At 71.5% G+C, this 55,461-nt stretch carries 54 protein-coding genes, 1 tRNA gene and 4 pseudogenes (1 of these 59 running past the window's edge); 36 read left to right on the top strand and 23 right to left on the bottom strand.

All coding sequences use genetic code 11. The annotated features are described in order from the left end of the window. The first annotated feature begins 150 nt into the window (after positions 1-150). The 3 genes from ACIBK0_RS26205 to ACIBK0_RS26215 all read left to right on the top strand — a co-directional run bounded on the left by ACIBK0_RS26205 (position 151) and on the right by ACIBK0_RS26215 (position 2,630). Positions 151-834: a DUF6230 family protein gene (locus ACIBK0_RS26205; protein WP_399084696.1), complete on the top strand. Its 684-nt coding sequence runs from the start codon at positions 151-153 to the stop codon at positions 832-834. After that, the gene (locus ACIBK0_RS26210) at positions 834-1,256 is read left to right on the top strand and encodes a DUF6114 domain-containing protein (protein WP_399084699.1); all 423 of its coding nucleotides are present in this window, start codon (positions 834-836) and stop codon (positions 1,254-1,256) included. The genes ACIBK0_RS26205 and ACIBK0_RS26210 overlap by 1 nt, the downstream gene beginning before the upstream one ends. 129 nt (positions 1,257-1,385) lie before the next feature. Then, complete coding sequence (locus tag ACIBK0_RS26215) at positions 1,386-2,630, top strand: cytochrome P450 (RefSeq protein WP_399084702.1); 1,245 nt, start codon at positions 1,386-1,388, stop codon at positions 2,628-2,630. Positions 2,631-2,637: 7 nt separating this feature from the next. Here ACIBK0_RS26215 and ACIBK0_RS26220 read toward each other — a convergent pair whose 3' ends face one another. The 5 genes from ACIBK0_RS26220 to ACIBK0_RS26240 are packed head-to-tail and all read right to left on the bottom strand — an operon-like array spanning position 2,638 to position 6,658. Further along, entirely contained in the window at positions 2,638-3,978 is a 1,341-nt protein-coding gene (locus tag ACIBK0_RS26220; protein WP_399084705.1) for a cytochrome P450, read from the bottom strand. Beyond that, the gene (locus ACIBK0_RS26225) at positions 3,975-4,592 is read right to left on the bottom strand and encodes a GTP-binding protein (RefSeq protein WP_399084708.1); all 618 of its coding nucleotides are present in this window, start codon (positions 4,590-4,592) and stop codon (positions 3,975-3,977) included. Before ACIBK0_RS26225 ends, ACIBK0_RS26220 begins: the two co-directional genes overlap by 4 nt. Beyond that, positions 4,570-4,929 carry a DUF742 domain-containing protein gene (locus ACIBK0_RS26230; RefSeq protein ID WP_399084711.1) on the bottom strand — a complete coding sequence of 120 codons (360 nt, stop codon included), beginning with the start codon at positions 4,927-4,929 and terminating at the stop codon, positions 4,570-4,572. Before ACIBK0_RS26230 ends, ACIBK0_RS26225 begins: the two co-directional genes overlap by 23 nt. Further along, entirely contained in the window at positions 4,926-5,339 is a 414-nt protein-coding gene (locus ACIBK0_RS26235; protein ID WP_399084714.1) for a roadblock/LC7 domain-containing protein, read from the bottom strand. The genes ACIBK0_RS26230 and ACIBK0_RS26235 overlap by 4 nt, the downstream gene beginning before the upstream one ends. Beyond that, a complete protein-coding gene (locus ACIBK0_RS26240) occupies positions 5,336-6,658 on the bottom strand; it encodes an ATP-binding protein (RefSeq protein WP_399084717.1) in 1,323 nt (440 codons plus the stop codon). Before ACIBK0_RS26240 ends, ACIBK0_RS26235 begins: the two co-directional genes overlap by 4 nt. 240 nt (positions 6,659-6,898) lie before the next feature. Between ACIBK0_RS26240 and ACIBK0_RS26245 the strand changes: the two genes are divergently transcribed. Beyond that, positions 6,899-7,840, top strand: coding sequence for an AraC family transcriptional regulator (locus ACIBK0_RS26245; RefSeq protein ID WP_399084720.1), 942 nt, complete (start codon positions 6,899-6,901; stop codon positions 7,838-7,840). Between the two features lie 72 nt (positions 7,841-7,912). Here ACIBK0_RS26245 and ACIBK0_RS26250 read toward each other — a convergent pair whose 3' ends face one another. Further along, positions 7,913-8,992: a helix-turn-helix domain-containing protein gene (locus tag ACIBK0_RS26250; RefSeq protein ID WP_399084723.1), complete on the bottom strand. Its 1,080-nt coding sequence runs from the start codon at positions 8,990-8,992 to the stop codon at positions 7,913-7,915. A 236-nt stretch (positions 8,993-9,228) separates the two neighbouring features. Continuing rightward, positions 9,229-10,242, bottom strand: a complete 1,014-nt coding sequence (locus ACIBK0_RS26255; protein ID WP_399084726.1) for an alpha/beta hydrolase — start codon at positions 10,240-10,242, stop codon at positions 9,229-9,231. 189 nt (positions 10,243-10,431) lie between these two features. On the opposite strand from ACIBK0_RS26255, the pseudogene ACIBK0_RS26260 reads away from it, so the two are divergent. Next, positions 10,432-10,548: pseudogene (locus ACIBK0_RS26260) on the top strand (SAM-dependent methyltransferase); the annotation flags it as partial. A gap of 115 nt (positions 10,549-10,663) precedes the next feature. On the opposite strand, the pseudogene ACIBK0_RS26265 reads toward ACIBK0_RS26260, so the two are convergent. Further along, positions 10,664-11,008: pseudogene (locus ACIBK0_RS26265) on the bottom strand (ABC transporter); the annotation flags it as partial. Between the two features lie 275 nt (positions 11,009-11,283). On the opposite strand from ACIBK0_RS26265, the pseudogene ACIBK0_RS26270 reads away from it, so the two are divergent. The 6 genes and pseudogenes from ACIBK0_RS26270 to ligA all read left to right on the top strand — a co-directional run. Continuing rightward, positions 11,284-11,382 (top strand): annotated as a pseudogene (locus ACIBK0_RS26270) (LuxR C-terminal-related transcriptional regulator); the annotation flags it as partial. 105 nt (positions 11,383-11,487) lie between these two features. Then, positions 11,488-13,875 (top strand): SpoIIE family protein phosphatase, encoded by a 2,388-nt coding sequence (locus ACIBK0_RS26275; RefSeq protein WP_399084729.1) that lies wholly within the window; start codon positions 11,488-11,490, stop codon positions 13,873-13,875. Between the two features lie 9 nt (positions 13,876-13,884). Further along, positions 13,885-14,013: a hypothetical protein gene (locus tag ACIBK0_RS26280; protein WP_399084732.1), complete on the top strand. Its 129-nt coding sequence runs from the start codon at positions 13,885-13,887 to the stop codon at positions 14,011-14,013. A 556-nt stretch (positions 14,014-14,569) separates the two neighbouring features. Next, positions 14,570-15,571, top strand: a complete 1,002-nt coding sequence (locus tag ACIBK0_RS26285) for a YbhN family protein (RefSeq protein WP_399084735.1) — start codon at positions 14,570-14,572, stop codon at positions 15,569-15,571. 362 nt (positions 15,572-15,933) lie between these two features. Further along, positions 15,934-16,007, top strand: a tRNA-Met gene (locus ACIBK0_RS26290). 188 nt (positions 16,008-16,195) lie between these two features. Further along, on the top strand, positions 16,196-18,283 hold the full coding sequence (gene ligA / locus ACIBK0_RS26295) for an NAD-dependent DNA ligase LigA (RefSeq protein WP_399084738.1): 2,088 nt from the start codon (positions 16,196-16,198) through the stop codon (positions 18,281-18,283). A gap of 239 nt (positions 18,284-18,522) precedes the next feature. Here the strand turns inward: ligA and ACIBK0_RS26300 are convergent, their stop codons facing one another. The 3 genes from ACIBK0_RS26300 to ACIBK0_RS26310 form a co-directional block, all read right to left on the bottom strand. After that, complete coding sequence (locus ACIBK0_RS26300; RefSeq protein WP_399084741.1) at positions 18,523-18,711, bottom strand: YbdD/YjiX family protein; 189 nt, start codon at positions 18,709-18,711, stop codon at positions 18,523-18,525. After that, the gene (locus tag ACIBK0_RS26305) at positions 18,708-20,876 is read right to left on the bottom strand and encodes a carbon starvation CstA family protein (RefSeq protein ID WP_399084744.1); all 2,169 of its coding nucleotides are present in this window, start codon (positions 20,874-20,876) and stop codon (positions 18,708-18,710) included. The genes ACIBK0_RS26300 and ACIBK0_RS26305 overlap by 4 nt, the downstream gene beginning before the upstream one ends. Before the next feature lie 61 nt (positions 20,877-20,937). Then, positions 20,938-21,159, bottom strand: a complete 222-nt coding sequence (locus ACIBK0_RS26310; RefSeq protein WP_399084747.1) for a DUF3311 domain-containing protein — start codon at positions 21,157-21,159, stop codon at positions 20,938-20,940. A gap of 167 nt (positions 21,160-21,326) precedes the next feature. On the opposite strand from ACIBK0_RS26310, the gene ACIBK0_RS26315 reads away from it, so the two are divergent. From ACIBK0_RS26315 to ACIBK0_RS26325, 3 genes are read left to right on the top strand one after another with little or no spacing between them, the layout of a single operon-like run. Next, entirely contained in the window at positions 21,327-22,889 is a 1,563-nt protein-coding gene (locus tag ACIBK0_RS26315; protein WP_399084750.1) for a sodium:solute symporter, read from the top strand. Beyond that, positions 22,886-23,500: a SigE family RNA polymerase sigma factor gene (locus tag ACIBK0_RS26320; RefSeq protein WP_399084753.1), complete on the top strand. Its 615-nt coding sequence runs from the start codon at positions 22,886-22,888 to the stop codon at positions 23,498-23,500. Before ACIBK0_RS26315 ends, ACIBK0_RS26320 begins: the two co-directional genes overlap by 4 nt. Beyond that, positions 23,497-23,844 (top strand): hypothetical protein, encoded by a 348-nt coding sequence (locus tag ACIBK0_RS26325; protein WP_399084756.1) that lies wholly within the window; start codon positions 23,497-23,499, stop codon positions 23,842-23,844. Before ACIBK0_RS26320 ends, ACIBK0_RS26325 begins: the two co-directional genes overlap by 4 nt. An 80-nt stretch (positions 23,845-23,924) precedes the next feature. Here the strand turns inward: ACIBK0_RS26325 and msrB are convergent, their stop codons facing one another. The 4 genes from msrB to ACIBK0_RS26345 form a co-directional block, all read right to left on the bottom strand. Further along, positions 23,925-24,332, bottom strand: a complete 408-nt coding sequence (gene msrB / locus ACIBK0_RS26330; protein ID WP_399084759.1) for a peptide-methionine (R)-S-oxide reductase MsrB — start codon at positions 24,330-24,332, stop codon at positions 23,925-23,927. A gap of 35 nt (positions 24,333-24,367) precedes the next feature. After that, the gene (gene murC / locus ACIBK0_RS26335) at positions 24,368-25,759 is read right to left on the bottom strand and encodes a UDP-N-acetylmuramate--L-alanine ligase (protein ID WP_399084762.1); all 1,392 of its coding nucleotides are present in this window, start codon (positions 25,757-25,759) and stop codon (positions 24,368-24,370) included. Between the two features lie 241 nt (positions 25,760-26,000). Continuing rightward, positions 26,001-26,474, bottom strand: coding sequence for an indole-3-glycerol phosphate synthase (locus ACIBK0_RS26340; protein ID WP_399084765.1), 474 nt, complete (start codon positions 26,472-26,474; stop codon positions 26,001-26,003). A 133-nt stretch (positions 26,475-26,607) separates the two neighbouring features. Beyond that, the gene (locus tag ACIBK0_RS26345) at positions 26,608-27,402 is read right to left on the bottom strand and encodes a pyrimidine reductase family protein (RefSeq protein WP_399084768.1); all 795 of its coding nucleotides are present in this window, start codon (positions 27,400-27,402) and stop codon (positions 26,608-26,610) included. Between the two features lie 37 nt (positions 27,403-27,439). Here ACIBK0_RS26345 and zapE point away from each other — a divergent pair, with 37 nt between their 5' ends. From zapE to ACIBK0_RS26375, 6 genes are all read left to right on the top strand, one after another. After that, a complete protein-coding gene (zapE, locus tag ACIBK0_RS26350) occupies positions 27,440-28,537 on the top strand; it encodes a cell division protein ZapE (protein WP_399084771.1) in 1,098 nt (365 codons plus the stop codon). 123 nt (positions 28,538-28,660) lie between these two features. Beyond that, entirely contained in the window at positions 28,661-28,999 is a 339-nt protein-coding gene (locus ACIBK0_RS26355; RefSeq protein WP_399084774.1) for a hypothetical protein, read from the top strand. Between the two features lie 70 nt (positions 29,000-29,069). Next, positions 29,070-29,648, top strand: coding sequence for a carbonic anhydrase (locus ACIBK0_RS26360; RefSeq protein WP_399084777.1), 579 nt, complete (start codon positions 29,070-29,072; stop codon positions 29,646-29,648). 8 nt (positions 29,649-29,656) lie between these two features. After that, positions 29,657-31,132 (top strand): SulP family inorganic anion transporter, encoded by a 1,476-nt coding sequence (locus tag ACIBK0_RS26365; RefSeq protein ID WP_399084780.1) that lies wholly within the window; start codon positions 29,657-29,659, stop codon positions 31,130-31,132. Positions 31,133-31,223: 91 nt separating this feature from the next. Next, complete coding sequence (locus tag ACIBK0_RS26370; RefSeq protein WP_399084783.1) at positions 31,224-32,231, top strand: slipin family protein; 1,008 nt, start codon at positions 31,224-31,226, stop codon at positions 32,229-32,231. A gap of 86 nt (positions 32,232-32,317) precedes the next feature. Continuing rightward, entirely contained in the window at positions 32,318-33,733 is a 1,416-nt protein-coding gene (locus ACIBK0_RS26375) for an alkaline phosphatase PhoX (RefSeq protein WP_399084786.1), read from the top strand. A 218-nt stretch (positions 33,734-33,951) separates the two neighbouring features. Here ACIBK0_RS26375 and ACIBK0_RS26380 read toward each other — a convergent pair whose 3' ends face one another. Beyond that, on the bottom strand, positions 33,952-34,395 hold the full coding sequence (locus ACIBK0_RS26380; RefSeq protein WP_399084789.1) for a spore germination protein GerW family protein: 444 nt from the start codon (positions 34,393-34,395) through the stop codon (positions 33,952-33,954). A 233-nt stretch (positions 34,396-34,628) separates the two neighbouring features. On the opposite strand from ACIBK0_RS26380, the pseudogene thrS reads away from it, so the two are divergent. Beyond that, positions 34,629-35,848 (top strand): annotated as a pseudogene (gene thrS / locus ACIBK0_RS26385) (threonine--tRNA ligase). Between the two features lie 187 nt (positions 35,849-36,035). Beyond that, positions 36,036-36,869 (top strand): PPK2 family polyphosphate kinase, encoded by an 834-nt coding sequence (locus ACIBK0_RS26390; RefSeq protein WP_399085092.1) that lies wholly within the window; start codon positions 36,036-36,038, stop codon positions 36,867-36,869. 53 nt (positions 36,870-36,922) lie between these two features. Here the strand turns inward: ACIBK0_RS26390 and ACIBK0_RS26395 are convergent, their stop codons facing one another. Next, on the bottom strand, positions 36,923-37,354 hold the full coding sequence (locus ACIBK0_RS26395) for an SRPBCC family protein (RefSeq protein ID WP_399084792.1): 432 nt from the start codon (positions 37,352-37,354) through the stop codon (positions 36,923-36,925). A 269-nt stretch (positions 37,355-37,623) separates the two neighbouring features. Between ACIBK0_RS26395 and ACIBK0_RS26400 the strand changes: the two genes are divergently transcribed. After that, positions 37,624-39,753, top strand: a complete 2,130-nt coding sequence (locus ACIBK0_RS26400; RefSeq protein ID WP_399084795.1) for a SpoIIE family protein phosphatase — start codon at positions 37,624-37,626, stop codon at positions 39,751-39,753. Between the two features lie 15 nt (positions 39,754-39,768). Here the strand turns inward: ACIBK0_RS26400 and ACIBK0_RS26405 are convergent, their stop codons facing one another. Continuing rightward, positions 39,769-40,170: a hypothetical protein gene (locus ACIBK0_RS26405; protein ID WP_399084798.1), complete on the bottom strand. Its 402-nt coding sequence runs from the start codon at positions 40,168-40,170 to the stop codon at positions 39,769-39,771. A gap of 44 nt (positions 40,171-40,214) precedes the next feature. On the opposite strand from ACIBK0_RS26405, the gene ACIBK0_RS26410 reads away from it, so the two are divergent. The 3 genes from ACIBK0_RS26410 (at position 40,215) to ACIBK0_RS26420 (ending at position 41,989) form a co-directional block, all read left to right on the top strand. Further along, positions 40,215-40,805: a TetR/AcrR family transcriptional regulator gene (locus ACIBK0_RS26410; RefSeq protein WP_399084800.1), complete on the top strand. Its 591-nt coding sequence runs from the start codon at positions 40,215-40,217 to the stop codon at positions 40,803-40,805. Positions 40,806-40,929: 124 nt separating this feature from the next. Beyond that, complete coding sequence (locus ACIBK0_RS26415) at positions 40,930-41,778, top strand: polysaccharide deacetylase family protein (protein ID WP_399084804.1); 849 nt, start codon at positions 40,930-40,932, stop codon at positions 41,776-41,778. A gap of 31 nt (positions 41,779-41,809) precedes the next feature. Next, on the top strand, positions 41,810-41,989 hold the full coding sequence (locus ACIBK0_RS26420) for a hypothetical protein (protein ID WP_399084807.1): 180 nt from the start codon (positions 41,810-41,812) through the stop codon (positions 41,987-41,989). Positions 41,990-42,049: 60 nt separating this feature from the next. Here ACIBK0_RS26420 and ACIBK0_RS26425 read toward each other — a convergent pair whose 3' ends face one another. After that, a complete protein-coding gene (locus tag ACIBK0_RS26425; protein WP_399084810.1) occupies positions 42,050-42,721 on the bottom strand; it encodes an ABC transporter in 672 nt (223 codons plus the stop codon). After that, the gene (locus tag ACIBK0_RS26430) at positions 42,718-43,620 is read right to left on the bottom strand and encodes an ATP-binding cassette domain-containing protein (protein WP_399084813.1); all 903 of its coding nucleotides are present in this window, start codon (positions 43,618-43,620) and stop codon (positions 42,718-42,720) included. The genes ACIBK0_RS26425 and ACIBK0_RS26430 overlap by 4 nt, the downstream gene beginning before the upstream one ends. A 72-nt stretch (positions 43,621-43,692) precedes the next feature. On the opposite strand from ACIBK0_RS26430, the gene ACIBK0_RS26435 reads away from it, so the two are divergent. Next, a complete protein-coding gene (locus tag ACIBK0_RS26435; RefSeq protein ID WP_399084816.1) occupies positions 43,693-44,412 on the top strand; it encodes an aminoacyl-tRNA hydrolase in 720 nt (239 codons plus the stop codon). A gap of 24 nt (positions 44,413-44,436) precedes the next feature. On the opposite strand, the gene ACIBK0_RS26440 is transcribed toward ACIBK0_RS26435, so the two are convergent. Continuing rightward, entirely contained in the window at positions 44,437-45,015 is a 579-nt protein-coding gene (locus ACIBK0_RS26440; RefSeq protein WP_399084819.1) for a TetR/AcrR family transcriptional regulator, read from the bottom strand. Positions 45,016-45,052: 37 nt separating this feature from the next. On the opposite strand from ACIBK0_RS26440, the gene ACIBK0_RS26445 reads away from it, so the two are divergent. The 9 genes from ACIBK0_RS26445 (at position 45,053) to ACIBK0_RS26485 (ending at position 53,774) form a co-directional block, all read left to right on the top strand. Then, on the top strand, positions 45,053-45,472 hold the full coding sequence (locus ACIBK0_RS26445; RefSeq protein WP_399084822.1) for a DUF4267 domain-containing protein: 420 nt from the start codon (positions 45,053-45,055) through the stop codon (positions 45,470-45,472). A 42-nt stretch (positions 45,473-45,514) separates the two neighbouring features. Continuing rightward, positions 45,515-46,006: a cupin domain-containing protein gene (locus tag ACIBK0_RS26450; RefSeq protein ID WP_399084825.1), complete on the top strand. Its 492-nt coding sequence runs from the start codon at positions 45,515-45,517 to the stop codon at positions 46,004-46,006. A 106-nt stretch (positions 46,007-46,112) separates the two neighbouring features. Next, positions 46,113-46,757: a TetR/AcrR family transcriptional regulator gene (locus ACIBK0_RS26455; RefSeq protein ID WP_399084828.1), complete on the top strand. Its 645-nt coding sequence runs from the start codon at positions 46,113-46,115 to the stop codon at positions 46,755-46,757. Between the two features lie 95 nt (positions 46,758-46,852). Beyond that, entirely contained in the window at positions 46,853-47,461 is a 609-nt protein-coding gene (locus ACIBK0_RS26460) for a TIGR03086 family metal-binding protein (protein WP_399084831.1), read from the top strand. 176 nt (positions 47,462-47,637) lie between these two features. Then, positions 47,638-48,432: a DUF4142 domain-containing protein gene (locus tag ACIBK0_RS26465; protein WP_399084834.1), complete on the top strand. Its 795-nt coding sequence runs from the start codon at positions 47,638-47,640 to the stop codon at positions 48,430-48,432. Between the two features lie 152 nt (positions 48,433-48,584). Beyond that, the gene (locus ACIBK0_RS26470; RefSeq protein WP_399084837.1) at positions 48,585-49,997 is read left to right on the top strand and encodes a DUF692 domain-containing protein; all 1,413 of its coding nucleotides are present in this window, start codon (positions 48,585-48,587) and stop codon (positions 49,995-49,997) included. A 250-nt stretch (positions 49,998-50,247) separates the two neighbouring features. Next, positions 50,248-51,015 (top strand): DUF4142 domain-containing protein, encoded by a 768-nt coding sequence (locus ACIBK0_RS26475; protein ID WP_399084840.1) that lies wholly within the window; start codon positions 50,248-50,250, stop codon positions 51,013-51,015. Positions 51,016-51,123: 108 nt separating this feature from the next. Further along, a complete protein-coding gene (locus ACIBK0_RS26480) occupies positions 51,124-51,909 on the top strand; it encodes a TIGR04222 domain-containing membrane protein (protein WP_399084843.1) in 786 nt (261 codons plus the stop codon). A gap of 152 nt (positions 51,910-52,061) precedes the next feature. Continuing rightward, entirely contained in the window at positions 52,062-53,774 is a 1,713-nt protein-coding gene (locus ACIBK0_RS26485) for an alpha/beta hydrolase (RefSeq protein ID WP_399084846.1), read from the top strand. Between the two features lie 27 nt (positions 53,775-53,801). Here the strand turns inward: ACIBK0_RS26485 and hemQ are convergent, their stop codons facing one another. Further along, entirely contained in the window at positions 53,802-54,521 is a 720-nt protein-coding gene (gene hemQ / locus ACIBK0_RS26490; protein WP_399084849.1) for a hydrogen peroxide-dependent heme synthase, read from the bottom strand. A gap of 4 nt (positions 54,522-54,525) precedes the next feature. Beyond that, positions 54,526-55,461, bottom strand: partial view of a protoporphyrinogen oxidase gene (gene hemG / locus ACIBK0_RS26495; RefSeq protein WP_399084852.1) — the 3' portion only. Its footprint extends 621 nt past the window's final position; 936 of the gene's 1,557 nt are visible here — the last part of the coding sequence; the start codon falls outside the window, past its right edge — the gene reads right to left on this strand; the stop codon is at positions 54,526-54,528.

A 55,461-nucleotide genomic window follows, 5' to 3' on the forward strand; every position in this document is an offset into this window, starting at 1 on the left:
GGTAACTTCCTCGGCGGCTACTGTCGCGTAACGAGAAAGCCCTTGCGTCCTCCGGGAGAGGCGAGGAGGCGTGCGCCGCAGCCGCTGTCCGCGCCAGGACAACGTGCCACTGGACCCCCTACCCGCATCGACCATGCCCAGGGAGCAGACATGGCCTCGTCCTCGGACGCCACGGCGTCCAACGGTTCCACCCCCGAGACCCCCGAGAGCGCGGAAAGCGGTTCCGCCACCGACGCGTCGGACAGACGCGGGCGGGTCCGGCTGCGCCGCGCCGCCGTGATGGCGGTGCCTGCCACCGCGATCGCCGCGGGGCTGATGATCCTCACCGCCCAGGGCGCCCTGGGTGTCCAGTTCGCCATCTCCGGCATGCCGTTCACGGTCACGGCGACGGAGCTCAACGGCACTGGCTTCGAGCAGTTCGGCGGCCTCGACAACATGGCGGAGGGCAGCCCGAACGCCGGCGACACCGGCGGCCAGGTCCTGGTCGTCACCTCCGCGATCAAGAACGCGACGCTCACCAAGCTGTGCCAGAGCGTCGACCTGGGCGGCACGAACCTGCTCATCACCGCGGGCAGCGGCTCGGACAAGGTGCAGGCAAGCCATCTGACCACCGACTCGACCGAGCTGTCGGGTGACGCCTCGTTCGACAACATCGAGATCGGCAACGACGCCAGCACGCTCGACAAGGCCGGAGTCCAGGGCCCCAAGGGCGTGTTCAGCCAGCAGGCCGACACCGTGCGCATCGCGAATCTGCGTCAGACCAACTACGCGACCACCGCAGCGGTGTTCAAGCTCCCCGGTCTCAAACTCCGCTTCAGCGACACGGGTTGCTGATGTCCTCCGCCCGGAACCTGAGGTCCGGTTTCCGGCAGTGGCGCGCGCACCGCCCCTTCTGGGGCGGTCTGCTGCTCACCCTGGCCGGGGCGGAGATCCTCCTCACCGAGAAGGCGTCCCTGAAGGTCGTCATGCACATCGGCATGCAGGGCCTGGCCGGCTACCTTCTCCCCACCCTGATGCTGCTCTGCGGCCTGCTGATCCTCTTCAACCCCACCCAGCGCCTCTTCTACTCCCTGCTCGGCATCCTCCTCTCCCTCGGCACCTGGCTCACCTCCAACCTGGGTGGCTTCCTCATCGGCCTGCTCCTCGGAGCCACCGGCAGCTGCCTCGCCTTCGGCTGGCTCCCGGACCAGCAGCCACGCAGGCGACTGCTGCGAAGCCGCCGTGAACAGCAGCGGGCGGCGACCGAGGCTGCCTAGAACCACTTGCGTGTATGCGCAGGGAAGTTGCCCGCGTACGAACTTGGCGTCAGGCGGTCTCGCTGGGGAACCGTACTCCCGCGTAGCGTGACGTGCCATGTTGACGTTCGAGTGCCAGGGAGGCTCCCGATGGGAAACCCAAGCCCCTTAGTGATAGACGCGACAGGCCGCGACATTCACGCAGAAGCCGCCCGCATCCGCGCCAGGGGGCCGGCGACCCTCGTGGCGCTCCCCGGTGGCGTGGAGGCCTGGGCGGTCAGCAGTCCTGAGCTGCTCAAACGGCTGCTGACCGATCCCCGGGTGTCCAAGGACGCCCGGCAGCACTGGCCCCGGCTCGCGAACGGGGAGATCACACCGGACTGGCCGCTGTTCACCTGGGTCGCCGTGCAGAACATGTTCACCGCGTACGGCGGCGACCACAAACGCCTGCGCATCCTGGTCTCCAAGGCGTTCACCGCACGCCGGACGGCCGCGCTCCAGCCCCGTATCGAGGAGATCACCGAGCGGCTCCTCGACCGGATCGCGGAGGCCGGGCGCGAGTCCCGGGTCGTCGATCTGCGCGAGGAACTCTGCTACCCGCTGCCGATCCAGGTGATCAGTGAGCTGTTCGGCCTGCCCGAGGAGCGGGGGCCCGAGCTGCGGCGGCTGGTGGACCGCATCTTCGACACCTCCGCCGACCCGGGCGAGATGACCGCCGCCTACGAGCGGTTGTACGTCGTGTTGGCCGAACTCGTCGCCGCCAAGCGGGAGTCACCCGGCGACGACCTGACCACCGGGCTGATCGCGGCCCGCGACGAGGAGGGCAGCACACAGCTCAGCGAGCAGGAGCTCCTCGACACCCTGGTGCTGATGATCAGCGCCGGGCACGAGACCACGGTCAATCTCATCGACAACGCCGTGCACGCCCTGCTCACCCGGCCGGAGCAGCTGGCCCACGTCCGCGCGGGCCGCGCCACCTGGGACGACGTGATCGAGGAGACCCTGCGGGTGGACGCGCCGGTCGCAAGCCTGCCCCTGCGGTACGCCGTGGAGGACCTGCCGCTCGCCGAACTCGGCAGCCCGGACGACATCGTGATCGGCAAGGGCGAGGCGATCCTCGCCGCGTACGCCGCCGCCGGTCGCGACACCGAGCGGCACGGCAAGGACGCCGACCGCTTCGATGTCACCCGCGCCGACAAGGAGCACCTCGCCTTCGGCTACGGCGTGCACCACTGCCTGGGTGCCCCGCTGGGCCGCCTGGAGGCCCGCGTCGCGCTCCCCGCGCTCTTCGACCGGTTCCCCGATCTCCGACTCGCCGTGCTCTCCGAGGAGTTGCGGCCGGTGGACTCCTTCATCTCCAACGGCCATCGCTCCCTGCCCGCCAGGATCGGGTAGACGCAGGTCACTCCCCGCGCCACCACGCCAGCAGCCGGGCCCAGCCGCTCCTCGGCCGGTCGGGCCCTTCGGTGGGCGGCTCCGTGGCGGGTGCCGGAACGGCACTCGCGTGCGGCTGCCGCTCACCGTCGGGCCGCACGACCGTCGCGGTGGGCGGGAAGCGTACGGGCAGCGCGGCGAGCGCACGGTGGAACGGGCCCGGCCGCCAGACCAACTCCCCCAAGGGAACGGACAGTTCGACATCGGGGAGGCGGTCCAGGAGTTTCTCCACCGCGACCGCCGCGATCAGCCGGGCCGGGCTCTGCGCCGGGCAGTTGTGCGGGCCCGCGCTCCACGCCAAGTGGGCACGGTTGCCAGCCCGCTGATCGCTCGTCAGGGACGGATCGGTGTTCGCGGCGGCGAGACTCACCACCAGCGGACGGCCCTCGCGCAGCGTCATGCCCTCGTAGACGACGTCGTGCATCGGATAGTGCACGGCGTAGTTGGCCATCGGCGGGTCGGTCCACAGCACCTCGTCCAGGGCGTCCTCCACCGGCAGGCTGCCGCCGGACAGGTCGCCCCCGAAGCGGTCGTCGGACAGCAGCAGCCGCAGACTGTTCGCGATCAGGTTCTGCTGGGGCTCGGTGCCGGCGCCCATCAGCACGACGAGGGTGTGGATCATCTCCTCGTCGGTGAGCCAGGCGGGGTGCGCCATCAGCCACGACGTCATGTCGTGCCCGGGTTCGGCCCGCTTCAGCGTGACCAGGTCGAGCAGGGTGGTGGAGAGCAGCTCGTTCGCCTTCTCGGCGTCCACCCCGTCGAAGATCCCGGACATGCCCTCGACCAGCCGCACACCATAGTCGGCGGGGCAGCCGAAGAGGTGGTTGAAGACGAGCAGCGGCAGGACCTGGGCGTACTCGCCGAGCAGATCCGCCGTGCCGAGCGGCGCGAACCGGTCGATGAGCGTGTCGGCGCTGCGCTCCACATAACCGCGCAGGGTGTTCGGCTCCACCCGGGCCAGACTGTCGGTGATCGCGCCGCGCAGCCGGCGGTGCTCCTCTCCATCCGTGAACAGCGCGTTGGGCCGGTACATCATCATCGGCACGACCGGGCTGTCCATCGGGACCATGCCGTCGGCCAGGTCTCTCCAGCGACGGGGGTCCTTGGAGAAGGTCTCCGGGCTGCGCAGGACGTGCAGGGCGGCCTCGTACGAGGTGACGAGCGTCGCCTGGACTCCGGGTGCCAGTTCCACGGGGGCGGTGGGTCCGAGCCTGCGCAGCCGTTGGTAGACGGCGGCCGGGTCGGCCGCGAACTCCGGGCCGTGCAGCGGCTCGTGAAAGGGGCAGCCCGGTGGTGGTACGGCGGTCACGCGTGCTCCAGTTCGCCTGGGCGGCTTTCGCCGGTGCGGGTCAGCAGGTATTCGACGAGGGCGATCAGCGCCTCGGTGGAGGAAACCCGGTCGCGGGCGTCGCAGCGTACGAGCGGGGTCGAGGGCAGCAGGTCGAGGGCCTCGCGCACCTCCTCCAGATCGTGAGCGGGTGCGTCGTCGAAGTCGTTGAGGGCGACGGCATAGGGCAGCCCCAACTCCTCCAGTACACCCATGACTTCGAAGGAATGGTCGAGGCGCCGGGTGTCGGCGAGGACGAGCGCGCCGAACGCTCCCCGGGTCATGTCCTGCCACAGCTCGGTGAAGCGCTGCTGTCCCGGGGTGCCGAAGAGGTAGAGGACCAAGGCGTCGTTGAGGGTGAGGCGGCCGAAGTCGAGCGCGACCGTGGTGGTCGTCTTGTCCCTGGTACCGGCCAAGTCGTCGACGAGGGCGCCGGCCTGGGTCATGACCTCTTCGGTACGCAGCGGCCGTATCTCGGACAGCGCGCCGACGAAGGTGGTCTTGCCGACCGCGAAGTGGCCCACGATCAGCAGCTTGACCGCGGTCTGCACACTGGGGCGCAGATAGACGTCGTCAGAGGCGGGCGCGGAGCCCATCGAGCACCTCCTGGAGGATGCGGGTGTCGGAAGGGCGGGCGGAAGGGATGGGCGCGCGGGTGACGATGTGACCGCTGTCCATCAGGTCGGCGACGAGCACCTTGGTGACGCTGACCGGCAGCTCCAGATGCCCGGCCACCTCGGCGACCGACAGCGCTCCGGGCCTGCACAGCTCCATCAGCCGGCGCTTCTCCGGGCTCAGGCCGGTGAGCGGCAGATCGTCGGCGGCGATCAGCAGCGTGACCAGGTCGAGGGTGTTGCGGGACGGGTGGGCGCGGCCGTCCGTGACGACGTACGACCGCACCAGCCGCTCTCCGGGACGGCGCCGGGGCGTCATGCCGGGCTGCCGGCGTCCTGCCGGGCCGGGCTGGTCAGCTCCTTGCCGAGCCGGTCGACCAGCTTGTGCATCCGGTAGGTGACCGCCTCCATGTCGACGTTCTCCGTCGTCGACACCGCGAGATACGCGCCCTCGCCGGCCGCGATGAGGAAGACGTACCCGTGCGCGAACTCGATCAGGGTCTGCCGCCACGGCGTGTTCGGGCTGCCACAGAACTCGGCCGTGCTGCGGCTGATCGACTGCACCCCGGACAGGCCCGCGGCCAGCCGCTCTGCGTCGTCCCGGTCGATGTCGGCGGAGTGGGCCCGGAGCATGCCGTCGGCGGACAGCAGGATCGCGTGCCGCGCCTCCGGCACCTTCAGGACCTCGTCGAGCATCCACCCCAGCTCGTTGGTCATGGGCGCGATCATCCCTGTGTGTTCCCTTCGTTCTCGTGGGGGGCTTCGTCGGCGGCGGAGGCGTCCTGGGCAGCCCGGCCGAAGCGGGTGCCGCGCGCGAACGCGCCCATGCGCCGGGCGTTCTCCTCGGCCGACCGGCCGCCGATCTCCTCGGTCGGCACGGCGGTTCGCTCTCCGGCGGTCGCCGACGCCTGCGGCGCACGACGCCGCCGTTTGGGCAGTCCTCCGGCCGTGATGGCCTCCGCGGGCTCGGTCGTACGAGGGGACGTACGAGTCGTCGTACGCGCGGGCTTCGGTGTCGGCTCGGCCGGCGGCGGCGCTTGCTGGACCGTGTCCGCGTGGGTGAGCAGGGCCGCCGGTACGAACACCACCGCGCGCACGCCGCCGTACGGGGAGCGCGTGTCCACCGAGACGCTGAATCCGTACCGCGCGGCGAGCACTCCGATGACGGCGAAGCCGAACTGGGGCGGGTCGTCGAGGCGGGTGACGTCCACCGCGTCCCGGCCGGCGAGCAGCGCTGCGGCGTGCTCCGTCGCCTGCCCGTCCATCCCGACGCCGGCGTCGTCGATGATCACGCAGGCACCGTTGTGCACCGACTGCACGTTGACCTCGACGGTCGTGTTCGGCTGCGAGTGGCGGGCCGCGTTGTCCAACAGTTCGGCGACCGCGAGGACCACGGGCTCCACCGCGCGGCTCTCGACGGCGATGTCGACCTGTCCGTTGATCCGGATGCGTCGGTAGTCGCGGACCCGGGAGGTCGCGCCTCGTACGACCTCGATCAGCGCGGAGGTGGCGCGCTGCCGCCCCGGCCAGGAGCCGCACAGGACGGCGATGGCCTGGGCCCGACGCCCGAACTGGGCGTTGGTGTGGTCGATTTCGAGCAGGTCGCGCAGCACGTCGGGGTGGTCGTGCCGGTCCTGCATCTCCGAGATGGACACCTGCTGCTCGTTGGCGAGGGCCTGGATGGAGCGAATCGACGCCTTCAGGGCGGCCTTCGCGGACTGGTCGGCGCGGGACTGCGCGTGCTCCACGGCTCCGGAGAACCGGTCGAGAACGCTGTCGAGGCACTTCGCGAAGTCCGTGTCGGCGAGCCGGGCGTCGAGCAGACCCACGGCGGGGTGGGGCTGGTGCGGGTCGTCCTCAAGGGCCGGGATGCGGACCGCGACCAGATGGCGCAGCTCCTCGTCCCGGGCCCGCAGCCCTTGTGCCAGCTCGGTGTTGCGGCTGCGCTGCCTCCCGGTGATCCCGCGCTGGCGCAGCAGGAGCACGGTGACGGCGAGCAGGCCGACGGCCACACACCAGAACGCTGCCTCCGGTATCCGTTCGGTCATGAGTCTTCAAGTCCTCAAATACGTACGTGAGTTGAAGGGAAGGACAGTGGGAAGAGTGGGGGGTGGGTCGCGAGTGGACGCGCCGCACGACGGTAGCCACGCGTCGGCGCCCGCGCTTGCCCCGGCGCGCAAGGAAGTTGCTGTCATACGCACCGGCTGTGGGCACTAGGCTGACGGCGCGTAACTACCGCCAGCCGCACACAGGAGTTGAGGGTGTCGTTGACTGCGGGAAGCTACCTCGTGGAATCACAGTCGACCGGTGAGGTGAATCCGGGCGAGCGGGCCGATTTCTGGAGCGAGCACATCGGCTCCTACCAGTCCCGGATGGGGTACCGGTACGCGCACACCGACAACTTCCGCGGCGAGACGGTCCGCCAGCGCACCGAGGCCTATCAGCTCGTCAGATTCCGGTCGGACGAGATCGAGTACAGCAGAACCGCGAGGCAGGTCCGGACGGACCCCGACGAGGACTACCGCCTGCTGCTCCCGCTCAGCGGAGAGCTCGTTCTGCGGCAGGACGGCCAGGAGGCACGGCTGACGCCGGGGACCGGCACGCTGGTCTCCTTCGGGTCCCCCTTCGAGTGCCTCCAGGACGCGTCCACCCAGGCGTTCATCTTCACCATCCCGGCCCGTGAGGTGAACGGCCCGCTGAACCGCAAGTCGCCGCTGGCCACCGGCCTCGACCTGAGCAGAGGCCTCGGCCGCGTGGTCGGCGACATGCTGAACAACCTGCACACCGAACGCCTCCACCTCACCGATCCGCAGTTCAACGCCGTCTCCGACCGCATCGTCGAGCTCTTGTGCATGCTCGTCACCGGGGACGACCGCCCCGACGGGTCGAGGCACCTGACCGACGTGGAGACCACGGTCCGCCGCTACGTCCGCGAGCACGCATCCGACCCCGCCCTCACCGGTACGTCCATGGCCCGCGCCCTCGGCTGGTCCCTGCGCCAGATCCAACTGGCCCTGCAACGGGCGGGCACCACACCGCGCGACCTGATACGCGAGGAACGCCTCCGGCTCGTCCGCGAGCGCCTCCAATGCGGCGACTGCGAACATCTGACCATCACCGACCTCGCGTACGCCTCCGGCTTCTCCTCGGCGAGCGCGCTGAGCACGGCGTTCCGGCAGCGGTTCGGGGTGAGCCCTCGGGAGATGCGGTACGGAGGGCGGCGGCCGTAGCGCGAGCCGTCGCGGCCCGCCGCCGGGCGCTCGCGGCGATGCGCGTCTCGAAGCGCGACGGGGCGACCACCGTCACCCCGAGGGCACCGCCCGCCCCGTCCCGGTGTCCGCCGCTGTTCGCTGCAGCTTCCTTATGGCCAGGGCAAGTTGAAGACGCATGCGCCCTTGGGGGGAGTTCACGTCCCAGCCCAGGATGCGCTCGGCCTGCGCGAGGCGTTCCTGAAGGGTCGAGTGATGCACCGTCAGTTCGGCGGCCGCAGCGCGAAGACTGGGGGCGGAGGCCACGGCATGGAGGGTCGCGGCCGCCCAAGTGGCCTCGGCGACAGCGCGCTCCACGGCGAGCACGTCGGGGATCGGCGGGGTGTCCGGGCCCACGGCGGCGGCGAGCAGGGCCAGCCCGCCGAGTTCCTCGGCGTACACCGTGCGCGCCCCGGGATCCCGGGCCGTGCCCTCCGCGGTCAGCCGGAGCGCGGTCCGGGCGGCGGCCCACGACTGCGGCAGTTCGGCCGGCTCGACGGCGGGTCCCACACCGGCCCGCCGCGACCCGGCTGTGCGCCGACCGGCGGGCACGAGTTCCGCGCCGCCCTCGTGAAGCGCCACCGCCCGCACCAACTCGGTTCGCTTGAGCCCCAGTTGAGCCGCTGCGTGGGACCGCGCGGCCTGTGGTGCGGACGCGTCCAGCACCACCTCCACCAGCGCGGGGTCGTGCGCCGCGGGTACGGCCGGGGGCGCCCACCCGCGTGTCCGGTCCATGACGTCGCGTACGGCGCGCGCCGCCCGCTCAAGGATCATGGCCTGTACGCCGTCGGGCGGGCCGGGGCGCTCCAGCCAGAGGGCGGCCTGGGATTCGGGGAGGGCGGCCTGAGCGGGCTCCGTCGCCGATGGGTCCGCGGGCTCCAGCGGTGCCCACGGCCAGGCCGGGTCGACGGCCCCTGCGGAGTCGTCGCGCCGTCCATCCGGCGTGACCCTGATCCGTACACCGCGCCGCTCGTCGACCAGCCGGACGGGGCAGCCGGACAGCACCGCGGCCCCGCGCACCAAGGCCTCCAGGCCGACCCGCCCCTCCGTGAGGCGGTCGAAGTACGCGATGACCTGCAGCGCGGCCCCCGCGTCCGGGTCGAGCGCCGCGAGCCGTCCTGCCAGCTCTTTCACAGGCACCATCCTGCGGCCACGCCCCCGCCCTGCCAAGCACGGAGGTGTTTCAGCCCGTCCGGCGTTCGAGGACGAGGCACTCAAGGCCCCAGCGGGGGTCCGGGGAGCGGCAGCCCCCCGAATACGGGACGGGCAGGGGCAGCGGGAGCGACAGGGGCAGCGGCAGGAGCGGCCGGGGCGGAAACGTCACCAGCGTGACATCGACGTCGTACCCCACCCCGGGTCGGCGACGCCGATCAGGCGCCCAGCAGCCGCCGCAACCAGCGCAACCTGGTGGCCCGGCTCTCCTGGGCCAGCGGTACCTGAGGGGCGAACATCTCGAAGCCGTGGAAGCCGCCGGGCCACACGTGCAGTTCGGCGCGGCCACCCGCCTGCCAGAGCCGATCGGCGTATGCGATGTCCTCGTCGCGGAACGTCTCCGCGGAGCCGACGTCGATGAAGGCCGGCGGCAGTCCGGACAGATCGGCCGCCCGGGCCGGGGCCGCGTACGGCGAGACGTCCGGGCCGCCGGCACCCTCGCCCAGCAGCGCGCCCCAGCCCGTCGCGTTGGCCGTACGGTCCCAGACGCCGAGCCCGGCCATCTGGTGGCCGGACAGCGAGTCGTTGCGGTCGTCCAGCATCGGGCACATCAGCAGCTGGCCGATCAGCTCGGGCCCACCGCGGTCCCGGGCCAGCAGCGCGAGGGCCGCGGCGAGTCCGCCCCCGGCGCTGGCCCCGGCGACGAGGAGGCGGTCGGGGTCGATCCCGAGCTCCTCGGCGTTCGCGGCCGTCCACACCAGCCCTGCGTAGCTGTCCTCGACCGGCGCCGGATGCGGATGCTCGGGGGCGAGCCGGTACTCCACCGACACCACCACAAGGCCCAACTCCTCGGCCCAGTCGAGCGCTTCGGTCACGCCCATCCGGTTGTCGCCGAGCATCATGCCGCCGCCGTGGGTGTAGTACACGGCAGGCAGCAGTGCGCTCGCTCCGGTCGGCCGGCAGATGAGCAGCGATACGTCCGGCGCGCCCGCGGGCCCCGGCACCGACCGCTCCTCGACCTGGAAGGCGCCGTCCCTGCGCAGCTCGTCGTCCGAGGGCCGCATGTGGTTCGTGCCCTCCCGCAGCGCCGGAATCAGCTCCGCCGTGAAACCGGGCGGGATCTCCTCCGCGATCAGCTCCAGCGCGGCCGCCAGCTCCGGGTCGAAGGGCGGCGGCGGAGGGACCTGCCCGGCGGCTGCCCGTCCTGCGGCGATCGTCGGCTCGGCGGTCATGGCGGCTCCTCGCGTCACGGCCACTGCGGTGTGACCAGTGCGTTCATGGTGCCCGGCGGCGCGGTCGGCGGGTACGCGCCGTTCGGCGGGAATCCCCCGCCGAACGGCGGGGCGGCCTCGGGTGGTTTTCACCGCCGCCGGGATGACAAGTGTCCTGGGAAGCATGAGCGACGAGCTGACGGGAGGTTCGACCTCGTCGACCCGGGCATCACCCAGGTCCACAAGTGGCATCCGGACGGCACGGAGACCGAGCGGATCCGGGACGAGGACATCGCCATGTACGGGGCGGTGGCTCGCAAGGCGTAGGCCCAGCGTACGCGTCGGTACCGCGGCGGCGGCCGTCACCGAACGGATCCACCGCGACCTGGAGGCCGACATCGACGCGGCGACGGCCTTCCTCCGCGGCGGCATCGCCACTGCCTCAGGCGGGCTGAGGCGTCATGCGGTACAGGCCTTTGCGGTCGTAGTGACGGGTCATCGCGAAGCCGAAGAACAGGGCGAGGGCGGCACCGGCGGCGATCATGGTCCAGGCTCGGGTGAGGCCCGCGTCGAAGAAGAGGATGGCGCATACGCCGTCGCTGAGCTGGCGCATGGGCTCGAAGATCGACAGGAAGCGGTAGAAGTCGGGGACGGCCTGGAGCGGGACCGTGGCGCCCGATGAGGGCAGGCCCAGGACGATGAACACGAACATGGACACGAGCTGTCCGGTCCCGCCGAACGCCGCGTTGATGGCCTGGACACCCAGACCGACCGCGAGGCTCGCGCAGCAGGCCGAATCCCCGGCCGCGCGGGGACGGGTTCGCGCCGGCGCCGCGCGGCTGAGAACACCCTCGCGCTACGGGGGCGTGAGCAGAACAGGGCCGGCCCTCCCCGCGGAGGCGTCGGATCTGCCGGCGTCGGCACTCGGTCACGGTCCGCCTGCTCGAGCGCATCACCGCGACCGTTCGCGGGCGCGGACGCCCGTCGCGCCCGCGTCCCGCTGCCCCGACAACCGCTGTTCGACCGCGAGTTGGACGTCGTAGGCCTGGTCGCCTCGGCCGTATCAACGCCGAGATCGCCGCGTCGATGTACGCCTCCCGGTCGACGGTGAAGACGCACCTCGCCGGCGTTCAGCCGAAGCTCCCGGTGCGGAACCGGGTGGGAATCGCCGCCCGGGCCCGGCGAGCCGACCACGCGGGCAGTCCCCCGTGGCCGTGTCAGACCCCTGGCTTGATGCCACTGCCCGATCGGATCATTCTTGTACATATGGTGACGTTGCCGGGCGATGGGGGGCGGGCGACCACGGCCGGTGACGCCATGGCGGTGGTCGACGCACGAGGGATCATCACGGGATGGAGCGAGGGTGCGCGCCTGCTGACGGGATACACCGCGCGGGAGATCACCGGGCGGCCGGTGTCGCAGCTGATCGCCCCGGAGGCCGAGACGGCCTGGCGGGAGCTGCGGGAGGGCGGCGGCGCGGTGGTGGGCATACGGCTGCGGAACGGGCGGCGCACACAGCTGGCACTGCGGGTCTGCCCGCTGCGGGGCGAGAGGGGGGAGCCGGGGGGATACGTGATCACCGCGGCGCCTGACGACGGGGGCCGCACACTGGGCGAGCTCGCGTTCCGGCAGGCGTCGGTGTCGATGTCGATCTTCGACATCGAGCAGCGCTATCTACGGATGAACGACACGGCGTGCCGGGTCATGGACCGGGCGGAGGAGGAGTTCCTCGGCCGCTTCTACCCCGACACCGTGGAGGACGCGGAGCACAGCCGCGGGTTCCAGCGCCATCTGCGGAAAGTGGTCGAGACGGGGCAGCCGGTGCGCTACGAGAGCTGGACCCGGGCGCCCTCGGGGAAGCGGATGCACGCGTGGAACTCCGAGATGTGGCCGCTGCGGGACCCCTCGGGGCACCTGCTCGGGGTCGCACTGGCCGCGTTCGACAGCAGCGAGCAGCACCTGGCCAGGCAGCGGCTCGCGCTGCTGAACAAGGCCGCCACCAGTATCGGTACACGGCTGGACGTGATCCACACCGCCCGGGAGCTGGCCGAGCTCGCGGTGCCCCAGCTGGCGGACTTCGCCAGCGTGGACCTCTTGGACTCGGTGCTCCAGGGCGAGGAACCCGTCGCCGGCCCGGTGGCCGACGATCTGCAGCTGCGCCGCGTCGCACACCACTCCCGCACCGCCGGCGTACCCGAGGCGGCCATCGACCTGGGCGGCGCGGACGTCTATCCGCCGTCCTCGCCGCCTGCCCACGCGCTGGCCACCGGCGCCGCGGTGCTCACCAGGACCGGCGAGGCGGACCTCGACACCTGGCTCGCGCGGCACGACGAGCGGGCCGCCAAACTGCGGGGGTGCGACGACAGGGAGTTCTCGCTGATGGCCGTACCGCTGGTGGCGCGCGGTACCGCCCTCGGCGTGGCGGTCTTCGTACGGATGCTCACCCCTCGGAGCCCCGATGCCTTCGACCAGGACGACGTGTCACTGGCGCAGGAGCTGGCCAGCCGCGCCGCCGTCTGCGTGGACAACGCCCGCCGGTACACCAGGGAGCACACGACCGCGCTGGCCCTGCAGCGCAGTCTGCTGCCGCAGGTCGTCACGGGGCAGGCCGCGGTCGAGTTCGCCTCCCGCTACCTTCCGGCGCTCTCCCAGGCGGGCGTGGGCGGCGACTGGTTCGATGTGATCCCGCTGTCCGGTACCCGGGTGGCGCTGGTGGTCGGAGACGTCGTCGGACACGGCATCCACGCCTCCGTCACGATGGGACGGCTGCGGACGGCGGTGTGGACGCTGGCCGATGTCGACCTGCCCCCGGACGAGCTGCTCACCCACCTCGACGATCTGGTAGGGCACTTGGCGGCCGACGAGAGCGGGATGGGCAGCGAGATCGGTGCCACCTGTCTGTACGCGCTGTACGACCCGGTCGCCCGCCGCTGCACGATCGCCTCGGCCGGACACCCCCCGCCCGCCGTGCTGTACCCGGACGGAACCGTGGAGGTCGTCGGGGTGAGCGCGGGGCCGGTGCTCGGGGTCGGGGGCCTCCCGTTCGAGTCCACCGAGTTGGACATGCCCGAAGGCGCCGTACTCGCCCTCTACACGGACGGTCTCATCGAGGCGCGCGACCTCGACGTGGACGCCGGCACCGCCGCGCTGTGCGCCTCCCTCGCGGCCCCGGCCGGGAATCTGGAGGACGTCTGCGACAACGTGCTCAAGGCCCTGCTCCCGGAGCGCCCCGCCGACGACGTAGCCCTGCTGCTGGCCCGCACCCGCGCCCTGGACACCGCGCAGGTCGCCGTCTGGGACCTGCCCGCCGACCCGGCGGTGGTGGCCACCGCCCGGCAGTACGCCACCGAGCAGCTCACCGACTGGGGGCTCGACGAGGCCGCCTTCGTCACCGAACTCGTCGTCAGTGAACTGGTCACCAACGCCATCCGCTACGGCGGCGCCCCCATCCAGCTCCGGCTCATCCGCGACCGCGCCCTCATCTGCGAGGTCTCCGACGCCAGCAGCACCTCGCCCCATCTGCGCCGGGCCCGCACCTTTGACGAGGGCGGCCGTGGCCTGCTCCTCGTCGCCCAGCTCACCGACCGCTGGGGCACCCGCCCGACCGGCACCGGAAAGACGATCTGGGCCGAACAGACGCTCCCCGTCCAGTGAGGAGGCCTGGTGCACCCGGGCGTGGCACCCAGGCGGTACGGCGGCAGCCGGTCCGGCGGGCAGGCGGGCGCCGAGGTGTTCACCGACGCCCGGTGGGTCACCGCGCAGGCCGTCGACCGCGCGCACTACCCGATCTGACGGGGCGGGATCCGGAGGGACACCCGGCCGACCCACCGGCCGTCCGTCCGGGCCCGACCCCCTGGGACAGGGCGGCCGTACGCAACTGCCCTCGCGCGGCGCCACCTTGCGGCCCGGCGTGAGCCGACTGTGGGCAAGCTGTGAGTTCCCTGATTCTCATCCTTCCCTCAGCGCGGGCTCACCGATGCCCCAGACGTGGCCCTGACACGCGCCCCGCACCGAGCACCCAGCGCTTCCGTCCGCACCCTCCATCCGATCCTCGAGATGTTCCGCCGCACCGAAGTCGCATGCTTCGAGAACGCGTGGCTCACCAGGCAAGTACACATCACCTGCGTCGGGAGCACGCGGTGCGGAACGACGGGGGTGGACCGCGTCGGGAGCACGCGGTGCGGGACGACGGGTGCGGGCCGCGTCGCCCACCCGCCCGCGCTCCTTCGGCTCCCGGACACCATGGCGTCACACCGGGCGGGCACGTTTCCGCCGTCCCCTCCTGCCTCGCCTTGTATTCGTCCGCCCCGCACCGCGCGGTGCGCGACGTGGAAGGACGACGTGCGCCATGTCCCTGCTCCCGCTCGATGAACTCCCCGGGCCGCTCCCTGCCCCGGCCCCCGTCCGCTCCCCCTCCGCCGCACGCCTGGCCGGCGGGGTGCTGAGTCTGGTCCCGCTCCTGCTGATCGGCGCGTGGGCGGCGGTCGACTGGCACGCGGTGTCCGACGGCGCCGCCCGGCTGGCCTCCGCCGACCCTTGGTGGCTGCTCTCCGGGCTCTTCTTCACCTGTCTGGGCTGGGTGGCGGCCGCGGTCGTCCGGCAGGGAGCCGTACCTGAACGGCTTCCGCCGCGGCCGCTGCTCGCGTCGCAGTTCGCCGCGGGTGCCGCGAACCATGTGCTTCCGGCGAGCATCGGCGCGCATGCGGTCACCCTGCGCTTCCTGCAGCGCCACGGCATCCCCCTCGCGCGGGCCACCGCCTCGCTCGCCCTGTACTCGCTGGTCAAACCGATCGCGAAGACGCTGGTGCTCCTGGTCTTCGTGGTGGCCTTCCCCGACCTGCTGCGACTCGGTCAACTCGTCCCGGACGACCGGACGTTGCTCGTGATCGCCGGTGGCGTGACCATCGGCCTGACCGTGCCGGCCCTGCTCATCACGGTGGTACGTCCGCTGCGCCGCCCCGTCCTCGACCTCGTACGCACCGCTCTGACCGACGTACGGCTGCTGCACTCCCGGCCCAGCCGCGTCCTCGCCCTCTGGGGCGGCTCGGCCATCGCCCCGGTCCTCCAGGCGAGCGTGATCGCCTCGGTCGGGGCCTCGCTGGGTCTGCCGCTGTCCTGGCCACAGGTGGTCTTCGCGTTCCTCGCCGCCAGCACCGCGGTCGGAGCAGTGCCCGCGCCGGGCGGCATCGGCCCCGTGGACGCCGCCCTGGTGTTCACCATGGTCGCGCTGGACGCCCCCCTGGACCTGTCCACCGCGACCGTCATCGGCTACCGCGTCCTGACGATCTGGCTGCCCCTGCTGCCGGGCGCACTCGTGCTCTCGGCCCTCGTGCACCGCAAGGCACTGTGACGTCATCGGCGCCTGGCAGGTGACCTCCTCCGTCCCGCGTCCACGAGCACACCCGAGCAGGGGGAGCGATCACGCTCGCCGGCACATCAGGGGGCTGGGGTCGGCACCCGGCGCTTCACCGAACCGCCGGTTGCGCGGCGGCGGACGAGTCGGCGTCCGCCTTCCCGTCTCCGGCGCACCAGCAAGGACACCCCGATCATCCGGGCCTTCGCCCAGGCCGCATCAGAAGTGGCGCCGGGTCCGGCGTGAAGGCCCGCCCGGACTCGGGGCCCGCTTCGAGCTGATCGCACCGCCGGTGCGGCTCATGGCGGGCGATCTTGGTGTGAGGGCCGCGAATTCTGGCGTAGAGTGGGGTCATCCGACGCGGGGTGGAGCAGCTCGGTAGCTCGCTGGGCTCATAACCCAGAGGTCGCAGGTTCAAATCCTGTCCCCGCTACTGAAACCCGAGGGGCCGGCGATTTCGCCGGCCCCTCGGTCATGTCCCGCGCACGGAAGGTGGGGCCGCGGGCCGAGGCGGGAATCGGAGCCGACTCCCGGGCCCGAGGCCAAAGGCTCCACCACCACTCCCATGAACGGTGAAGCGCGCCCGGGGCGTTGTCAGTGGTGGCAGGCAGGATGACGGGCATGACCACACCTGTTGCAGTGATCGTGGATGCCGCCGCCTACGCGCAGGCGGTCGAGGACGCGGTGAAGGCGTCCGCCGCCTACTACGCGGGCGGCACGTCGGTGCTGGACGACGACACCTACGACCGGCTGGTGCGCGGCATCGCCGCATGGGAGGCCGATCACCCCGAGGAGGTGCTGCCCGACTCGCCGACCGGGAAGGTCGCCGGGGGCGCAGCGCAGGGGGACGTCCCGCACACGGTGGCGATGCTGAGCCTGGACAACGTGTTCTCGGCCGAGGAGTTCACCGCCTGGACCGCGTCCTTGGCCCGGCGCATCGGCCACGAGGCGCAGCGATTCAGCGTCGAACCGAAACTGGACGGGCTCGCGATCGCCGCCCGCTACACCCGCGGCCGCCTCACCAGGCTGATCACACGCGGCGACGGGACGGCCGGGGAGGACGTCTCGCACGCGATCGGCACCGTCGAAGGCCTGCCGCGGGAGCTCACCGAGGCGGTCACGGTGGAGGTGCGCGGCGAAGTCCTGATGACCACCGACCAGTTCGAGCACGCCAACGAGGTGCGCTCCGCGCACGGCGGGCAGCCGTTCGCCAACCCGCGAAACGCCGCGGCGGGCACGCTGCGTGCCAAGGACCGCGCGTACACCGTGCCGATGACGTTCTTCGGCTACGGCCTGCTCCCGCTGCCCGACACCGATGCGGCACTCACGACGCGGCTGGGCGAGAGCGCGCACAGCGATCTGATGGAGCGGGCCGCCGAGCTCGGCGTGAACACCACCGCCCACACCGCCGTGCCCGGCGTCACCGCCGAAACGGCGGAGCAGGTCCTGGCGCGCGTTCAGGAGATCGCCGCGCTGCGGGCCCAGCTGCCGTTCGGGATCGACGGGATCGTCATCAAGGCCGACCTGTCCGCCGACCAGCGGGATGCCGGATCCGGTTCACGCGCCCCGCGCTGGGCGATCGCCTACAAGCTGCCGGCGGTGGAGAAGATCACCCGGCTGCTGGAGGTGGAGTGGAACGTGGGCCGCACCGGCATCATCGCCCCGCGCGCCGTCCTCGAACCGGTCGAGATCGACGGCTCCACCATCACCTACGCCACCCTCCACAACCCGGCCGACATCACCCGCCGCGACCTGCGCCTGGGCGACCACGTCATGGTCCACCGCGCCGGCGACGTCATCCCCCGCATCGAAGCCCCCGTCGCCCACCTGCGCACCGGCGACGAACAGCCGATCGTCTTCCCCGAGGTCTGCCCGCGCTGCGGCGCGGGCATCGACTCCAGTGAGCAACGCTGGCGCTGCGAGAACGGCCGCAACTGCCACCTGGTCGCCGCCCTCTCCTACGCAGCCGGCCGCGACCAGCTCGACATCGAAGGCCTCGGCCACACCCGCGTGATTCAGCTCGTCGAAGCCGGTCTGGTCGCCGATCTCGCCGACCTGTTCGGCCTCACCCGCGACCAGCTGCTCGGCCTGGAACGGATGGGGGAGACCAGCACCGACAACCTCCTCGCCGCGATCGGCGCAGCCAAGGGGCAGCCCCTGTCACGCGTGTTGTGCGCGCTCGGGGTCCGCGGCACCGGCCGGTCCATGTCCCGCCGCATCGCCCGGTACTTCGCGACCATGGACAACATCCGCGCCGCCGACGCCGAGGCGATGCAGCGGGTGGAGGGCATCGGCACCGAGAAGGCCCCGTCCATCGTCACCGAACTCGCCGACCTCGCCCCGCTCATCGACAAACTCGCCGCGGCCGGGGTGAACATGACCGAGCCCGGCGCCACGCCGCCGGTCCCCGCTTCGGGCGACGCGGACAGCGGCGGAGAAGCCGCGGAGCCGATGGGCGGGCCGCTGGCCGGGATGACGGTCGTCGTCACCGGCGCGATGACCGGAGCGCTGGAGAAGCTCAGCCGCAACCAGATGAACGAACTCGTCGAACGCGCCGGCGGGCGCGCCTCCTCCAGCGTCTCCAAGAAGACCACCCTGGTCGTAGCAGGAGAAGGGGCCGGATCCAAACGCGCCAAGGCGGAGACCCTCGGCATACGCCTGGCAGCCCCCGACGAATTCGCCACCCTCGTCGCCGACTTCATCGACTGACCGCACCCGACACGGCGGAGTGCAACGCGCCGCATTTGGTGGACCGGATCGGCCGGAGATTGCGTCCATGCGCCCCGGTCGCGTGGTCCGGGCACGGCCTGTGCCCCGGGACGGAGTGTGCGAGGCGCCGCGAGCAAGCCGTCCGGCGTGCGCCGGGCGGCCGGACGAACGGAACGTCACGGGGCGGGCGCGGCACCGGTGCTGGGAGGCGCGCCCACCCCGCGGTTCGGGGTCGTGCGTCAGCAGCAGCGGCCCTGGGGGTGGGCCTCCCGGTGGAGCGTGCGCAGCACTTCGTACTCCCGTCGGGTCGGCACGGGGGCGATCGGGTGGTGGCGCCGGTGCCGCTCGCAGTAGCGGTCGTATTCAGCCTCCCCGGTCAGCTCGCGCAGGTACCAGTGCACGGCCCGGGCCCACCGCGGCACGCTCATGGGCGGGCTCCCACCAGCGGCTGCGCCGCCTGCTCGGGCACCTCGATGCGGGATTCCGCGTACGGCGCCTCGGTCGTCGGCAGCGGTAGGGGGGAACGCACGGCCCGGACGCACACCACCACCGCGTTGCCGATCACCACGGCGACCAGCAGCAGGAACAGCGCGATCAGGACACCGTCGACCGTGGAGTTGGTGACCACGGTGTGCATGTCGTCGAGGGTCTTGGCGGGCGGCAGGACCTGGCCGACGTCGAGGGCCTCGGCGTACCGCGTGCGCTGGGCGAAGAAACCGACGCGGGGATCGTCGGAGAAGATCTTCTGCCAGCCGGCGGTGAAGGTGACGGCGACGACCCAGGCGAGGGGGACGCCGGTCACCCAGGCCCAGCGCCGCCGTCCGGACTTGATCAGGACCGTGGTGCAGACGGTGAGGGCGATCGCGGCGAGCAGCTGGTTGGCGATGCCGAAGAGCGGGAACAGCTGGTTGATTCCACCCAGCGGGTCGGTGGCGCCGGAGTGGAGGAAGTAGCCCCAGGCGGCCACGACGAGTCCGCTGCACAGCCAGATGCCCGGCTTCCAGTTGACCCGGCCGATCGGCTTCCAGACGTTGCCGAGCATGTCCTGGAGCATGAAGCGCCCGACCCGGGTGCCGGCGTCGACCGTCGTCAGGATGAACAGCGCCTCGAACATGATCGCGAAGTGGTACCAGAAAGCCTTCAGCGCGGTGCCGCCGAAGACGCCGGAGAAGATCTCCGACATGCCGACGGCGAGGGTCGGGGCGCCGCCGGAGCGGGCGATCAGGGTCTGCTCCTCCACCGCGCCGGCCGCGTGCGTCAGTTGGTCGGGGGTGATGGTGAAACCGAGCCCGGCCACGGCGTGGGAGGCGGATTCGGCCGTGGTGCCGAGCAGACCCGCGGGGGCGTTCATCGCGTAGTAAAGGCCCGGTTCCAGGGTGGCCGCGGCGATCAGCGCCATGATCGCGACGAACGACTCCATCAGCATCGCGCCGTAGCCGATCAGCCGGACCTGTGACTCCTTCTGGATCAGCTTCGGGGTGGTGCCGGAGGCGACGAGGGAGTGGAAGCCGGAGAGCGCGCCGCACGCGATGGTGATGAAGAGGAAGGGGAAGAGGGAGCCGGCGAAGACCGGGCCCGCGCCCGAGGAGGCGAAGTCGCTGACCGCGTCCGCGCGCAGGACGGGCGCGGCGACCACGACCCCGACCGCGAGCAACGCGATGGTGCCGATCTTCATGAAGGTGGAGAGATAGTCCCGCGGGGCGAGCAGCATCCAGACCGGCAGTACGGAGGCGACGAAGCCGTATCCGATCAGGCAGAAGACCAGGGTCGTGGGGCTGAGCGTGAAGGTGTCGGCCAGCGAGGACTTCTCGATCCAGCCGCCGCCGACGATGGCGAGGAGCAGCAGCACCACGCCGATCACGCTGGCCTCCACCACCCGGCCCGGGCGCAGGATGTGCAGCCACAGGCCCATGAACAGGGCGATGGGGATGGTCATGGCCACCGAGAAGGTGCCCCACGGGGAGTGGGCGAGGGCGTTGACCACGACCAGGGCCAGCACACCGAGCAGGATGATCATGATGGCGAAGACCGCGATCAGGGCTGCCGCGCCACCGGCCCGGCCGATCTCGTCACGAGCCATCTGCCCGAGCGACTTGCCGTCCCGCCGCATCGACAGGAACAGCACCACCATGTCCTGCACCGCCCCGGCGAAGATCACCCCGGCCACAATCCACAGGGTGCCGGGCAGATAGCCCATCTGCGCCGCGAGCACCGGTCCCACCAGCGGTCCTGCGCCGGCGATCGCGGCGAAGTGGTGGCCGAGCAGCACCCGGCGGTCGGTGGGCTGGAAGTCGACGCCGTCCTCCAGCCGTTCGGCGGGGGTGGCCCGGCGGTCGTCCGGCTTCAGCACCCGGCGGACGATGAAGCGGGAGTAGAAGCGGTAGGCGATGGCGTACGAACCGAGGGCGGCGACGACCAGCCAGACCGCGGAGATCTTCTCGCCCCGGGCCAGGGCGAGGACGCCCCAGCCGACGGCGCCGAGCAGGGCCACGGCGGTCCACAGCAGGACGGCGCGCGGGGTCGGACGGGGCCGTGCGGGCGACGGGCCCACCGGCGCCGGGCGACCGGATTCGGGCATGGCGGATTTGGGCATGGCGGCTCCTCACCTCGGGCGGTGTTGCGGTGAAAGGGGTACGGCTACCTGCTGGGCCGGATCAGGGATCGTCGCGTTCGTGCCTGGTCAGTGCGTACGCAGCGAGCAGGCACAGCCCGCAGCCCGGTACCCAGGCGAGTTGGTACCAGTAGAAGAACGGCGTCCCCGCGAGCCGTGGGCTCGCACCGGCGTACCAGGGGACCCACAGCAGGCCTGCCGTGGGTGCGAGAAGCAGTACGGCGATGGCGACGTGTCGTAGCCGGTGACGAACGGTGGGTGCCATGACCTGCTCTCCTCTCCCCCTGGCTGTCGGTCTGTGCAAGAGTTGCGCACCCGCCGGAAGTGGTTGACAGCGAATTTCCAGAAGATTTCCCGCCGGTTTTCCGTCATCCGAATGCGCCGTCCGCGCAACTAACCGGTGAGGCTCAGGCACACCAAGGACGGTGACCGATGGCGGATGGCGCCATGACCGCGACGTTTCTCGCCGTGATCAGCGGGGCGTCGCTGCTGGCCGTCACCGCACGGCGGCTGCGCCCGAGCGATCGGCTGCCTTCCCTGGAAGGCTGGGCACTGGCCGACCGGAGCCTCGGCCCTGTCTGGACCTGGCTGCTGCTCGGCGGCACGATCTTCACCGCGTACACCTTCACCGCCGTGCCGGGACTGGCGTACGGCAACGGCGCGCCCGCCTTCTTCGCGGTGCCGTACACCGTGGTCGTCTGCCCGCTCGCCTTCGTCCTGCTGAGCCGGCTGTGGAGCGTGGCCCGCCGCCACGGCTATGTCACCGCCGCCGACTTCGTGCGCGGTCGCTACGGTTCACCGCCGCTGGCCCTGGTCGTGGCACTGACCGGGATCCTCGCGACGATGCCGTATCTGGCGCTGCAGCTCCTCGGCATCCGCGCGGTGTTGACCGCCGGTGGTGTCTATCCGCGGGGCGCGACCGGCGACCTGGTGATGGTGGCGCTGTTCGCGGGCCTCGCGGTGGCGACGTACCGGCACGGGCTGCGCGCGCCCGCCGTCATCTCCGCGCTCAAGGCGGTGGCCGTCTTCGTGTCGCTCACCGCCGTCACGTGGCTGGTTCTGGACCGGCTGGGCGGTCCCGGCGCGGTCTTCGACCGCGCGGCCGTGCGGCTCGGCGGCACGGACACGGCGCACTCCGCTCTCCTCCTGTCCCCCGCCCAGCAGCCCGCGTACGCCACCCTCGCGCTGGGCTCGGCGCTGGCCCTGCTGATGTACCCGCATGTCCTCACCGCCGGTTTCGCCGCTGACGGCCCGCGCACCCTGCGCAAGGTCTCCGTGGCACTGCCCGCCTGGACGGGACTGCTCGCACTCTTCGGCTTCCTCGGCATCGCGGCGCTCGCGGCCGGGGTACGCGCCCCGGCGGGCGGCGCCGAGGCCGCCGTGCCGATGCTGGTCGACCGGCTGATGCCGGCACCGCTGGCCGGGCTGGTGTTCGCCGCGATCACCGTGGGGGCGCTGGTCCCGGCCGCCGTGATGTCGATCGCGGCCGCCACCAGCTTCGTACGCAACGTGTACGTCGAGTACGTCCATCCGACGGCCACGCCCAAGCGGCAGGTGCGCATCGCCAAGGCGGTCTCGCTCACCGCGAAGGTGGGGGCGGTCGCGTTCGTGTTCGGGCTGCGCGACCAGGACGCCATAAACCTCCAGCTGCTGGGCGGGGTGTGGATCCTGCAGATCTTCCCGGCCGTGGCCGTCGGGCTGTTCACCGGTCGGCTGCACCCTCGGGCGCTCCTGGCCGGATGGGGCGTGGGCATGGCGGCCGGGACGTTCCTCGTGGTGCGCGAGGGCTTCTCGTCCGTCGTGCCCCTCGGTGTCGGCGAGCAGTCGCTGGAGATCTACGCGGGGCTGGCCGCCCTGTTGCTGAATCTGACCGTCGCCGTGGCCGGCACCGCGGCCCTCGAACGCCTCGGTGTCCCGCGCGGCGCCGACGTCACCGATCTACCGTCCCGCCTGACCGTCAGGCGGCGCCCCGAGACGGGAGCGAGCAAGCCGTGAGACGCAGACAGCAGATGGCCGTACCGGTGCCGCAGGCGGCTCCGGTCGACACCGAGCCGCTGATCCCGCGGCCCACAGCCGCGACCGAGGTTCTCTCCCCCAAGGCGGGCGATCCGGCCGACCTGGAGCGGGAGGCCGCCCTTGCCCGTCTGTTCGAAACGCACTACGCCTCGATGCTGCGCCTCGCCGCCCTGCTCGGCGCCGACGACCCGGAGAACCTGGTGGCCGAGGCCTACTACCAGATCTACCGGAAGTGGCGGCGGCTGCGGGATGTCGAGGCCGCGGAGGCGTATCTGCGCTCCACCGTGTGCAATCTGACCCGGATGCGCATACGGCACCTCCAGGTCGCCCGCAAGCACGTGGAGAACCCGCCCGACGACAGCGTCGCCTCCGCCGAGAGCACCGCCCTCCTCCATGACGACCAGCGCGTGCTGATCGACGCGCTCCAGCAACTGCCGCCCCGGCAGCGCGAGGCGCTCGTGCTGCGGCACTGGCTCGGGCTGAAGGAGAGCGAGATCGCCGCCGCGATGGGCATCTCCTGCGGATCGGTCAAGACACACACCGCGCGCGGCATCGCCGCCCTGACCCAGGCGATGGAGGCCCGGCGATGAACGACACCAGTCCGGACCGGACGGAGAACGAGCACGCGGAGCAGAGCCGGACCGAGAAGGAGCTGAGCGAGGCCCTGGAGGCGCTGGCCGGCGGCGTGCGGGCCGCCCCCGACGCCTATCGCACCGCGCGCGGCGAGTGGCTGCGCCGCGAACGGCGGCGACGGCTCGTCCTCGCCGTCCTGATCGCTGTCGTCTTCACCCTGGCCACGCTCATCGGCCTATGGGTTCTCAACCAGGCCCCGTCCGATCCCCACGTCATCTTCTCCGGCGCACCGGGCACGGCCGCTTCCCGCGGAATCTCGGCCGTCCCGGCTTCCGGCGTCATGTCGGCCGTGTCGGGCTGAACACGGCGCACGTCAGCCGTGCGTTCCGTGCCGCACGCGTGTCGTTCCGTGCCGCACGCGTGTTCCGCCCGGGCCCCGGATCACGTCTCGTCGGGCGTCAGCCGCAACGAGATGGAGTTGATGCAGTACCGCTGGTCGGTCGGGGTCGCATACCCCTCGCCCTCGAAGACATGACCGAGATGCGACCCGCACCGAGCGCACTGCACCTCGGTCCGCACCATGCCGTGCGACCGGTCCTCGATCAGTTCGACCGCGTCGGTGTCCTTCGGGTCGAAGAAGGACGGCCAGCCGCAGTGCGATTCGAATTTCTCGTTGGACGTGAAGAGTTCTGCGCCGCACGCGCGACAGGAGTAGACGCCCTTGGTCTTGGTGTCGGTGTACTCGCCCGTGAAGGCGGGCTCGGTGCCCGCCTTGCGAAGGACCGCGTACTCGGCCGGGGTCAGCTCCGCGCGCCACTGCTCGTCCGGCTTTTCGATGTCGTACGACATGAAGCTCAACCCCTCACTACAGGTACGGTGTGTGGCTACTTCGACAGGCGGGTCAGGATCTCGGGTCCGAGGTCCGTGACGTCGCCCGCGCCCATGGTGAGAACGAGATCACCGGGCTTCGCCATTCCCGCGACCACGGAGGGCACCTCGCCCTTGTCGTGGACCGGGGTCACATCCGCGCCCGCCGCCCGTGCCGCCTCGATGATCAGCTCGCTGGTGACGCCCGGGATCGGGTCCTCGCGGGCCGGGTAGATGTCCAGGACGACCGAGGCGTCGGCGAGGGACAGGGCCTCGCCCATCTCCTTGCCCAGCTCCTGGGTGCGGGAGAACAGGTGGGGCTGGAAGACCACCAGGATGCGGGCGTCACCGGCCGCCGCGCGCATCGCCTCCAGGTCGGCCGTCATCTCCGTCGGGTGGTGCGCGTAGGAGTCGATGACCTGGACGCCCGCCTCCTCGCCCTTCAGCTGGAGGCGGCGCTTCACACCGGTGTAGGAGGCCAGCGCGGGGGCCAGCTCGGTGGCCGGGATGCCAAGGGCGACGCCGGCCGCCAGCGCCGCCACCGCGTTGTGCGCGTAGTGGCGGCCGGGGACGGAGACCGTGAAGGTCAGCTCCGAGTCGTCCAGGAGTACCGTCACCTCGCTCTTCAGGCCCTGCGGGACCACGGAGAGCACCCGGACGTCCGCGTCCGCCGCGTCGCCGTACGTCACCACGCGGACATCCGCGGCCGTGACACGGCGCGTCAGCTCGCGCGCGCCCTCGTGGTCCGCCGAGATCACCAGCGTGCCGCCCGAGGTGATGCGGTCCACGAACGTCTCGAAGGACTCGTAGATCTCGTCCATGGAGGCGTAGTTGGCGTGGTGGTCCAGCTCCACGTTCAGCACGATCGCCACCTCGGGCGCGTACTTGTGGAAGCTGCGGTCCGACTCGTCGGCCTCGGCGACGAAGATCTCGCCCTCGCCGTGCAGGGCGTTCGAACCGGGGGCGTCGAGGTCGCCGCCGATCGCGTACGACGGGGACAGACCCAGGGTGGACAGGGACACCGCCAGCATCGACGTCGTGGTCGTCTTGCCGTGGGTGCCCGCGACCGCGATGGGGCGCAGGTCGTCCATCAACCGGGCGAGGGCGTCCGAGCGGTGGACCACCGGGATGCCGAGCTCCGCGGCCCGGGCCAGCTCCGGGTTGTCCGGGCGGATCGCGGAGGAGACCACGACGCAGGTGGCGTCGGACGCCAGATGGTCGGTCGCGTGCCCGATGTGCACCGTCGCGCCGAGCGCGCGCAGGGCTTGGGCGGTCGCGGACTCCTTGGCGTCACTGCCCGCCACCTTGGCCCCGCGCTGCGCGAGGATCTTCGCGATGCCCGACATTCCGGCGCCGCCGATGCCGATGAAGTGCGGTCGGTCCATGGCGGTAGGAAGGCCGGGTGCCATGCGCTGTTCTCCCCAAGATCCGGTACGAGGCTGAGCGCGCCCGCGGACGGAGCGCGACCCCAGCCTATTGCGTGCGGCGTCCGGCGCCTTGCAAGGGGCGCCGGCGACGATGTCGGGAACGGGCGCGGAGCAGTGCTCATCCTGCGGCTCCGCCGCGCGGGCGCGACCAGCCACGAAGCACCCGCACCCCGAAGAACACCGCACCCCGGCGGCGCCCCACGGCCCGGCCCGGCGGCAGTGATCACACCTTGCTGTGCGAGAACAGTTTCAGGACCGGCACGCCCACCTTGTGGCGGGCCCGGGAGGCCCAGTCCCGGTGGAAGAACTCTTCCACGTAGTGGGGGTCGGTCAGCACGATCACCTCGTCGGCCTCGATCTCGTCGACCAGCGCCTTCAGCGCGTCCAGCGGGTGGTCCTCGATCAGCCGGCCCTCGGCCTCGCTGCCGGCCGAGCGCAGGGCCACCAGCGACACGTCGAGGGCCTGCTGCCCCTGTCCGACCGCCTCCTCGCCCTCCGGTGTCTCGCGCTCGTGGGCCGCCTCGTCCAGCTCACCGAGCGCGACGTCGTCGATGGCGCGCAGCAGCCGGTCCGCCTGGTCCCCACGGGGCTGGAGCAGCACATGGAAGGCGACCGCCTCATCGCCGTGCAAGGTGGTGACGAACTCCACGTCGGCAGACGTCAGGGCCTTCTCGATCATCAATACGCTTGTGAACACGACAGGCGCCCTTCTCCTCCGTGGGCCCGTCCCAGGCCCCTGCGGAAACCATCCTGCCCCGTGACCGCACGAGGTCTGCGAGATTTAGTGTGCCCAACGGAAGATAACCGGAATGAGGCATTTCACCGACTTGTCAGGATCGACGGTATCGGCTGTACAGGAACCCGGCCTCCTCCAGCAGGGACACGAGTTCGAACCTCGCCGGGACCGCCATCGAGGGCCCCCCGGCGATGCGCTGTGCGTCACCGGCGGCGAGCATCGGTGACACGGTCAGGCAGAGCTCGTCGAGCACTCCTCCCGCGACGAACTGGCCGAGCAGGCGGGGCCCGCCCTCGGTCAGCAGCCGGGTCAGACCGAGTTCCCCGAGGGCCCTTACGGCGCGGGCGGGGTCCACCCCCATCCCGTCCCCGGCGATCACCACCTGGGCACCCGACTTCTCGGCCGCCGCGACCCGGTCGGGAGCCGCCGCGGCACCCGTCAGCACCAGCGTGGGCACCAGGGGCGAGGTGAAGAGCGGCAGCGAGAAGTCCAGGTCGAGGCTGGCGGTGACCACGGCGATGGCGGGCGCGGGGCCCTGTCCGGCCGCCTCCCGGAGCTCCGCGAAGGCCTCACGCGCGCGTGCCGGTCGATAGCCCTCCTGGCGTACCGTTTCCGCGCCGACGACCACGACATCGGCGAGCCCCCTCAGCACCCCGAAGATCCGCATGTCGGTGGCGCTGGAGATGGGCTGCGAGCGCCCGTCGTGCTGGGCCGCGCCGTCGAGCGTGGAGACCATGTTGCCGCGCAGCCAGGGCTCCCGGCGGTCGGGGTAGGCGTAGGCCTCCGCCAGTTCCCCGAGCCCCCACTCCCGGTCCGTCACATCCGTCTCGGGGGCCCCACCCGAGGCCTGGGCTGCTGTTTCGTAGGTCACAGGGAACAGGCGTCGCATGACGTGCAGTGTGGCACGGCCCTTAGAGTGGGGAACCGTGTCGTCCTCCACCACCGCCTCCGGGATCGACCCGATAGCCGAAGCGGCCCCGCTGTCCCTGTGCGCCCGCGAGCCGCACGTCCCCGCCGACCGACTGGTCGCCGAGATGGTGCCGCCGCCGCGCTTCGACTCGGTCCGCTTCGCCACGTACATCCCGGACCCGAACCAGCCGAGCCAGACCGAGGCGGTGCACGTCCTCGGCAGCTTCGCGGCCGGTCTCGGCGGGGCGCACGCGGTCGGCGGCGGCAAGCGCCGGCTGTTCGGCTTCGGCAAGGCCCCGAAGACGCCCGCCGGCCCCCGCGGCGTCTACCTCGACGGCGGCTACGGCGTCGGCAAGACCCATCTGCTCGCCTCCCTCTGGCACGCGACCCCGGCGGAGCCCGCGCTCAAGGCGTTCGGCACCTTCGTGGAGCTGACCAACCTGGTCGGCGCACTCGGCTTCCAGAAGACCGTGCAGACGCTCTCGGGCCACCGTCTTCTCTGCATCGACGAGTTCGAACTCGACGACCCCGGCGACACCGTCCTCGTCTCCACCCTGCTCGGCAAGCTGGTCGACGCGGGCGTCGCGCTCGCCGCCACCTCGAACACGCTGCCGGGCAAGCTCGGTGAAGGCCGGTTCGCGGCCGCGGACTTCCTGCGGGAGATCCAGGGCCTGTCGGCGCGCTTCCGGCCGCTGCGCATCGACGGCGAGGACTACCGCCACCGCGGGCTGCCCGAGGCCCCGGCGCCGTTCTCCGACGAGCAGGTCACCAAGGCGGCGTACGCCACCGCCGGCGCCTCGCTCGACGACTTCCCGCACCTGCTCGACCACCTGGCACGCGTCCACCCCAGCCGGTACGGCGCCCTGACGGACGGCGTCAGGGCGGTCTGCCTCACCGACGTCCAGCCGGTCCCGGACCAGTCGACCGCACTGCGCCTCGTCGTGCTCGCCGACCGTCTGTACGACCGCGAGGTGCCGGTCCTCGCCGCCGGAATGCCCTTCGACAAGCTGTTCAGCGAGGAGATGCTGAACGGCGGATACCGCAAGAAGTACTTCCGCGCGATATCCCGGCTCACGGCGCTGGCCCGGGACGCCAAGGGGCTCGTGGAAGCGTAGTTTCCGGCCGCAGAGGTATCGGTTCCGGCCCTCTTCCGGGTGAAACGTAGAGTTAACCCTGCAAACAATTTGCCTTGTTAACCTATGTATTGACATGCCGGAAGAGATGCCGGGAGGGGGCGCATGTTACGAGGTACGACGGCCCGGACCCTGTATGTGGTACTCGCCGCCGTCCTGATCAGTCTGCAGCTCTTCGCCCCCACCGAGGCGTTCGCGTCCGCGCACAGGGGTGAAGTCGCCGCCTGCGCCGAGGCCGAGCACCCGCACAAGGTGGCCCCGCCCCTGGGTGCCCGCCGACAGATCCGCGACGAGGACCTCGTACCCGAAACGCGGGCGCGCGCCCTGCTCGCGAGCGACCTCGCGGGCACGTACCCGCCGGTCCCTCTCACCGCCTCGCACCCCCGCACGTCGAGATCCTCGATCGACCACTCCCCCGCGGGACTTCAGGTCTTCCGCTGCTGAGCCGAGCGCGTCCCCCCACGCTCCGTTCTGTAAGCCGACGCGCCCTCATGGCGCGCCAGGAGGAACTGACATGCAGCCCCTCATCGACCATGCCCGCTCCTTCGGCCGGCGACCCGAGGATTTCGCCTCGCTCGCCCAAGGCCAGTCCCCACAAGTCCTGTTCATCACCTGCTCCGACTCCCGGGTCGTCCCGGCCCTGATCACCGGCGCCCGCCCGGGCGAGCTCTTCGAGCTGCGCACCGCGGGCAACATCGTCCCGCCGTACGCCTGCGACCGGCCGACCTCCGAGGCGGCGACCGTCGAGTACGCGGTGGACGTACTCGGCGTGTCCGAGATCGTGGTCTGCGGCCACTCGCACTGCGGCGCCGTCGGAGCGCTGGTGCGCGGCGAGGACCTGACCGCCGTACCGGCCGTACGCGACTGGCTCGCGCAGGCCGAACCCCCCTCCGACGCGTCCGACGACGACCCGGCCGTCGCCGACGCGGTGCAGAACCATGTCCTCGCGCAACTGCTCAGGCTCCGCGCATACCCCTGTGTGCAGCGGGCCATGACAGCCGGTCGGCTACGGCTGCACGGCTGGTACTACGAGGTCCACACCGGCGCCGTACGCGCGCACACGCCGGACACCGACTCCTTCGAGGCGCTGTGAGCCGCGCGATGAAACTCCCGGGCCTCACGAAGCAATTCCCGTACCTGCGGCAGGACTTCGCCGCGTCGGTCGTCGTGTTCCTCGTCGCCCTGCCGCTGTGCGTGGGCGTCGCCGTCGCTTCCGGCGTATCGGCCGAACTCGGCCTGGTCACCGGCATCGTGGGCGGACTCGTCACCGGCCTGATGCGCGGCAGCAGCCTCCAGGTGTCGGGGCCGGCCGCCGGGCTGACCGTGCTGGTCTTCGAGGCCGTACGGGAGTACGGGCTCGCCCTCCTCGGAGTCGTAGTGCTCGCCACGGGCGTGCTCCAGCTCCTCATGGGAGCCCTGAAGCTGGGGCGCTATTTCCGGGCGATCTCGGTGGCGGTCGTCGAGGGCATGCTGGCCGGAATCGGCCTCGTGCTGATCGCCGGCCAGCTCTACTCGATGGCGGGCCTGAAGGCACCGGCATCCGGACTCGACAAGCTCACCGGGCTGCCCGAGGCGCTCACCGACGCGGCCCGTAGCACCGAGGCGTTGGCCTCGGTCGGGCTCGGGGCCGGCACGATCGCCGTACTGGTCCTGTGGAAGCGGCTGCCGCGCCGGGTGCGTACGGTGCCGGGAGCGCTCGGCGCTGTCGCGTCGGCCACCCTCGTCTCACTGGCGTTCGGCCTGCCCGTGGCCACGGTGGAGGTGCGGGGGCTGCTCGGTTCGATCCAGTTGCCCTCGCCCGACGCGTTCGGCGAGCTCGCGAGTGTCGGAGTCCTCGGCACCGTCCTCGCCTTCACCCTGATCGCCTCCGCCGAGTCGCTGTTCAGCGCGGCGGCCGTGGACCGGCTGCACGACGGGCCGCGGACCGCGTACGACAAGGAGCTGATGGCACAAGGCGCGGGCAACGCGGTCTGCGGGCTGCTCGGCGCACTGCCGATGACCGCCGTGATCGTACGCAGCGCGGCGAACGTCCAGGCGGGCGCGCGGACCAAGGCGTCCCGGGTGCTGCACGGCCTGTGGCTGCTGCTGTTCGCGGCGCTGCTGCCCGCCGCACTCGGTGTCATCCCGCTGCCCGCCCTCGCCGGCATCCTGGTACACGCGGGCTGGAAGCTGATTCCGCTTCGGGAGATCGTGTCGCTGTGGCGTGAGCACCGTGGCGAGGCGCTGATTCTCGTCGTCACCGCCGTGTCGATCGTCGCCGTCAGCATGTTCGAGGGCGTCCTGATCGGGCTCGCGCTGGCCGTCGCCAAGACGGCGTGGGAGGCCTCGCACGTGCGCCTCGAAGTCGTGGACAAGGGCGCCGGGCCCGTCCAGGCGTACCTCTCGGGCAACGCGACCTTCCTGCGGCTGCCGAAGATCCTCGACAGCCTGGAGGCGCTGCCGCAGGATCGCCCCGTCGAGCTGGACCTCTCCGGTCTGCACCACCTGGACCACGCGTGCCGTTCCGCGCTGGAGAACTGGTCGGCACGGCACAGTGCGACCGGGATCGAGCCGGTGAAGGTCACGCCGGGGGACTGAGGCCAGGGCCGGGCCTGCCACCGGGCGGGCCCGGCCCTACGACGTAAAGTGGACGTATCAGGCAGGGTGGGCGGCTCGGAAAGGGGTCGTCATGGTCGAGGAACTCATCGCGGCGGGTGTGGCGACCGGTGCGGCCGGTCTGGTCTACCTCTCCGCGGCGGCCCGGGTCGTCAAGCAGTATGAGCGCGGGGTGGTCTTCCGGCTGGGGCGTCTGATGGGTGTCCCGCGGCCTCCGGGGTTCACCTTGATCGTGCCCTTCGTGGACCGGCTCCGTAAGGTCAACATGCAGATCGTGACGCTGCCCGTGCCGGCCCAGGAGGGCATCACGCGGGACAACGTCACGGTGCGGGTCGACGCGGTCGTCTACTTCAAGGTCGTGGACGCGGCGAACGCGGTCATCCAGGTCGAGGACTACCGATTCGCGGTCTCGCAGATGGCGCAGACCTCGCTGCGGTCGATCATCGGCAAGAGCGACCTCGACGACCTCCTGTCCAACCGCGAGAAGCTCAACCAGGGGCTGGAGCTGATGATCGACAGCCCGGCGATCGGCTGGGGTGTGCAGATCGACCGCGTGGAGATCAAGGACGTATCGCTGCCGGAGACGATGAAGCGGTCGATGGCCCGGCAGGCCGAGGCCGACCGTGAGCGGCGGGCCCGGATCATCAACGCGGACGCCGAACTCCAGGCGTCCAGGAAGCTGGCGGAGGCCGCCGGAGTGATGTCGGAGCAGCCCGCGGCGCTCCAACTACGGCTGCTGCAGACGGTGGTGGCCGTCGCGGCGGAGAAGAACTCCACGCTCGTACTGCCCTTCCCGGTGGAGCTGCTGCGCTTCCTCGAGCGGGCGCAGGCAGGTCCGGCGCCGTCCGCCGCCGAGCAGTCGGCGCCCCCACGGCCCGATGAGCACGTCCAGCTGGACGAGCCCGATGAGCCCGTCCCGCTCGATGCGCCCGTCCCGCTCCAGGAGCCCGTCCCGCTCCAGGAGCCCGGCCTGCTCGATGAAGCCGTACGGCTCCAGGAGCCCGGCCTGCTCGACGAGGCCGACCGGCTCCAGGAGCTCGGCCGCCTCGATGAGCTCCATGAGCCCAAGGGCGACGAGTGACACGTGCTACGCGGGTTCCGGCGACACCTGCCGCGTGATACACACAGGCGGGTCACAGTCCTGTCCGCCAGCAGGAAGGTCGCCCCATGCCCGAAAACGGTCGCTCCGCGACACGACGTCAGATGCTCGCCCGCACCGGCGTGTTGACCGCCTCGATCGCCTTCGCCGGAAACCTCTCCGAACTCTTCGCGGGCACCGCCGCCGCGCAGGACCTCGGCCACAGCGGCTACGGCCCCCTGGTCCCCGACCCGAACGGACTGCTCGACCTGCCGGAAGGTTTCCGCTACCGGGTCCTGTCCCGCGAGGGCGACCGACTCCGCTCCGGCGAGGGCCCGGTGCCCAGCAACCACGACGGCATGTCCGCCTTCGCCGGCCGGCACGGCCGCGTCCACCTGGTCCGCAACCACGAGAACCGCGTCACCGCGAAGTTCTCGGTCCCGACGGTCGAGGGCCTGACGTACGACCCGATGGGCAAGGGCGGTTGTACGTCGCTGACGCTGGACCGGCGCGGAAACGTCCTCGCCGAGCGCGTCGCCATCGCCGGTACGGCCGTCAACTGCGCGGGCGGGCCGACTCCTTGGGGCACCTGGCTGACCTGCGAGGAGACCGAGGACACGGCAGGCACCAACGGCTATACCAAGGACCACGGCTTCATCTTCGAGGTCGACCCGGTGGACCCGCACCGCACCGGAGCCGTCCCGCTCACGGCCATGGGCCGCTTCCAGCACGAGGCGATCGCCGTCGACCCGAAGCGGGGCATCGTCTACGAGACCGAGGACGCGTTCCTCAAGCCCTTCGGCCTCTTCTACCGCTTTCTGCCCAACAGGCCGGAGGGCGGGGTGGGTTCGCTCCGCGCGGGAGGCCGGCTCCAGGCGATGCGTGTCCCCGGCGTACCGGACCTCTCCTCCATCCAGGAGACGGGCACGAGCTTCGACGGCATCGAGTGGGTGGACGTACCGGACCCGCTCGCCGCCCACACCCCGGTCCGGCTCCAGGACTTCGGCCCCCAGGGCATCACGCACGCCCAGAAGCTGGAGGGTTGCTACTGGGGAGGCACATGCGTGTACTTCGTCTCCTCCTTCGCCCGCGGCGCGGACGGCTCGGCCGCCGACCATTACGGCCAGATCTGGCGCTACGACCCGTCGGCGCGCCGGCTCACCCTCGTGATCGTCTTCGGCCCCGACACCGACGTCCAACTCCCCGGAGAGTCCCCCGACAACATCTGCCTCACCCCTGGCGGCGGCCTCATGGTCTGCGAGGACGGCAACGGCGCGCAGCACGTCTTCGGTGTGACGCGGCGCGGCGAGGTGTACGCGATGGCGCGCGGCGCCCACAACATCGGCACCCCGCAGGCCCCGGAGTGGGGCGAGTTCGCGGGCGTCACCTTCTCGCCGGACGGCGGGACGATGTACGTGAACTGCTATACGCCGGGAACGACGTTCGCGGTGACCGGACCTTGGCGAGGCAAGGGGGCTGCCGCCCGGCGGATCGGGCCGTCCTAGTGCCGCGGCAGGCAACGTTTGCCCGTCAAGGAGCGGCGTCCGGTGCGTGCTCTGGGGGTCCCCCGGCCGAAGGCTGGGGGAGTGCCGGCCGGAAGTCCTCGTACTGGATGTACTTGGGCTTTCGGCCGGTGCGGCGAGTGGGGGCACCTCCCACGCCCTCAAGGCAGTGGGGGAGCGTGCCGGGCGTCGCGACGGGGCGAACGTTGCCTGCCGGGGCACTAGCTCTTGCGGCGCCGGGTCAGCGCCCGGGCCAGGACGGGGCCGGCGGCCGTGACGAGCAGCGCGGCCAAGGGGGCGACGACGTCGGCCCACGGGTCGCGGATCGGGTGGTAGGCGGCGGTGCCGTCGCGCAGTTCGATGAAGCCGAGCGGGCGGGCCTCGCAGCCGCCGCCTCCACCACCGCCCTCGGCGTTCTTCGCCCGGCCCAGCCCGCGCAGGATGCCGCCGCCGAACCCGAAGCCGACCTTGGCGACGGGGATGACGGTGACGCCTTCGTGGGTGACGGCCTCGCCGAAGACGGCGGTCACCGAGGCCCGTCCGCCGAGCCGCTCGGCGATCCCTTCCAGCAGCCGGGCCACGGTCCCGCCCGCGGGCTCGACGGAGTCGGCGAGCGGGGCGGTGGAGTCGTCCGGCGGGGGCGTCGTGTCCTGCGGTGCTGTCATCGCGGTACCTCCTGGCCCGGGGTGCGGAGCGTTGCCGATGCCCGCAGATTAAATCCCGCGCGCGGGTGGCGGTCCCCTGTTAGCGTCACCGGCATGAAGCGTGCCGCTGCGAACACGACGACGCCGGAGAGAGTCCCGGCGCGCTGACCGCTGACGTGAGTCCGAAGCCCCGGGGCGAGTGCCCCGGGGCTTCGCCGTGCGGGCACCCGTCCCTCCCCCGTGAGGAGACCATCGTGCACGACCACCGTCGACTCGGCCGTGAGCTGGACCTGTTCGACACCGACCCCCTGATGGGTGCGGGCCTGCCGTACTGGCTGCCCGACGGCGCGGCCGTGCGGCACGCGCTGGAGGAGTACGTCCGCGACGCCGAGCGGCGGGCGGGCTATCGGCATGTGTACTCACCGGTGCTGGGGAAACGGGAGCTGTACGAGATCTCCGGGCACTGGTCGCACTACAGCGAGGACATGTTCCCGGCGATGGAACTCGGCGGGGAACAGATGGTGTTGCGGCCGAGCCTGTGCCCCCATCACGCGCTCATCTACCGCTCCCGCTCGCACAGTTACCGAGAACTCCCCCTCCGCATCGCAGAGTTGGGCGCCATGTACCGCTCCGAGCTGTCGGGCGTCCTCGGTGGACTCACCCGCGTGCGCGCCATCCAGCTCAACGACGCGCACGTCTTCTGCACCCCGGACCAGGTCGCCGAAGAGGCGCACGCGGCACTGGAGTTGATCGGACGGGCGTACACCGCACTCGGCATCGAACCGGCGCGCTACCGGCTCTCACTGCCGGGAGCCGGTGGGAAGTACGTCGCCGACCCCGAGTTGTGGCGCAAGTCCGCCGCGCTGCTCCGTGACGTCCTGGACCGCTGCGGCGTGGCGTACGAGGCCGTCGAGGGCGAGGCGGCGTTCTACGGCCCCAAGATCGACGTCCAGATCGCCGACCCGGCAGGTCGCGAGTCCACCCTCTCCACCGTCCAGGTCGATTTCCACCAGCCCGAGCGCTTCGACCTGCACTACATCGGCGCCGACGGCGCGAAACACCGGCCTGTCATGGTCCACCGCAGTGTCATCGGCAGCCTGGAACGGGCCGTCGCGCATCTCATCGAGGTGCACGGCGGCGCCTTCCCGCCCTGGCTCGCACCCAACTGGTGGCCCTGCCCGTCTCCGACGCCGAGGTCGACCAGGCCGCGGCGCTGGTACGCCGCTGCCGCGACCAGGGACTCCGGGCCGAGCTCGCCGCCCCGGACCAGGGCACCCTGGGCGCCCGGATACGCGCCGCCCGCCTCGTCCCGTACCAGGCGGTGATCGGCCCCAGGGAAGCAGCCGCCGGCCTGGTCGCGCTGCGCCTGCGCGACGGCCGCCGCCTCGATGCCCGGCCCGCCGCGGAGGTCCTGCGCCGCATCGCACAGCCGATCGATGCCCGCAGCGCCGAGCTGCTCGACCAGGACGCCTGAACGCGAGTAGCGGGCCCCCGCCGCCCGTCGCACCATCGAGGGACACGTCCGGAAGGGGTACGCGGTGGCCAAGCAGGACGGCAAGAAGGGCAGCAAGAAGGACGGCAAGCGGGACGGCAGGGGAGACGGCGGAAAGGGCGATGCGAAGGCCGGCGGACGGAAGTCCGACGGCAAGGCCCCGGCCCGGCTGCGCGAGCTCCTGCGCATCCCCGGCGGGACGGGCGTCGACCTCTCCTCGTACGACGCCGCGGCCACCCCCGCCGGTCCCGACGGCAAGGCCGCCGGTCTCGCCGCCACCGCCCGGATGGGCGAACACCTCGCCGACCTGCAGGAACGCTTGTGGGCCGCGAGCACGGCGGGCGACCGACGGCGCCTGCTGCTGGTCCTCCAGGGCATGGACACCAGCGGCAAGGGCGGCACGGTCAAACACGTCATCGGACTGTTCAACCCCTCCGGCTGCCGCATCCGGTCCTTCAAGGCGCCGACTCCCGAGGAGCGCAAGCACTCCTTCCTCTGGCGCATCAGGCGGGCGCTTCCCGAGCCCGGCGAGATCGGCATCTTCGACCGCTCGCACTACGAGGACGTCCTGATCGCCCGTGTCCGTGAACTGGCCCCGCGCAAGGAGATCGCCCACCGCTACGGCGAGATCAACCGCTTCGAGCAGTCCCTCGCCGACGACGGCGTCACGGTCGTGAAGTGCTTCCTGCACATCTCGCACGAGCAGCAGCTCCGCCGCCTCCTGGCACGCCTCGACAACCCCGACAAGCACTGGAAGTTCAGTGCCGACGACATCGACGACCGCGCCCTGTGGCCCGCCTACCAGAAGGCGTACGAGATCGCCCTGGAGCGCTGCTGCACGCCCCAGGCGCCCTGGTATCTGATCCCAGCCGACCGCAAGTGGTACCGCAACTGGGCGATCAGCAAGCTCCTCCTGGAGCACCTCGAGGCGCTGGATCCGCAGTACCCGAAGGCCGACTTCGACGTGGCGGAGAGCCGGGAGCGTCTGATGAATGCCCGGTGACCGGGCCCTCCGCTACCGCGGAGGGCCCGGCCTGCCGCCAAGGGCCCGGCCGCTCACCGGCCGCGTTCCACGTACTCCTTGAACTGCTCCAGATCGCTGCGGACGAGCCGTTCGACCGCGTTCGCCTGGGCGAATCCCTTCGGCCCACCGAAGGTCTCCCTGATGCTGTCGGGGTCGTACTCGAGCCGTGCCTGAACCCGGGTGTGACTCTGGTCGAGCGGCTGCAGCGAGAAGGATCCCGTCAGTTCCGCGGCGCCTGTGGTGCGCCATTCCATCGCGCGCTCTCCACTGCGGTCGGTGACCCGGGCCTCGAATTCCCGGGCCCGGCCGCCGGCCTCGACGTCCAGATGCGCTCGGCCATTCGTCTCCGTACGGGCGTCGCGCACTCCTTCCACGAAGCGCGGATAGTTCTCCACCCGGTGCAGGCTGTCCCAGGCCTTGTCGATCGGAACTCCGACATCGACGTGTTCTTCGAGGATGCTCATGACGCACCTCCACATTCGGCTGATGCATGGGCTTCCGCTTCCAGTGTGCGCCCGGCACGAGGCCAGTCGACCGAAGGGTGAGACGCGGCCGACCACCATGTGTGCGGACGGCGCGGTCGCCGACCACGTACCCCGAGACACAGGGGTGCGTTGTCCGGTGTTCCGGGGGGACCATGGAGGCCGAAGCACTTGCAGACACCGACAGGTCCCGCTCCAGCCAGGCCGACGGATGGCCCCCGTGGCGCCGGTCGACGGAAGGAGTGCCTGCCATGAGCGAAGCCGAACAGCCTCCCGCGGACCACGACCGGCGGGATGCCCGTCGGCCGGAGAGAGTGCTGTCGCAGCCGAGCGGGCTGATGGACCTCCTTGGTGTCGCGGCGGTGCTCCTGGACGCCGAAGGACGGGTGGTCCTGTGGAGTCCGCAGGCCGAGGAGCTGTACGGCTACAGCGCCGAGGAGGCACTCGGGGAGTACGCCGGGCGGTTGCTCGTCCACGAAGAGCACTGGGACTGGGTGATCAAGAAGTTCATCGAGGTCATGGAGACCGGCCAGAGCTGGGGTGGCACGTTCCCCATCAAGTGCAAGGGCGGCGGCACGAGGCTGGTGGAGCTGCGCAACATGCGGCTCCTGGACGACCTGGGCGACTTCTACGCCCTCGGGCTGGGCACCGACTCCCCCAGGCTGCGCGAGGTGGAACGGGATGTCGCGCTGTCCACCCGGTTGATCTCCCAGTCCCCGATCGGAATCGCGATTCTCGACACCGAACTGCGGTATGTGGCCGTCAACCCCGCTCTGGAACGGATGCACGGCATTCCCGCGAAGGACCACCTCGGCCGCCGCTACCGCGAGATCATGCGGGACGCCAAGTTCGAAGTGCCCGAGGCCGCGATGCGGCAGGTCCTGCGGAGCGGGGTCCCCCTGGTCGACCAGTCCACCATCGTCGGCCGCACCCCGGCCGACCCGGCACGCGAACACGCCTGGTCGATCTCGCTGTACCGGCTGGAGGACACCCAGGGCCGTGTCCTGGGAGTGGCCGACCTGGTGGTGGACGTCACCGAGCGACACGAGTCGGCCATGGCGGCCACCGAGACCCGGCGACGCCTCGCCGTGATCGCCGACGGCTCCGCCCGCATCGGGACCACGCTGGATGTCGAGCAGACAGCCCGGGAGCTGGCCGACGTCACCGTTCCCGCACTCGCCGACGTGGTCGCCGTCGACCTGCTCGACTCCGTCCTCGACGAGCACCGCCCCGCCTCCCACAGCGGCCCCGCGGTCTTCCGCGCCCTCGCGGTCAAGGCCGCCTACCCCACCGAGGCCTTCCGGGCCGCCGATCCGCCCGGCCGGATCGCCGCGTACGACAGCGACCGCCTGGCCACCCAATGCGTGCGCACCGGCCGGCCCGTCCTGATCTCACACGCCGACGGAAACGATCTGACCCGCATCGCCCGCGACAGCCACGCCGCCACGCTCCTGGCCCGCGCCGGAGTGCACTCCTACCTGGCCGTCCCCCTCGGCGCACGCGGCGCCATCCTCGGCTTCCTGGGCCTCACCCGAGCTCGCGACCCGCGGCCCTTCGACGAGGACGATCTCGCCATCGCCACCGAACTCGCCTCGCGCGCCGCGGTGTGCATCGACAACGCCCGGACGCACCAGAGCGTGCGCAACGCCGCCGAGACCCTGCAGCGCAGCCTGCTCCCCGACCACCCGCCCCAGCTCCCCGGCCTGCAGGTCGCCTCCCGCTACCGGCCGGCACAGGCCGCCTACGAGGTCGGCGGCGACTGGTACGACGTGCTCCCCCTCGACGGCGACAAGACGGCGCTCGTCGTGGGCGACGTCATGGGCAGCGGCATCGAGGCAGCCGCCGCCATGGGCCGCCTACGTACGGCCACCGCCGCCTACGCCGATCTCGACCTCGACCCGGCCCGAGTCCTCCAGCACCTCGACAAGATCACATCGAGGCTGGAGCAGTACATCGCCACCTGCGTCTATGCCGCCTACGACCCCCACCGGGCCGAGTGCCACATCGCCAACGCCGGCCATCTGCCACCCGCTCTGGTCCGCAGCGGCCGACGCCCCCAGCTGCTCGATCTGCCCACAGGCACCCCGCTCGGAGTCGGCGGCGTCCCCTTCGAAACCACAAGCCTCAGTCTCGCCCCTGGCGACCAGCTGGTCCTGTACACCGACGGACTCGTCGAGTCCCGCCACGACCCCATCGACGAACGCCTCGATGCCCTCCTGAGCCTCCTCGACACCCCGGACGACCCCCTGGAAGACACCTGCGACCGACTCCTGCGAGACCTCCGGCACACCGACGTTCACGACGACGTCGCCCTGCTGATCGCCCGCGCATGCCCCTATACGCCGGACCGCACAGCCCCGGACAGCAAGGAGTTGCCCTAGGAATCGGCCGGATGCCTACGCGGCGTTCTGCGCGGCGAGAGCGAGCTTGCGGTGGGTGCGGACCATCATGGCGCGAGCCATGAAGGGGTGAACTCTTTTCACGACACCCCAATAGAGCCTGGAGCGCCAGGCGTTCGTCCTCACCGAGCTGCAGAGGGTGACGTACTTCTCGTCGACGACGATCGAGGCCCAGGCATCGAGACCGGCCGTGCTCACGTTCATGAGCGCCTCGCCGCCCTGTTGCGTCTCGATCGGGAAGGCGTCACGCAGAATGCCCGTCCAGGCCGCCGGATCGCGCGGCATTCCGGGCCGCAACTCCATGGCGTACGCGTCCTGGTAGTCGGGCCGGTCCACGGCCGCTCTGATCAGCCGAGCACCTTCGGGAAACCCCACCGCTAAGGGCTTGTCCTTGACCATCACATACCTCCATACGCTGGCGTATGGAAACCATACGGTAGCGTATGGTCATGACGCAACGGCGGCAGACCAGGAAGGCCAGGCTCAGCGCCCACGACTGGGCGGATGCCGCACTCGCCGCCATCGGTGAAGGCGGCGGCCTCGCGGCGGTGGCGGTCGAGCCGCTCGCCGCTCGCCTCGGCGCCACGAAGGGCAGCTTCTACTGGCACTTCGACAATCGCGAGGCGCTGATCGAGGCGGCGCTCGCCCGCTGGGTCGAGGCGGACACCGAGGAAATCATCGCGACGCTGGAGACCGAGCCGGACCCGGAGAAGCGGCTGCGCAGACTGCTCACCGAGGTCACCGAGCCGGCCGGCACGGACCCGCTCGAGGTCTCGCTGCTCGCCAGCACGGACCACCCTCAAGTCGCCGCCGCGCTGCGACAGGTCACCGAGCGCCGCATCGGCTACCTGTCCGGGCTCTTCACCGAGCTCGGCCTCGCCGAGGACGAGGCACGGCGGCGCGGACTGCTGGCGTACAGCTTCTATCTGGGGCACACCCAGCTCGGCCATGCCGTGCCCTCCGCACTACCCTCGCGCGAGGACTTCCCCGCGTATCTGGAGGCGGCGATGGACGCGCTCCTCCCCCGCGCATAGCGGGTCATGCAGCGCCGGCCCGGACCCCGGGCCGCGGCTCTAGGCGGGTGACTTCGGGACCGCATCCGCGCGGCACGGACACAGGAGGACCGAATAGTCGGATTTGTGACGATATCTTCATCCGGTGATCATTCCAGTACGACGATTCGCCGCGACCTGCGCCCTGGGGGCCGCGCTCGCCGCCTGTGGTGCCCCCGGCACCCCGCACGCCGCCCGTCCAGGGCAACCCGCGTCCGCCAGTGCCGCGCCGTCGCGGCCCCCGACACTCGCTCCCGGTCCCACCGGACTGACCCCCGTCTTCACGAACGGTCCGCGGACGACCGACAAGACCGTCGCGCTGACCTTCGACGCGGACATGACCGCGGATCAGGGGACGCGGGCGGCGAACGGGGAGCACTTCGACAATCCCCAACTGATCGCGACGCTGCGCGGGTTCAAGGTGCCGGCGACCGTGTTCATGACGGGACGGTGGGCCGACGAGTATCCGGAGGAGGCCAAGGACATCGGGCAGGACCCGTTGTTCGAGATTGCCAACCACTCGTACAGCCACTACGCCTTCACGGACAACTGCTACGGACTGCCGACCGTGCCCGAGGACCGGATGCGGGTGGACGTGGAGCGGGCGTACACCGCCTTCGAGAAGGCGGGCGTGCGCAACGCGATGCCGTACTTCCGGTTCCCCGGTGGGTGCTACGACCAGCAGGCCCTGCGGACGCTGAGCGGCGTCGGGGTGACCGCCGTGCAGTGGGACGTGGTGAGCGGTGACGCGTTCGCGACGGATGCGAATGCCGTGGCTCAACAGGTCCTCGAGGGCGTGAAGCCCGGGTCCGTCGTCGTCATGCACTGCACACGCAGTGCGGCGCCGGCGACCGAGGAGGCCCTGCGGACGATCGTTCCCGAGCTGCGCGAGAAGGGGTACCGGTTCGTGAAGGTGTCCGAGCTGATCGGACAGGCGGCGCACCTCCACCACTGAGCGGCCCGGCCGCCCGTCCTACCCTGGAGCCATGAGCGAGTACTGCGCCACCGGCACCGAGGCGGATCCGGCCCCCACGGCGGACGGACCCCCGTTCGCCGAGTGCGTGCTGTGCCGCGAGCCGACGGAGTACCCGGAGTCGTACAAGGGGATCACGCTGTGCCCCGTCTGCGAGTGGCAGGAGGCACAGCGCACCGCCTGCTCCGGCTGACCGGCCGGAAGCGCATCGCCTGTACGGGCTGACCGGCCAGAAGCCCGGCGCGCCGCCCCGTCAGGCCGGCCTGCGCGAGGTGAGCGCGCAGGCCGCTGCGATCGCGGCCGCGGTGAGCAGTACGGCGGCCGCCAGGGGCAGCAGCGGGGCAGGGACCGTGCCCGCCTGCGAGCCGGTGATCAGGTCGGTGAGCGCGGCGTGGGCCGGTGAGCCCGTCACCACCAGCGCGAGCAGCGCTGCGAGCAGCATCGCGGGAACCGCGCGGCCCGGCGAGCGCAGCAACGGCCACGTCGTGAGCGCGCCGACGGCCGTGCCCAGCAGCGCGCAGACGAGCGCGGCGAGGAGGCCGGCGCCGGCCGCCGCGAGCACCGGCACCCGCTTGTGGTGGTCCGTACTCGTCGGATCGCTGATCACCGTGACGATCAGTGTCGCCGCCGCGCCGAGGAGCACGGCCGCTGCCAGCGCGACGGTCAGACAGGCCAGGTGCGCGCGGCCCGCGCCGACCGCCGCCCCTACACAACTGCGCGCCGCGGGCGGCTCGTTGGTCGCGCAGATCCGCACCAGCCAGGCGGCGACGGGCAGCACGGCCGCCGCCGAGTAGCCGAGCGAGTCGAGCACCGGCTGACCGCTCTGCACACCGATCGCGAGGAACGCCGCGTACAGGATGAACGGCGGCAACCAGCGCTGGGAGCGCAACAGGAGGGCGGTCTGGTAGCGGAGAAGGGCGGTCATCGGCGGCTTTCGGTTTCGAGCGGGCGGACGACGTTCTCGGCCGAGTCCTCAGGGCACGCTCGGCTCACACCCACCACGTGCCACGGCGGCCGTGCGTCCAGCAGTGATCTGAGCAGCACGTCGGAGTGCGACTCGGGCACGGTGAAGCGTGTCGTCCCCGGTGCGGTCCGCCGCACGGACGTCGACAGCCCGGCCGCTTCGACGGGCGGCTCCGCGTCCGGCGGACCCTCGGCCTCGACCACGACGTGCGGTCCGGGCACCACCGAAGTGACGCTGTCCGTACGGCGGTTCAGGGTCCCTTCGATCACTGTGTACGTCGCGTCGGGCACCCCCTCCAGGCGCCTCGGGTCGTGGTCGACGAAGACCACCGCGGCGCCGGCGGCGGTGCGCTCGGCGACGACGCGTTCCAGTTCGGCGCGGGCGGCGGCGTCGAGGCCGGTCCAGGCCTCGTCGAGAACGAGGAGCTCGGGCTCGGCAAGGAGGGCCTGGGCGACGGCGACCTTCTGGCTGCTGCCCTTGGACAGCTCCGACAGGGGTGTACGGGCGTACGCGGCGGCGCCGAGCCGCTCCAGCCACTCCTCGGCGGCGCGCGCGGCAGCGGTACGGGTCAGGCCGTGGACGGCACCGAGGTGGGTGAGGTACCCGGACGCGGTGAAGGGGAGGGCGGCCGGGAAGCGCTCGGGGACGTACGCCGTGCGCGGGCGCCCGGTGATCCGACCCTCGGTGGGCGCGTCGATCCCCGCGAGGAGCCTCAACAGGGTTGATTTTCCGGTGCCGTTGGCACCCTCGACACGGATCAGGGTGCCGGGCGTCACCTCCAGGTCCACCCGGCGCAGCACCCAGGGTCCGTGGATGCCGTAACGACGGCCGACGCCCTCCAGCCGTAGCTCACGTGTCATGGCGCCCTTCCTCGCTCGTCCTCGCGGCCTCCCGCGGAGGGACCGATCTTCCGCCCTGGCAGACTGGAGGACGTGACCAGTGATCCGTCCGTTCCCGGCGACAGCCCCTTCCGTTCCGAGCGCACCGCGCGCGACGAGGCACCGCAGTTCGTGCTGCCCCTGGTCGCGCGCATCGAGAAGGCCGCTCCCCCGGCGCGTACCGACGCCCTGGAGACCGCGGCCCGCGCCGTGCTCACGATCCTGGGCGACGAGCGTTCGCTCGGGGACGGGGAATGGGCGCAGACGATGCGGGACTGGCAGGACGCGCGGATCCGCAAGGTCGTCCGGCGGGCGCGCGGCGCGGAGTGGCGTCGGACCGAGGCGCTGCCCGGCATCACGGTGACGGGGAAGTCCGCCGAGGTGCGCGTCTTCCCACCGGTCCCGCTGGACGGCTGGCCCAAGGACCTGGCCAGGCTCCAGGTCTCCGGCACGGACCTCGACGACCCGGAGCCGCCGGTGGACGCCGATCCGACGGCGCCCGTGCTGTGGCTCAACCCCGAGCTCGACATGTCGGCCGGCAAGACGATGGCACAGGCGGGCCACGGCGCCCAACTGGCGTGGTGGGAGCTGTCCGACGAGGAGCGCGCGGCGTGGCGCGACGCGGGTTACGCGCTCGCCGTGCGCACCGCGGACCCGGCCCGCTGGCGCGAACTGACCACCGCCGGCCTCCCGTTGGTCCGCGACGCGGGCTTCACGGAGATCGCACCGGGCTCGTGCACAGTGGTCGCGGACCATCCGGCGCTGCGCCGCTGACGCTCCACGGCTGACGCTCGCCCGCTACGAGAGCGGGGTGAAGTGGCCGATCAGGAGGGACAGCCGGCGGTCGTGGCCCTCGCGGGGGAGGCGTCCACTGCGCATCAGCGTGACCAGTCCGTGCAGACCGCTCCAGAAGGTCTCCATGAGGATGCCCGGGTCATCGCCCTCCGCGAGCGGCTCGATGGTCCGGTGCAGTTCGCCGAGTGCGTCCCACAGGGCGGCCGGCGCCTCGGGGGTCGCGAACGGCAGGTCGACGGGGTGCGTGAACATCGCGTCGTACAGCGCGGGGCGCCGCTCACCGAACTCCGCGTAGGCCGCGCCGACCGCGGCGAGGGCCGCGCTCGGACCCGACGCCGCCGTACGGGCCGCGCGCAGTCGCTCCGCCAGCTCGGTGAAGCCCTGCACGACGACGGCGGCCATGATGGCGTCCTTACCCTTGAAGTGGCTGTACAGCACCGGCTGGCTGTACTCGATCTCGGCGGCGAGCCGGCGCGTGGTCACCGCGTCCCAGCCCTCGGTCTCGGCCAGTTCCCGCGCGGCCGTGACGATCAGCCGCTCGCGCTCCGCTCGTTCGCGCTCTCGGCGCGTCTGGATCGACATGGGCACATCTAGCACCGCTAGTATTCATGTCGAGGCTATGCTAGCTTCGCTCTCGCCCCTAGCGCTGCTAGCAAGGAGATCCGACGTGCTCACTCCCACCGCCTACGGCCTTGCCATCGTGCTCGACCTCCTCGTCCTGTTCATCGGCGCACGGTTCCTGCTCCAGCCGCAGCCGGCCGCCACCGCATACGGCGTTCCCGCCAAGCCGCAGGGCGACGCCGCCTATCTGGAGATCAAGGGCCTGCGCGACGCCACCTTCGGCGTCATGGGTCTGGCCCTGCTCGCCTTCGCCGGCGCCACCGCCGAGGCGTGGTTCATGCTGATCGTGGCGCTGGCGCCACTCGGCGACACGCTGATAGTGCTGCGCCACGGCGGCACGAAGGCGGTCGCGTTCGGAATTCACTTCGCCACGGCCGTCGTTGTCCTCATCAGTGCAGCCCTGCTCCTCGCGGTCTGAAAGCCATCGACCGAACCAACGCCTGCATCAGGGAGTCATGAGATGTCGTTGATCGTGCCGGACTTCGACAAGTCCGTGATCGTCCGCTCCGCGGAGGCCGAAGTGATCGGCCGGGCCCCCACCGCCCTCCAACTGCTGGCCGACAGCAGCTCGACCGGTGGCGCGCTGTCCACCCTGCGCGCCACCCTCACCGACGGCGCCGACGGCGCCAAGCCGCACCATCACGCCGGCTCCGCCGAGCTGTTCTACATGCTCGACGGGACCGCCCAGCTCCTCTCCGGCGAAGAGATCGTGACCGCCGAGCGCGGCGACCTCGTCGTCGTACCGCCCGGCGTTCCGCACGCCTTCGCGGCCGCACCCGGGCACGACGCCGACATCCTCATCGTCATCACCCCCGGCGTCGAACGCTTCGAGTACTTCCGGCACTTGGAGCGCATCGCCTTCGGCAAGGTGCCGCCGGAGAGCCTGCTGGAGGTCCAGGAGCTGTACGACACGTACTTCCGGCAGAGTCCGGCATGGGACGGACGGCGCTGAATCGCTGGGCACGCAGGGCACCGAAGGGCATGGCCGGCCGGGCACCGAACGGCGTGCCCGGCGCCGGTTAGGCTCTGCGCACACAGAGGGATCTGGGGAGGTCACGATGGCCGGTACCCGGCTGGACGGCAGGGTCGAACGCGGCAACCGTACGCGGCAGCTGGTGCTGAGCCGCACCGTCGACATCGCCTCCGTCGAGGGACTGGAGGCGCTGTCCGTCGGACGCCTGGCCACCGAGCTCCGGCTCAGCAAGAGCGGGGTCTTCGCACTCTTCGGCTCCAAGCAGGAGCTCCAGCTGGCCACCGTGCGGGAGGCGGCGCGCATCTACGTCGACCAGGTGATCCGGCCCGCGGCCGAGACCCCGGCCGGGGTCGGCCGCGTCCGGCGGCTGTGCGAACTCTGGCTGGACTACTCCCAAGGCAGGGTCTTCCCGGGCGGCTGCTTCTTCTACGAGGTCATCGCCGAGTTCGACGCCAGGCCGGGGCCCGTGCACGACGCGATGGTACGCGCCCAGCGGGAGTGGGCGGACCACGTGGAGCGCACCCTCACCGAGGCCCGCGACCTCGGCGACCTCCACCCGGGCACGGACGCCGGCCAACTCGCCTTCGAACTCATCGCGTTGATGGAGACGGCCAACGCCGTCTCGGTCCTGCACGACGAGACGGTCGCCTACCGCAGGGCCCGCGTCGGGATCACCGCGCGACTGCGGGCGGCGGCGACCGACCCGTCCCGGGTGCCCGAAGTCTCTTGAGCAGCAGCGAAGTTGAATGCCGCAGCGGACAACGCCAAACAAGTAGCACGACCGTTCGCTTAGTTTTATGCTCGTCTCCTCATCGAGGAGGCCGGATGACAACGACTGGACCGGACATCGTCGAGCTCGACCGGATCGCCGTACACGAGTCGCTCAGGATCGTGGGGCTGGTGCGGGAGACGGACTGGGAACGGGACACACCCTGCGCCGGGTGGACGCTGCGGCGACTGGTGGCGCACATGGCCGCTCAGCACCACGGGTTCGCGGCGGCCGCGCGCGGGGCGGGGCACGAGGAGGCGTACTGGCGGGAGCCGGACGACATGAGCGATCCGATGCGGACCTACCAGGGAGCGGCGACGACGGTGCTCGCCGCGTTCGCCGAACCGGGGGTCGGGGAACGGGAGTTCGTGCTGCCCGAGCTCGGGAGCGGGTTTCCGGGGCGGATGGCCGTCGGGTTCCACTTCATCGACTACGTGGTGCACGCCTGGGACGTGGCCGCCACGCTGGGCGTCGGGCTCGACCTGCCCGGCCATGTCCTCGAAGCGGGGCTGGCCGTCGCCCGCCGTGTGCCGACGGATCCAGCGGGCCGCGGCGCGGGCTTCGCGTTCGCGCCGGCCCTCGACGGGCCGGGCGGGGCGGAGCCCCTGGAAGAAGCGCTGCGACTGCTGGGACGCGACCCGGAGAAGTGGCCGCTGCCGAACTGACGGCGCCGCGCGAGTCGGCGTCGGACGGCCGGTTCGGGAGCCGGGCGACGGCCGCGCGCGGGCGGGCGTGACTGATCACCGACGGGCTTGAACACCACAGCCTTCCCGTACGTACCTGCTGGCACTGGCCAAGTACAGGTTCCCAACGACCAGTTGGTTTCACGCGGGAGGCACCTTTGCGGCGTATCAACGGTACGGCCCTCGTCATCGCGGCACTCGTCGCCACCGCCGGCGCACTCGCGTTCCCGGTGTGGTCGTACGCCGACCGTTCGGGCACCGGCGCGGCGAATCTCGCGGCCGGGACGGTGAACACACGCTGGGGGCCGCTGACCGCCGCCGACCGCGACTTGATCGTACGAGTACGGCTGGCCGGTCTCTGGGAGCTGCCGGCCGGCCAGCAGGCGATCGAGCGGGCGCCCACCAAGGCGATCAAGGAGGCGGGCGATCACCTGATCGTCGGCCACACCGACCTCGACAAGCGGGTGCGGATCGTGGCGGCCCAGCTCAACGTCGAGCTGCCGAACCAGCCGAACGACCAGCAGCAGGGCTGGCTGAAGGAGCTTTCGGCGGCGTCGGGCAAGGAGTACGAGTACAAGTTCGCGAACCTGCTGCGGTCCGCCCACGGCAAGATCTTTCCGGCGATCGGCGCGGTCCGCAACACCACTCGCAACACGCTGGTGCGCCAGCTGGCCTCGGACGCCAACCTGACGGTGCTCGACCACATCACGATGCTGGAGAAGACCGGAGCGGTCGACTTCGACGCCATCGCCGCGGCCGCGGCCGCCACGTCGACCGCCAGCCCGACCGGCCCCCCGGCGCCGACCGTCGGCGCGTCGGCGGCCTCCGCGCCGCCCGTCCAGCCGGGAGACGGCGTCAACGTCTCGTCGAACCCGTCGGCGCTGCCGCAGCCCGACGCCAACATCAACACCGGCCGACCGGAGCCCACGGACTCGGACAAGGTGCTCCAGTAGCCCGCACGGAACCTCAAATGTTGCTCTGAAGGTCCGTTCGGATGGGTTCGGCCCCGGGTCCCGGGGCCATGACTCCGTCACGCCGGAACACAGGTCCGTCGTAAGGAGACGACACGCAGGGTCTGGTCAGGGTTCGTGACGGAGGAGGGGACATGACGCAGCAGCTGAGGCAGCTGGGGACGGGAATCGGGTGGCGGCCGGAGATCGCCGAGGCCGTGGAGCGCATGCCCGGCATCGACTGGGTCGAGGCCGTGGCCGAGAACCTGTGCCCCGGGCATCTCCCCGAGTCGCTGCTGCGGCTGCGCGAGCGCGGGGTCACGGTCGTGCCGCACGGGGTCTCGCTCGGCCTCGGCGGCGCGGACCGGCCCGACGAGTCCCGCCTCGCCGCGCTCGCCGAGCGGGCCGAGGCGCTGGGCTCGCCGCTCGTCACGGAGCACATCGCCTTCGTACGGGCCGGCGGTCCGCTCACCGCCTCACCGCTGCTGGAGGCCGGGCACCTGCTGCCGGTCCCCCGCACCCGGGACGCCCTCGACGTGCTGTGCGAGAACATCCGTATCGCGCAGGACGCACTGCCCGTCCCGCTCGCGGTGGAGAACATCGCCGCGCTGATCTCGTGGCCCGGCGAGGAGATGACGGAGGGCCAATTCCTCTACGACCTGGTCGACCGCACCGGCGTACGCCTCCTCATCGACGTCGCCAACCTCCACACCAACCACGTCAACCGCGGCGAGGACCCCGCCAAGGCCTTCGACGAACTCCCCGTCGAAGCCATCGCCTACGTCCACGTCGCCGGCGGCTTCGAACGGGACGGCGTCTGGCACGACAGCCACGCCCACCCCGTGCCCCAGCAGGTCCTGGACATCCTGGCGGACCTCGCCTCCCGCGTGAGCCCGCCGGGGGTCCTCCTCGAGCGGGACGAGAACTTTCCGGAGCCCGAGGAGCTCGAAAGGGAACTGGGGGCGATTCGGGGGACGCTGGAGAAGGCCACGAGTGCCTCTGCCGCGAATCCCTTGAACGCCTTGGCTCCCTTGGCTCCCTTGGCTCCCTTGGACTCCATGGATTCCATGGACTCCATGGGCTCCATGGGCTCCTTGAGCGCCTTGGACGCGGCGGGTTCTCCTTCCGGCGAAGCCGGAACGCAGGACACGACCGCCGCCCGGCAGCGGCTCGCGCTCGCGCAGGCCGCGCTGCTGTCCGCGCTCGTCGCGGGCACCCCCGTGCCCGAGGGCTTCGACGGGGTACGGCTCGGGGTGCAGGCGCGAGCGCTCGCCGCCAAGCGGGCGGACGTGGTCGCGAAGGTGGCCGCGGAGCTGCCGGAGATCCTGGCGGAGGGGTACCGGCCGGCCTTTCTCGCGTATGCGCAAGGGCATCCGATGACCGGGGGGTATCGGCGCGACGCCCTCGACTTCGCCGAGCGGCTGCTCCTCGCGGGACGCCCCGAGGACGCGGAGACGCGGCGTCGGCTGCGCGACTGGTGGCTGGAGCGCTCGGGCCCGGCCCCGCTGTCGCAGCGCCCCACGGCCCGGTTGGCCCGCGCCACCCGCCGGGTGCTGCTGCGCCGCTGAGTAGGCGCGCGGCGGCCCCGCACCGACGCGGAGTGTGCCGGGGTTAACACAGCTCCCTGTGCGGCCGATGCGCATGCCCGGTTTCCAGGTCTTTGAGGTGGTCTGGCGTACGCCTGAAGTACCGCATCCGCCGCGTTTCACCCACCGGTCAAGCCCTCCTCCTCGTACGGCAGTTGGCGTAGCGCCCGCAGTAATATGCCAACTCGCACCCGAAGCGCACTAGCGTGCGGTGCCGCAAGCAGGAGGCACCATGCGATCCATCAACCGCACCGGATTGGTCAGTGGCACCGGGCTCATCATCACGGGCCTCACGGCGACCCTGGTCGCGCTGGTCTTTCCGATCTGGTCGTACGCGGACCGCTCCGGCACCGGCCTGGACACCCTGAACGCACAGACCGTGTCGACCCGGTTCGGTCCGCTGTCGGCCCTGGACCAGGAGTTCATCACCAAGGTCCGGCTGGCCGGACTGTGGGAGCTGCCCGCGGGCCAGCAGGCCCAGGAGCGCGGCACCACCCAGGCCGTACGCACGGCCGGCGAGCACCTCATCGAGGGCCACACGTTCCTGGACGCCCGTGTCCGCAATGTCGCCGCGCGACTCGGCCTGGAGCTGCCCAACCAGCCCAACCCGCAGCAGCGCCAGTGGCTGGCCACGCTGAGCGCCGCGCACGGCACGGACTACGACCAGAAGTTCGCGAACATCCTGCGCAAGGCCCACGGCAAGGTCTTCTCCGTGGTCGCCCAGGTTCGCGCGAACACCCGCAACTCGCTCGTACGCGACCTCGCCGACGACGCGAACACCACCGTGCTCGACCACATCAAGGTCCTCGAAGCCACCGGATACGTCGACTTCGACGCCCTCGCCCAGGACGCGGCCACCGCGAGTCCGCCGCCGCTCACCAATTCGCCTGCCCCGCCCGGCCCGACGCAGTCCCCGGGCGCGCCGATCCCGGTGAACCCGTCGCCGGGCTACCCCATGCCGCCGGCCGCCTCGCGCGCCAAGCCGTCCTCAACTCCATAGCCCGCACGGCTCCACGGGCGAAATTTGGAACGTCACATACCGGCAACGCTCCGTCCACATTGTGAATAACCCATGGCGCCTGCCCGACCCTTGGCATAGAAAAACGCCATGTTCTGGGTCCTTCTCCTGCTCCTGGCCTGGGCCGCGGCCGGCACCTCCTGCACCCGGCTGTGCCTGGCGGCCGTACGCGCGGCGGCAGTCGACGCGGACGTGGCCCGCGGGCACGACCTCACGCTGTACGAGGCGGCGTTCCTGTCCGGCGGCCCGGCCCGGGTCGCCGATCTGACCCTGGTGTCGATGGCCCGCCAGCGCCGGCTGCTGCTCGCGCACACCGGCTGGGCGACCGTCGTGGACCCGCGCGGGCGCGACGACATGGAGCGCTCGGTCATAGGAGCCATCGGCCCGGAGGGCCAGTCCCGGATCGCACCCGTACGCGCGACCGCGGCCGCCGCGGACTCGGTACGCCGTCTCGCCGACCACCTGGTCGCGGTGGGCCTCGCCGTCCCGGACGGCGCCCGCACCACCGTCGCGGGCGCCGTCCGCCAGGTCCAGGCCGCCACTGCGGCCGTCGTCGCGCTGGGGGCCGTGGCCCTCCTGCTGCCTGCCCAGACCACCGGGAACGAGGTCCCGGTGGCGGTGTGGTTCGCGCTTCCGCTGGTCCTCACGCTGAGCTGCCTCGCCATCGCCCGCATCGAGGTGCATCCCTACACGCGCTGGGCTTCCCCGGCCGGGCAGCGGCTGCTCGGCACCCTCGCGCGGCGCGCCGACGAGGCCGGCGACGACCGCACATACCTCACCTCCGTCGCCGTACGCGGGGTCCGCGCGATCGGCGAGCCGGACCTGCGCGCGGCATTTACGCACCGCGACCGCAGCCCCGAGCGAAGGGGCTGGTGAAGGAGCTCGCCAAAGGGCTGAGGGGCGGCTCGCCAAGGGACTGAGGGGCGCATCGGGGTCATAGGGGCCGACACCGGGGCCCGGTGCTTTACTTCACCAACCGTCGAACGAAACATCCCTTTTGTCGCTGCCGCGCATTGAAGGGATTCGCGATGAGAGCTGCCGTCCTCCACGGAACCGCAGGGTCCATGCTCCTGACCGCCCTCGTCGTCGCCCCGGCGGCCGGCCAACCCGCCTGGCACGATCCGGCAGGCTCGGCCGAGATGCGCGGCACCGCCGTCGCCGCCGGCCGTGCCGCGGCCGCGGGTGTCCACTTCGGGAAGTGCGCCAAGGAGCAGGACGCCCCGGGCAGTCTCCAGTGCGGCACGGTCACGGTGCCCCTGGACTACGCACACCCCGGCGGCCGGAAAATCAAGCTGACCGTCAGCCGCGTCAAGGCCACCGGCAAGGACGCGAAGAACTCGAAGCGGAAGGTGCCACGGCAGGGCGCCCTCGTCTACAACCCCGGCGGTCCGGGCGCCTCCGGCATGGACTTCCCGCTGATCGGATTCCTCCCCGAGTGGCAGCGCATCGCGGCGGCGTACGACCTGGTCGGCTACGCACCGCGCGGGGTCGACCGCTCTGCCCCGCTGTCCTGCCAGGACCCCAAGCGCTTTCTGAAGGCGCCCTCGCAGGCGCCGACGTTCCCCTCGGAGTCGTACAAGAAGGAGCGCATCGCCGAGGCCAAGGCGTACGCGCGCGGGTGCGCCGAGCGCTCGGGCAGCGCCCTGCGCCACTACACCTCGCTCAACAACGCTCGCGACCTGGACGTACTGCGCGCCGCGCTCGGCGAGCCGAAGCTGAACTTCATGGGCGCCTCGTACGGGACGTACTTCGGTGCCCTCTACGCGACGCTCTTCCCCTCACACGTACGCCGGATGGTCTTCGACTCGGCGGTGAACCCCGACCCCGACCTGATCTGGTACCGGAACAACCTCGACCAGTCGGTCGCCTTCGAGCACCGCTGGGCCGACTTCCGCGCGTGGGTCGCCAAGCACGACGACGTGTACGGGCTCGGTGCCACACCCGAAGAAGTGCTGCACAGCTACGAGAGAGTGCGGGCGCAGCTCGCCGCCTCTCCCGCGGGCGGGAAGGTGGGGCCCGCGCAGTTGCAGGGCGCGTTCCTGGAGGCCGGGTACTACGACGACTACTGGCCGCAGCGCGCCATGGCGCTCTCCGCCTATCTGAAGGGCGACCCGAAGCCGCTGGTCGAGCAGGCCGGTCCGTTTCCGGAGGCGGCGGCCGAGCTGGAGAACGGCACCGCGGTCTACACGGCGGTCGAGTGCAATGACGCGTCCTGGCCGACCGACTGGCGCACCTGGGACCGCGACAACACACGCCTCGCGCGCGTGGCGCCGTTCGAGACCTGGGACAACGTGTGGATGAACCTGCCGTGCGCGTACTGGCCGGTGCCGCGGCAGAAGCCCCTCGACGTACGGACGCTGCCCGGGGCGCTGCCGCCGACCCTGATCCTCGCGGCCGAACGGGACGCGGCGACCCCGTACGAAGGGGCCCGGGAGCTGCAGCGGCGGCTGTCCGGCTCGGTCCTGGTGACCGAGAAGGAGGCCGGGACGCACGGGATCGGGGGCGGGCCCAACCAGTGCGTCAACGGCTACCTGGACGCGTATCTGCTGGAGGGCCGGCTCCCGGCGCGGCGCACGGGGTGCGCGCCGCACGCGGAGCCGAAGGCGGTGGCGCCGGGTGATCACTCCAAGAGCGAGGGGAGCTCGGGCAGCGAAGAGAGCTCAGGGAACTCGGCAAGCGCGAAGGACTCGGAGGACTCTCAGCACACCGCGGACTCGAAGACCACCCGGCAGGCGCCCTGATCTAGGGCCTGTCATTTGGATCAGGCCCTAGGCGAGGCCCGCGACCAGCTCGGCGACGTCCTTGCGGCGGCCCGTGTAGAACGGGACCTCCTCGCGGACGTGCATCCGGGCCTCGGAGGCGCGGAGGTGACGCATGAGGTCGACGATGCGGTACAGCTCGTCGGCCTCGAAGGCGAGGATCCACTCGTAGTCGCCCAGCGAGAACGAGGCGACCGTGTTGGCGCGCACGTCCGGGTAGCCGCGGGCCATCTTGCCGTGGTCGGCCAGCATGCGGCGGCGGTCCTCGTCGGGCAGCAGGTACCAGTCGTAGGAGCGCACGAAGGGGTAGACGCTCACATAGTTGCGCGGCGTCTCGTCGGCGAGGAACGCCGGGATGTGCGAGCGGTTGAACTCGGCGGGGCGGTGCAGCGCCATGTTCGACCAGACCGGATCCACGGCGCGGCCCAGCTTGGTGCGGCGGAAGAGGTTGTACGCCTCCTGGAGCTGGTCGCTCGTCTCGGCGTGCCACCAGATCATCAGGTCGGCGTCGGCGCGCAGCCCCGACACGTCGTACGTGCCGCGGACGGTGACATCCTTCGCGGCGAGCTGGTCGAAGAGCTCCTGGACCTCGTCGGCGTAACCGGAACGGTCCTCGGGGAGCGCGTCGCGCAGTTTGAAGACGGACCACAGGGTGTAGCGGATGACCTCGTTGAGGTCCTTGGCCTTCTTGCCGGCGTTCGGGATCTTGGCGGGGGCGTCGTCACTCATGGGTCTATTCTCCCGCGCCGCCGTGCAGACTCTGCACCGGGTTCGCGATCAGGGCGTCCAGTCCGCCACGATCGCCGCCGAGCTGGTCCACGGCCGCGTACGCGCTCGCGATGCACGCGGGGATGCCGACCCCGTCGTACGCCGCGCCGCACACGGCGAGGCCCGGGAGCTTGCCGACGTGCTCGCGGATACGGGCCACTCGGGCGTGGTGCCCGACCGGGTACTGCGGCAGCCCGTCGTCCCACCGTGTCACCCGGGTCGCGAGGGGCTCGGCGTCCAGGCCGGTCGCCGCCCGCAGGTCGTGCCGGGACACCTTGACGAGGTCGGCATCCTCCCGTCCGAGCACCTCCGTCTCTCCGTACCGCCCGACGGAGGTGCGCAGCACGAGCAGATCGGGGTTCTCCTCGGCGATCCAGCCCCACTTCCGGGAGGCGAAGGTGGACGCCTTGATGGTGTGCCCGTCCACGGGCGGCACCAGGAAGCCGCTCCCTTCGGGCAGGGCGATGTCGGCACGGCGATAGGCGAGGGTGACGAGTGCCATGGAGGCGTACTCCACGGCGGCCAGCTCGGCCGCCGCGGCGGGCGCCTCGGCACGCAGCAGCGCGGCGGCGGCCGGGGCGGGCAGGGCTACGACGACACCGTCCGCGTACAGGACACGGCTTTGACCGCTTCCAGGGCTTCCGGCGCCGACGGGGCTTCCGACGACAACACGCCACGCCGCGTGCGGCGGCGCCCCCGCGGAGTCCGCCGCGAACGGCGAGCCGTCACCGCCCGGCCCCGCCGCCTCGGTCCTGCGGAGCTCGGTGACCGGCATCCCGGTCAGGATCTCGCCCCCGCGTGCCCTCACCGACTCTGCGACCGCGAGGGGCAGTTGGCCGACACCGCCCTCGATGCCCATGAAGACCGGCCCCGTCTGCCCGGCTGCGGCGGCCTTGGTCTG

The organism is Streptomyces sp. NPDC050564 (assembly GCF_044457265.1).
In the GTDB taxonomy this organism is placed as follows: domain Bacteria; phylum Actinomycetota; class Actinomycetes; order Streptomycetales; family Streptomycetaceae; genus Streptomyces.

Bases quoted from the DNA above. Each gene is read 5' to 3' on its own strand.
- ACIBK0_RS26480 (WP_399084843.1), top strand. From the start codon at position 51,124: ATGTTCTGGGTCCTTCTCCTGCTCCTGGCCTGGGCCGCGGCCGGCACC.
- ACIBK0_RS26210 (WP_399084699.1), top strand. From the start codon at position 834: ATGTCCTCCGCCCGGAACCTGAGGTCCGGTTTCCGGCAGTGGCGCGCG.
- ACIBK0_RS26400 (WP_399084795.1), top strand. From the start codon at position 37,624: ATGAGCGAAGCCGAACAGCCTCCCGCGGACCACGACCGGCGGGATGCC.
- ACIBK0_RS26215 (WP_399084702.1), top strand. From the start codon at position 1,386: ATGGGAAACCCAAGCCCCTTAGTGATAGACGCGACAGGCCGCGACATT.
- ACIBK0_RS26315 (WP_399084750.1), top strand. From the start codon at position 21,327: ATGGCGGATGGCGCCATGACCGCGACGTTTCTCGCCGTGATCAGCGGG.
- ACIBK0_RS26205 (WP_399084696.1), top strand. From the start codon at position 151: ATGGCCTCGTCCTCGGACGCCACGGCGTCCAACGGTTCCACCCCCGAG.
- ACIBK0_RS26430 (WP_399084813.1), bottom strand. From the start codon at position 43,620: ATGACACGTGAGCTACGGCTGGAGGGCGTCGGCCGTCGTTACGGCATC.
- ACIBK0_RS26395 (WP_399084792.1), bottom strand. From the start codon at position 37,354: ATGAGCATCCTCGAAGAACACGTCGATGTCGGAGTTCCGATCGACAAG.
- ACIBK0_RS26325 (WP_399084756.1), top strand. From the start codon at position 23,497: ATGAACGACACCAGTCCGGACCGGACGGAGAACGAGCACGCGGAGCAG.
- ACIBK0_RS26240 (WP_399084717.1), bottom strand. From the start codon at position 6,658: ATGACCGAACGGATACCGGAGGCAGCGTTCTGGTGTGTGGCCGTCGGC.
- ACIBK0_RS26285 (WP_399084735.1), top strand. From the start codon at position 14,570: ATGTCCCTGCTCCCGCTCGATGAACTCCCCGGGCCGCTCCCTGCCCCG.
- ACIBK0_RS26300 (WP_399084741.1), bottom strand. From the start codon at position 18,711: ATGAGCGTGCCGCGGTGGGCCCGGGCCGTGCACTGGTACCTGCGCGAG.
- ACIBK0_RS26365 (WP_399084780.1), top strand. From the start codon at position 29,657: ATGAAACTCCCGGGCCTCACGAAGCAATTCCCGTACCTGCGGCAGGAC.
- ACIBK0_RS26375 (WP_399084786.1), top strand. From the start codon at position 32,318: ATGCCCGAAAACGGTCGCTCCGCGACACGACGTCAGATGCTCGCCCGC.
- ACIBK0_RS26470 (WP_399084837.1), top strand. From the start codon at position 48,585: ATGACGCAGCAGCTGAGGCAGCTGGGGACGGGAATCGGGTGGCGGCCG.
- ligA (WP_399084738.1), top strand. From the start codon at position 16,196: ATGACCACACCTGTTGCAGTGATCGTGGATGCCGCCGCCTACGCGCAG.
- ACIBK0_RS26355 (WP_399084774.1), top strand. From the start codon at position 28,661: ATGTTACGAGGTACGACGGCCCGGACCCTGTATGTGGTACTCGCCGCC.
- ACIBK0_RS26380 (WP_399084789.1), bottom strand. From the start codon at position 34,395: ATGACAGCACCGCAGGACACGACGCCCCCGCCGGACGACTCCACCGCC.
- ACIBK0_RS26360 (WP_399084777.1), top strand. From the start codon at position 29,070: ATGCAGCCCCTCATCGACCATGCCCGCTCCTTCGGCCGGCGACCCGAG.
- ACIBK0_RS26440 (WP_399084819.1), bottom strand. From the start codon at position 45,015: ATGTCGATCCAGACGCGCCGAGAGCGCGAACGAGCGGAGCGCGAGCGG.
- ACIBK0_RS26275 (WP_399084729.1), top strand. From the start codon at position 11,488: ATGGTGACGTTGCCGGGCGATGGGGGGCGGGCGACCACGGCCGGTGAC.
- ACIBK0_RS26445 (WP_399084822.1), top strand. From the start codon at position 45,053: ATGCTAGCTTCGCTCTCGCCCCTAGCGCTGCTAGCAAGGAGATCCGAC.
- ACIBK0_RS26460 (WP_399084831.1), top strand. From the start codon at position 46,853: ATGACAACGACTGGACCGGACATCGTCGAGCTCGACCGGATCGCCGTA.
- ACIBK0_RS26345 (WP_399084768.1), bottom strand. From the start codon at position 27,402: ATGCGACGCCTGTTCCCTGTGACCTACGAAACAGCAGCCCAGGCCTCG.
- ACIBK0_RS26485 (WP_399084846.1), top strand. From the start codon at position 52,062: ATGAGAGCTGCCGTCCTCCACGGAACCGCAGGGTCCATGCTCCTGACC.
- ACIBK0_RS26235 (WP_399084714.1), bottom strand. From the start codon at position 5,339: ATGATCGCGCCCATGACCAACGAGCTGGGGTGGATGCTCGACGAGGTC.
- ACIBK0_RS26310 (WP_399084747.1), bottom strand. From the start codon at position 21,159: ATGGCACCCACCGTTCGTCACCGGCTACGACACGTCGCCATCGCCGTA.
- ACIBK0_RS26425 (WP_399084810.1), bottom strand. From the start codon at position 42,721: ATGACCGCCCTTCTCCGCTACCAGACCGCCCTCCTGTTGCGCTCCCAG.
- ACIBK0_RS26230 (WP_399084711.1), bottom strand. From the start codon at position 4,929: ATGACGCCCCGGCGCCGTCCCGGAGAGCGGCTGGTGCGGTCGTACGTC.
- ACIBK0_RS26225 (WP_399084708.1), bottom strand. From the start codon at position 4,592: ATGGGCTCCGCGCCCGCCTCTGACGACGTCTATCTGCGCCCCAGTGTG.
- ACIBK0_RS26305 (WP_399084744.1), bottom strand. From the start codon at position 20,876: ATGCCCAAATCCGCCATGCCCGAATCCGGTCGCCCGGCGCCGGTGGGC.
- ACIBK0_RS26420 (WP_399084807.1), top strand. From the start codon at position 41,810: ATGAGCGAGTACTGCGCCACCGGCACCGAGGCGGATCCGGCCCCCACG.
- ACIBK0_RS26410 (WP_399084800.1), top strand. From the start codon at position 40,215: ATGGTCATGACGCAACGGCGGCAGACCAGGAAGGCCAGGCTCAGCGCC.
- ACIBK0_RS26370 (WP_399084783.1), top strand. From the start codon at position 31,224: ATGGTCGAGGAACTCATCGCGGCGGGTGTGGCGACCGGTGCGGCCGGT.
- msrB (WP_399084759.1), bottom strand. From the start codon at position 24,332: ATGTCGTACGACATCGAAAAGCCGGACGAGCAGTGGCGCGCGGAGCTG.
- ACIBK0_RS26475 (WP_399084840.1), top strand. From the start codon at position 50,248: ATGCGATCCATCAACCGCACCGGATTGGTCAGTGGCACCGGGCTCATC.
- murC (WP_399084762.1), bottom strand. From the start codon at position 25,759: ATGGCACCCGGCCTTCCTACCGCCATGGACCGACCGCACTTCATCGGC.
- ACIBK0_RS26455 (WP_399084828.1), top strand. From the start codon at position 46,113: ATGGCCGGTACCCGGCTGGACGGCAGGGTCGAACGCGGCAACCGTACG.
- ACIBK0_RS26255 (WP_399084726.1), bottom strand. From the start codon at position 10,242: ATGACCGCCGAGCCGACGATCGCCGCAGGACGGGCAGCCGCCGGGCAG.
- ACIBK0_RS26450 (WP_399084825.1), top strand. From the start codon at position 45,515: ATGTCGTTGATCGTGCCGGACTTCGACAAGTCCGTGATCGTCCGCTCC.
- hemQ (WP_399084849.1), bottom strand. From the start codon at position 54,521: ATGAGTGACGACGCCCCCGCCAAGATCCCGAACGCCGGCAAGAAGGCC.
- ACIBK0_RS26405 (WP_399084798.1), bottom strand. From the start codon at position 40,170: ATGGTCAAGGACAAGCCCTTAGCGGTGGGGTTTCCCGAAGGTGCTCGG.